This window comes from Massilia sp. Dwa41.01b, from assembly GCF_014171775.1.
In the GTDB taxonomy this organism is placed as follows: domain Bacteria; phylum Pseudomonadota; class Gammaproteobacteria; order Burkholderiales; family Burkholderiaceae_D; genus Telluria.
In genome coordinates, this window is record NZ_CP050454.1 from 3,413,164 (window position 1) to 3,470,834 (window position 57,671).

General features: G+C 60.3%; 47 protein-coding genes, 1 tRNA gene and 1 pseudogene (2 of these 49 only partly in view). 20 read left to right on the forward strand and 29 right to left on the reverse strand.

The window, feature by feature from the left end; genetic code table 11:
- The 3 genes from G4G28_RS15640 to G4G28_RS15650 form a co-directional block, all read left to right on the forward strand.
- A protein-coding gene (locus tag G4G28_RS15640) for an efflux RND transporter periplasmic adaptor subunit (RefSeq protein ID WP_182988970.1) crosses the window boundary here: on the forward strand, nucleotides 1-28 show its 3' portion. The gene continues 1,214 nt to the left of window position 1, outside the view; only the last 28 of its 1,242 coding nucleotides appear in the window; the start codon falls outside the window, past its left edge; its stop codon occupies nucleotides 26-28.
- Nucleotides 29-42: 14 nt separating this feature from the next.
- Nucleotides 43-3,213, forward strand: coding sequence for an efflux RND transporter permease subunit (locus tag G4G28_RS15645; RefSeq protein WP_182988971.1), 3,171 nt, complete (start codon nucleotides 43-45; stop codon nucleotides 3,211-3,213).
- A 276-nt stretch (nucleotides 3,214-3,489) separates the two neighbouring features.
- Nucleotides 3,490-3,783, forward strand: a complete 294-nt coding sequence (locus tag G4G28_RS15650) for an H-NS family nucleoid-associated regulatory protein (protein WP_082493945.1) — start codon at nucleotides 3,490-3,492, stop codon at nucleotides 3,781-3,783.
- 58 nt (nucleotides 3,784-3,841) lie between these two features.
- Here G4G28_RS15650 and G4G28_RS15655 read toward each other — a convergent pair whose 3' ends face one another.
- The 12 genes from G4G28_RS15655 to G4G28_RS15710 form a co-directional block, all read right to left on the reverse strand.
- Nucleotides 3,842-5,236, reverse strand: coding sequence for a hypothetical protein (locus G4G28_RS15655; protein ID WP_182988972.1), 1,395 nt, complete (start codon nucleotides 5,234-5,236; stop codon nucleotides 3,842-3,844).
- A gap of 7 nt (nucleotides 5,237-5,243) precedes the next feature.
- Entirely contained in the window at nucleotides 5,244-7,589 is a 2,346-nt protein-coding gene (locus G4G28_RS15660) for a heavy metal translocating P-type ATPase (RefSeq protein ID WP_202033660.1), read from the reverse strand.
- 239 nt (nucleotides 7,590-7,828) lie between these two features.
- Nucleotides 7,829-8,158 carry a four-helix bundle copper-binding protein gene (locus tag G4G28_RS15665; RefSeq protein ID WP_182988974.1) on the reverse strand — a complete coding sequence of 110 codons (330 nt, stop codon included), beginning with the start codon at nucleotides 8,156-8,158 and terminating at the stop codon, nucleotides 7,829-7,831.
- A 79-nt stretch (nucleotides 8,159-8,237) separates the two neighbouring features.
- Entirely contained in the window at nucleotides 8,238-8,954 is a 717-nt protein-coding gene (locus G4G28_RS15670; RefSeq protein ID WP_182988975.1) for a DUF305 domain-containing protein, read from the reverse strand.
- Between the two features lie 701 nt (nucleotides 8,955-9,655).
- Nucleotides 9,656-10,366, reverse strand: a complete 711-nt coding sequence (locus G4G28_RS15675) for a copper resistance D family protein (RefSeq protein WP_182988976.1) — start codon at nucleotides 10,364-10,366, stop codon at nucleotides 9,656-9,658.
- A gap of 189 nt (nucleotides 10,367-10,555) precedes the next feature.
- On the reverse strand, nucleotides 10,556-10,924 hold the full coding sequence (gene copC, locus G4G28_RS15680; RefSeq protein WP_056344022.1) for a copper homeostasis periplasmic binding protein CopC: 369 nt from the start codon (nucleotides 10,922-10,924) through the stop codon (nucleotides 10,556-10,558).
- A gap of 24 nt (nucleotides 10,925-10,948) precedes the next feature.
- On the reverse strand, nucleotides 10,949-11,377 hold the full coding sequence (locus tag G4G28_RS15685) for a DUF4440 domain-containing protein (protein ID WP_056344019.1): 429 nt from the start codon (nucleotides 11,375-11,377) through the stop codon (nucleotides 10,949-10,951).
- A 92-nt stretch (nucleotides 11,378-11,469) separates the two neighbouring features.
- Nucleotides 11,470-12,090, reverse strand: a complete 621-nt coding sequence (locus G4G28_RS15690; protein ID WP_056344016.1) for a DUF305 domain-containing protein — start codon at nucleotides 12,088-12,090, stop codon at nucleotides 11,470-11,472.
- Nucleotides 12,091-12,183: 93 nt separating this feature from the next.
- Complete coding sequence (locus G4G28_RS15695; protein ID WP_056344013.1) at nucleotides 12,184-12,534, reverse strand: copper-binding protein; 351 nt, start codon at nucleotides 12,532-12,534, stop codon at nucleotides 12,184-12,186.
- Nucleotides 12,535-12,621: 87 nt separating this feature from the next.
- Nucleotides 12,622-14,013, reverse strand: coding sequence for a multicopper oxidase family protein (locus G4G28_RS15700; protein ID WP_182988977.1), 1,392 nt, complete (start codon nucleotides 14,011-14,013; stop codon nucleotides 12,622-12,624).
- Between the two features lie 13 nt (nucleotides 14,014-14,026).
- Nucleotides 14,027-15,445, reverse strand: a complete 1,419-nt coding sequence (locus tag G4G28_RS15705) for a TolC family protein (RefSeq protein ID WP_182988978.1) — start codon at nucleotides 15,443-15,445, stop codon at nucleotides 14,027-14,029.
- A gap of 828 nt (nucleotides 15,446-16,273) precedes the next feature.
- A complete protein-coding gene (locus tag G4G28_RS15710; protein WP_182988979.1) occupies nucleotides 16,274-16,711 on the reverse strand; it encodes a hypothetical protein in 438 nt (145 codons plus the stop codon).
- 1,382 nt (nucleotides 16,712-18,093) lie between these two features.
- Here G4G28_RS15710 and G4G28_RS15715 point away from each other — a divergent pair.
- On the forward strand, nucleotides 18,094-18,300 hold the full coding sequence (locus G4G28_RS15715; protein ID WP_182988980.1) for a heavy-metal-associated domain-containing protein: 207 nt from the start codon (nucleotides 18,094-18,096) through the stop codon (nucleotides 18,298-18,300).
- Between the two features lie 143 nt (nucleotides 18,301-18,443).
- Here G4G28_RS15715 and cueR read toward each other — a convergent pair whose 3' ends face one another.
- Complete coding sequence (cueR, locus tag G4G28_RS15720) at nucleotides 18,444-18,845, reverse strand: Cu(I)-responsive transcriptional regulator (protein WP_056343996.1); 402 nt, start codon at nucleotides 18,843-18,845, stop codon at nucleotides 18,444-18,446.
- Nucleotides 18,845-21,268 carry a heavy metal translocating P-type ATPase gene (locus G4G28_RS15725; RefSeq protein ID WP_182988981.1) on the reverse strand — a complete coding sequence of 808 codons (2,424 nt, stop codon included), beginning with the start codon at nucleotides 21,266-21,268 and terminating at the stop codon, nucleotides 18,845-18,847. The genes cueR and G4G28_RS15725 overlap by 1 nt, the downstream gene beginning before the upstream one ends.
- 612 nt (nucleotides 21,269-21,880) lie before the next feature.
- Here G4G28_RS15725 and G4G28_RS15730 point away from each other — a divergent pair.
- Genes G4G28_RS15730 through G4G28_RS15740 form a run of 3 tightly spaced genes read left to right on the forward strand, consistent with a single transcriptional unit; the run spans nucleotide 21,881 to nucleotide 27,944 of the window.
- Nucleotides 21,881-23,197: a TolC family protein gene (locus tag G4G28_RS15730; RefSeq protein ID WP_182988982.1), complete on the forward strand. Its 1,317-nt coding sequence runs from the start codon at nucleotides 21,881-21,883 to the stop codon at nucleotides 23,195-23,197.
- Nucleotides 23,194-24,813, forward strand: a complete 1,620-nt coding sequence (locus G4G28_RS15735) for an efflux RND transporter periplasmic adaptor subunit (RefSeq protein WP_182988983.1) — start codon at nucleotides 23,194-23,196, stop codon at nucleotides 24,811-24,813. The genes G4G28_RS15730 and G4G28_RS15735 overlap by 4 nt, the downstream gene beginning before the upstream one ends.
- A complete protein-coding gene (locus G4G28_RS15740; RefSeq protein WP_182988984.1) occupies nucleotides 24,810-27,944 on the forward strand; it encodes an efflux RND transporter permease subunit in 3,135 nt (1,044 codons plus the stop codon). The genes G4G28_RS15735 and G4G28_RS15740 overlap by 4 nt, the downstream gene beginning before the upstream one ends.
- 1,125 nt (nucleotides 27,945-29,069) lie before the next feature.
- Here the strand turns inward: G4G28_RS15740 and G4G28_RS15745 are convergent.
- Nucleotides 29,070-29,456 carry a hypothetical protein gene (locus G4G28_RS15745; RefSeq protein WP_182988985.1) on the reverse strand — a complete coding sequence of 129 codons (387 nt, stop codon included), beginning with the start codon at nucleotides 29,454-29,456 and terminating at the stop codon, nucleotides 29,070-29,072.
- Between the two features lie 162 nt (nucleotides 29,457-29,618).
- Here G4G28_RS15745 and G4G28_RS15750 point away from each other — a divergent pair, with 162 nt between their 5' ends.
- Nucleotides 29,619-29,846, forward strand: coding sequence for a helix-turn-helix domain-containing protein (locus tag G4G28_RS15750; protein ID WP_182988986.1), 228 nt, complete (start codon nucleotides 29,619-29,621; stop codon nucleotides 29,844-29,846).
- A 62-nt stretch (nucleotides 29,847-29,908) separates the two neighbouring features.
- A complete protein-coding gene (locus tag G4G28_RS15755) occupies nucleotides 29,909-30,595 on the forward strand; it encodes a hypothetical protein (protein WP_182988987.1) in 687 nt (228 codons plus the stop codon).
- Between the two features lie 757 nt (nucleotides 30,596-31,352).
- On the opposite strand, the gene G4G28_RS15760 is transcribed toward G4G28_RS15755, so the two are convergent.
- From G4G28_RS15760 to G4G28_RS15815, 12 genes are all read right to left on the reverse strand, one after another.
- A complete protein-coding gene (locus tag G4G28_RS15760) occupies nucleotides 31,353-33,593 on the reverse strand; it encodes a hypothetical protein (protein WP_182988988.1) in 2,241 nt (746 codons plus the stop codon).
- Nucleotides 33,590-35,182, reverse strand: a complete 1,593-nt coding sequence (locus G4G28_RS15765) for a site-specific integrase (protein ID WP_182988989.1) — start codon at nucleotides 35,180-35,182, stop codon at nucleotides 33,590-33,592. The genes G4G28_RS15760 and G4G28_RS15765 overlap by 4 nt, the downstream gene beginning before the upstream one ends.
- Nucleotides 35,133-36,260: a tyrosine-type recombinase/integrase gene (locus tag G4G28_RS15770; protein WP_182988990.1), complete on the reverse strand. Its 1,128-nt coding sequence runs from the start codon at nucleotides 36,258-36,260 to the stop codon at nucleotides 35,133-35,135. Before G4G28_RS15770 ends, G4G28_RS15765 begins: the two co-directional genes overlap by 50 nt.
- A 268-nt stretch (nucleotides 36,261-36,528) precedes the next feature.
- On the reverse strand, nucleotides 36,529-36,921 hold the full coding sequence (gene yiaA, locus G4G28_RS15775) for an inner membrane protein YiaA (RefSeq protein WP_182988991.1): 393 nt from the start codon (nucleotides 36,919-36,921) through the stop codon (nucleotides 36,529-36,531).
- 175 nt (nucleotides 36,922-37,096) lie between these two features.
- Nucleotides 37,097-37,471 carry a fluoride efflux transporter CrcB gene (crcB, locus tag G4G28_RS15780; protein ID WP_182991844.1) on the reverse strand — a complete coding sequence of 125 codons (375 nt, stop codon included), beginning with the start codon at nucleotides 37,469-37,471 and terminating at the stop codon, nucleotides 37,097-37,099.
- A complete protein-coding gene (moaE, locus tag G4G28_RS15785) occupies nucleotides 37,468-37,947 on the reverse strand; it encodes a molybdopterin synthase catalytic subunit MoaE (RefSeq protein WP_182991845.1) in 480 nt (159 codons plus the stop codon). Before moaE ends, crcB begins: the two co-directional genes overlap by 4 nt.
- A gap of 61 nt (nucleotides 37,948-38,008) precedes the next feature.
- Nucleotides 38,009-39,598 carry a DUF349 domain-containing protein gene (locus G4G28_RS15790; protein ID WP_183107562.1) on the reverse strand — a complete coding sequence of 530 codons (1,590 nt, stop codon included), beginning with the start codon at nucleotides 39,596-39,598 and terminating at the stop codon, nucleotides 38,009-38,011.
- Nucleotides 39,595-40,749 carry a hypothetical protein gene (locus G4G28_RS15795; RefSeq protein ID WP_183107563.1) on the reverse strand — a complete coding sequence of 385 codons (1,155 nt, stop codon included), beginning with the start codon at nucleotides 40,747-40,749 and terminating at the stop codon, nucleotides 39,595-39,597. Before G4G28_RS15795 ends, G4G28_RS15790 begins: the two co-directional genes overlap by 4 nt.
- Before the next feature lie 178 nt (nucleotides 40,750-40,927).
- The gene (locus tag G4G28_RS15800; protein WP_183107564.1) at nucleotides 40,928-41,179 is read right to left on the reverse strand and encodes a hypothetical protein; all 252 of its coding nucleotides are present in this window, start codon (nucleotides 41,177-41,179) and stop codon (nucleotides 40,928-40,930) included.
- Nucleotides 41,134-41,514 carry a hypothetical protein gene (locus G4G28_RS15805; RefSeq protein ID WP_183107565.1) on the reverse strand — a complete coding sequence of 127 codons (381 nt, stop codon included), beginning with the start codon at nucleotides 41,512-41,514 and terminating at the stop codon, nucleotides 41,134-41,136. Before G4G28_RS15805 ends, G4G28_RS15800 begins: the two co-directional genes overlap by 46 nt.
- 307 nt (nucleotides 41,515-41,821) lie before the next feature.
- On the reverse strand, nucleotides 41,822-42,739 hold the full coding sequence (locus tag G4G28_RS15810; RefSeq protein ID WP_229507676.1) for a DUF2804 family protein: 918 nt from the start codon (nucleotides 42,737-42,739) through the stop codon (nucleotides 41,822-41,824).
- Nucleotides 42,736-43,977, reverse strand: coding sequence for a winged helix-turn-helix domain-containing protein (locus tag G4G28_RS15815; RefSeq protein ID WP_183107566.1), 1,242 nt, complete (start codon nucleotides 43,975-43,977; stop codon nucleotides 42,736-42,738). Before G4G28_RS15815 ends, G4G28_RS15810 begins: the two co-directional genes overlap by 4 nt.
- 129 nt (nucleotides 43,978-44,106) lie before the next feature.
- On the opposite strand from G4G28_RS15815, the gene G4G28_RS15820 reads away from it, so the two are divergent.
- From G4G28_RS15820 to G4G28_RS15850, 7 genes and pseudogenes are all read left to right on the forward strand, one after another.
- The gene (locus tag G4G28_RS15820) at nucleotides 44,107-45,348 is read left to right on the forward strand and encodes an exonuclease SbcCD subunit D C-terminal domain-containing protein (protein WP_183107567.1); all 1,242 of its coding nucleotides are present in this window, start codon (nucleotides 44,107-44,109) and stop codon (nucleotides 45,346-45,348) included.
- Nucleotides 45,345-47,756 carry an AAA family ATPase gene (locus G4G28_RS26535; RefSeq protein ID WP_183107568.1) on the forward strand — a complete coding sequence of 804 codons (2,412 nt, stop codon included), beginning with the start codon at nucleotides 45,345-45,347 and terminating at the stop codon, nucleotides 47,754-47,756. Before G4G28_RS15820 ends, G4G28_RS26535 begins: the two co-directional genes overlap by 4 nt.
- A gap of 216 nt (nucleotides 47,757-47,972) precedes the next feature.
- Nucleotides 47,973-49,100, forward strand: a complete 1,128-nt coding sequence (locus G4G28_RS26540) for an SbcC/MukB-like Walker B domain-containing protein (protein ID WP_229507677.1) — start codon at nucleotides 47,973-47,975, stop codon at nucleotides 49,098-49,100.
- A gap of 118 nt (nucleotides 49,101-49,218) precedes the next feature.
- Nucleotides 49,219-50,637 carry a hypothetical protein gene (locus tag G4G28_RS15835; RefSeq protein ID WP_183107569.1) on the forward strand — a complete coding sequence of 473 codons (1,419 nt, stop codon included), beginning with the start codon at nucleotides 49,219-49,221 and terminating at the stop codon, nucleotides 50,635-50,637.
- 265 nt (nucleotides 50,638-50,902) lie between these two features.
- Nucleotides 50,903-51,112, forward strand: a complete 210-nt coding sequence (locus tag G4G28_RS15840) for a hypothetical protein (protein WP_182988997.1) — start codon at nucleotides 50,903-50,905, stop codon at nucleotides 51,110-51,112.
- Between the two features lies 1 nt (nucleotide 51,113).
- Nucleotides 51,114-52,252, forward strand: a pseudogene (locus G4G28_RS15845) (methyltransferase).
- A gap of 86 nt (nucleotides 52,253-52,338) precedes the next feature.
- Nucleotides 52,339-52,415: transfer RNA gene (locus G4G28_RS15850), tRNA-Met, on the forward strand.
- Here G4G28_RS15850 and G4G28_RS15855 read toward each other — a convergent pair.
- Nucleotides 52,386-52,688 (reverse strand): hypothetical protein, encoded by a 303-nt coding sequence (locus tag G4G28_RS15855; RefSeq protein ID WP_182988999.1) that lies wholly within the window; start codon nucleotides 52,686-52,688, stop codon nucleotides 52,386-52,388. The genes G4G28_RS15850 and G4G28_RS15855 overlap by 30 nt on opposite strands.
- 79 nt (nucleotides 52,689-52,767) lie before the next feature.
- On the opposite strand from G4G28_RS15855, the gene dbpA reads away from it, so the two are divergent.
- From dbpA to G4G28_RS15875, 4 genes are all read left to right on the forward strand, one after another.
- Nucleotides 52,768-54,174: an ATP-dependent RNA helicase DbpA gene (gene dbpA, locus G4G28_RS15860; RefSeq protein ID WP_182989000.1), complete on the forward strand. Its 1,407-nt coding sequence runs from the start codon at nucleotides 52,768-52,770 to the stop codon at nucleotides 54,172-54,174.
- 127 nt (nucleotides 54,175-54,301) lie between these two features.
- Complete coding sequence (locus tag G4G28_RS15865) at nucleotides 54,302-55,216, forward strand: hypothetical protein (RefSeq protein WP_183107570.1); 915 nt, start codon at nucleotides 54,302-54,304, stop codon at nucleotides 55,214-55,216.
- Nucleotides 55,213-55,845: a hypothetical protein gene (locus G4G28_RS15870; RefSeq protein WP_183107571.1), complete on the forward strand. Its 633-nt coding sequence runs from the start codon at nucleotides 55,213-55,215 to the stop codon at nucleotides 55,843-55,845. Before G4G28_RS15865 ends, G4G28_RS15870 begins: the two co-directional genes overlap by 4 nt.
- A 10-nt stretch (nucleotides 55,846-55,855) precedes the next feature.
- Nucleotides 55,856-56,332: a TssQ family T6SS-associated lipoprotein gene (locus tag G4G28_RS15875; protein WP_183107572.1), complete on the forward strand. Its 477-nt coding sequence runs from the start codon at nucleotides 55,856-55,858 to the stop codon at nucleotides 56,330-56,332.
- A 70-nt stretch (nucleotides 56,333-56,402) separates the two neighbouring features.
- Here the strand turns inward: G4G28_RS15875 and G4G28_RS15880 are convergent, their stop codons facing one another.
- Nucleotides 56,403-57,671, reverse strand: the 3' portion of a protein-coding gene (locus tag G4G28_RS15880) for an amidase (protein ID WP_183107573.1). It continues 336 nt past the right edge of the window; 1,269 of the gene's 1,605 nt are visible here — the last part of the coding sequence; its start codon lies off the right edge, out of view; it ends in the stop codon at nucleotides 56,403-56,405.

Sequence of the window (57,671 nt, forward strand, 5' to 3'; positions counted from 1 at the left end):
TAAATCCAGCGACGAAGATTCTCATTAAGGCGGAGCGCACTCATGTTCGAACGTCTAATCCGCTTTGCCATCGCGCACCGATGGCTGGTCCTTCTAATCGTGGTCGGTATGGCGGCGATTGGAGTCTACAACTATCAACGTCTCCCCATTGACGCCGTCCCAGACATCACGAATGTTCAGGTCCAAATTAACACTGCGGCGCCCGGGTTCTCTCCGCTCGAGTCGGAGCAACGGGTAACGTATCCTATCGAGAACGTAATGGCCGGTCTGCCGAATCTTGAGCAGACAAGGTCCATTTCTCGTTATGGACTTTCCCAAGTGACGGTGACGTTCAAGGACGGGACCGACATTTACTTTGCTCGGCAGCTCGTGAACGAAAAGCTACAGGAGGCAAAGGAGCGCTTACCTGCGGGCGTCACCCCTGAAATGGGCCCCATTTCGACGGGCCTCGGAGAAATCTACCTCTGGACAGTAGAGGCCGATGAGAACGCACGCAAGTCCGATGGGACGCCGTACACGCCAACGGACCTTCGGGAAGTTCAAGACTGGATTATCAAGCCGCAGCTTCGCGTTGTGCCTGGTGTCACTGAGGTCAATTCCATTGGTGGATACGTGAAGGAGTACCACGTCGCCCCAAATCCGCAACGCCTGGCCGCATACGGCTTTACGATGAAAGACATCGTCGAGGCGATTGACCGTAACAACAGCACGGCAGGCGCCGGATATATCGAGCGCCGGGGCGAACAGCTTCTGGTTCGCGCACCGGGACAGGTACGGTCACTTGATGAGATTGCAAGCATCACGTTGGGAAACGCTCAGGGAATCCCAATTCGCGTTCGAGATGTGGCTGAGGTAAGTATTGGCCAGGAGCTTCGTACGGGCGCCGCGACTGACAACGGGCGCGAGGTAGTGCTTGGCACGGTCTTCATGCTTATCGGGCAGAACAGTCGCGCCGTGTCCCAGGCGGTCGACCTGAAGATGAAGGAGATTAATCGAACCCTCCCGAAAGGCGTGCATGCAATAACGGTCTATGACCGAACCGTGCTGGTCGACAAGGCCATTAATACCGTCAAGAAGAATCTGGTAGAGGGCGCGTTGCTCGTCGTCGCAGTGCTGTTTCTCTTCTTGGGGAACATCCGCGCTGCAATCATCGCTGCGATGGTCATACCGCTTTCGATGCTCTTCACCTTTACAGGCATGGTCACGTACAAGGTCAGCGCTAACCTGCTCAGCTTGGGCGCCCTGGACTTCGGCATCATCATCGACGGGGCTGTGGTTATCGTCGAAAACTGTGTGCGAAAGCTTGCAGAAGCGCAGGGACGGCTCGGTCGCCCTCTCACTCGAGCCGAACGCTTCGAACAGGTCTTCGCTGCGTCTCGCGAAGCGCGCCGGCCCCTTCTCTTCGGCCAGCTCATCATCATGGTGGTCTACCTGCCCATCTTTGCCCTCTCTGGGGTTGAAGGCCGGATGTTCCATCCGATGGCGATAACCGTCGTCATCGCCCTGCTCGGAGCCATGATTCTTTCGATTACTTTCGTTCCTGCCGCCGTAGCGCTGTTCATCGGTAAGTCGGTGGCGGAGAAGGAAAGCAGATTGATGCACCAAGCCAAGCGGCTCTACGAGCCGCTCCTTCGCAAGGTCATGGCCAACGGTGCTGTTGTCATTACGTTCGCTGTGGTCAGCATCGTACTCTCGGGCCTCCTAGCGACGCGTCTTGGCAGCGAATTTGCGCCAAGCCTGAACGAGGGAGACTTTGCCATCAACGCAAACCGCATCCCGGGTACAAGCTTGTCCCAAACAGTAGCTATGCAAGCTCAGCTCGAACGTGAGCTGAAAGCCAAGCACCCGGAAATTGAACGGGTGTTTGCCCGCACAGGAACGTCTGAGGTAGCCTCTGACCCGATGCCGCCAACGATGTCTGATGGTTACGTGATGCTCAAGCCAGAAGCACAGTGGCCGAAGCCGAAAAAGTCCCGCGACGAGTTGCTCGAGGCGATTCAAGCAACTGCAGCAACTCTGCCTGGTAACGCCTACGAGTTCTCTCAGCCAATCCAGCTCCGGTTTAACGAACTCATCTCTGGGGTCCGTAGCGACGTTGCTGTCAAAGTGTTCGGTGATGATATGGAGGTGCTCACCGAAACTGCTGAGCGACTGTCCAAGGCCTTGGCGAAAGTCGCTGGCGCGACTGATGTGAAAGTTGAGCAGGCAACCGGCTTGCCGACGCTAACGATAAATATCGATAGAAACAAAGCATCGAGATATGGCCTGGACATAAGCGATGTCCAGAACGCTGTCGCTACTGCTGTAGGGGGTACGGAAGCGGGACCGGTATTCGAAGGAGACCGTCAATTCGGCATCGTAGTCCGGCTTCCGGAGGGCACTAGGAACGATTTGGATTCGATGGGACGCCTGCCAATTGCGCTCCCACGCTTCGAGCAATCGACCTCTGGCCCGCGATTCATTCCGTTGCGTGAGGTTGCTACTCTGGAGGTTGGCCCTGGGCCCAACCAGATTAGTCGAGAAAGCGGAAAGCGGCGCGTTGTCGTGTCAGCGAACGTTCGCGGGCGAGACATCGGTTCTTTTGTGAACGAAGCCCGGGCGTCGATTGAAAAGTCCGTGTCGGTACCTGCAGGGTACTGGACAGTGTGGGGTGGCCAGTTTGAGCAGTTAGAGTCAGCGACCGGCCGGCTAAAAGTTGTAGTCCCGCTGGCTCTGCTTCTAGTGTTCACTCTGCTCTTCGCGATGTTCGGGAACCTTCGAGATGGGTTGATTGTGTTTTCCGGGATTCCGTTCGCGCTTACCGGTGGAGTGCTTGCACTATGGCTCCGTGGGATTCCGCTCTCAATCTCAGCCGCTGTCGGCTTCATTGCGCTATCAGGTGTTGCGGTGCTAAACGGACTGGTAATGGTCTCGTTTATCAAACGCCTGCAGGAAGAAGGAAGGCCACTTCATGACGCCATCCACGATGGGGCGTTGACCCGTCTGCGACCAGTGCTTATGACCGCTCTCGTGGCTTCAGTCGGGTTTATCCCAATGGCCATCGCAACTGGGACTGGCGCCGAGGTCCAGAGGCCGCTGGCAACGGTCGTCATTGGCGGCATTCTTTCCTCTACGGCGCTGACGCTGCTTGTTCTGCCAATCTTGTACCGGTTCGCCTATCGCCGCAGAAATGGTGTCATGGGGGCTGGCATGAAGCAGGAAATTATCTCTTAACCGGTTCCAGCAGCGGCTGAGGGAATAGCTCGGCCGCTGCGGATTAAATGCACCTACGCATTGGCATTATTTGCAAAGGTAAGCGTTGTTGGCCCCTTCTTCGCACAGGCAATAAAGAATCTTAGCAGTTTCATTAACGCCCGCGCGCCGACACGGAAGAACTACTTAATAAGCAATACCAAGCGATGTTGTAAACACGCGTGGAATTTGCTGTATCAGTCGATTCAAGCGTTGTCGTGATAAATTGCTGACTCCACATATCAGAAAAGATAAGCTATGCCAACCTATCAGGAATACCAGGAACAAATTGCAAAGTTGCAGATTCTTGCCGAGCAAGCACGCCAAGATGAGCTTAATGATGCCCGTCGAAAAGTTCGTGAGCTCATGGATGCGCACAAGCTATCGCCATCCGACTTTGCTGAGCCAAACAAGAAGGCAAAGCAGTCAGAGAAAAAAGGCACGGTTCAGGCTAAGTATCGCGACCCGGACTCCGGAGCAACTTGGACGGGCCGCGGCCGGGCACCACGTTGGCTCAACGGTCGAGACAAAGAGAAATTCCTTATCAAATAACAGGTAGTTCCGTCCTGATAAATTGAAATGGCTGTCGGTTTAACGGCGGTACGCTCAGTCATTTGCAGTCATTAGCGCAGCAGCTCCTGCTGCCTGCTGCCTCACTGATGGCCTTCAGCTCCGCAGTCACTTCTTCATCGCCCAGGCTGTACACGGGTGCGAATCCGCCGCCTGGAGTCCTGAAGTTCGTGGTCTGGCCCTGATAGACACGCGCGGCTGTCCACTGGACTCGGCTGTTGTACACGTAGCTGCGCAAGTCGAACTTCAAAGTCTCGGGACTGTCAGCCGTACCGGAAACCCGAACGCCAGGAGCGACAACTCGCTGAGCGATGTATTCGCCCGACAAGATTTCCTGCCAAACCCGCTTCGTTACCTTATCGCCCCGGTAGGCCGCTCTCCCTCCGTATCCAGCGACAGGCTTGAAGAACAGATTGCGTCGCTCGTTCCACAATCGTTCCGCGTTTTTGGTCGTGACGCTCTCGGTAAAAGGCACGTTGGCAACCAATATGTCGATAGTATCTTGGGGCACTCCCAGCCCTTCGAGCGTTGTGGCGTCACTCAGTATGGTGAGATTGCGCTTGTTCGCGTAGAGGGCATGAGCTTGAGGATGCGGGGTGAGTACAACCGCATCGTCACAGTACGCGTCATGCAAAGCACGCGACTCCGGCGCCTCAAGCATGAAATCAGTCAGCCGGTTGTAGACCAAGTCAATCATCAGCTCACCAAACCACAGCGCGCCGTCTCTGAAAACAAGTTCACTCGGGTCTGTAATGACTGCATTGATATCGTTTTTGGCGAACAGCCGCTGAAACAGAATAAATTCCGGGTAGAGGTATTGTTGCTGAGGTTGAGTGTCGACTATCGCAATGGTTCGCAAAGGCGAAGCTCGCTTTGCGCAGGCCCATTCGGCCTGGAACATCTGCACTATCTCGTCCTCGAACATTGCGCCGGAAAGGACAGCTTGTGCCAGCTGCGTATCGTCTAGGCAGCAGGTTCGATGCGCCCTTGCCATAGCAGCGTTGAGCATCGCACCTCCAGCATTTGTGTTTATTTCGATGAGGCCGAGGTTCGCGCCGTCCGGATGGAAGTCGTATCCGAAAAACACTCCTCGTGCGCCGTTTGCCCCTCTCTTGGCAATGTCGGGCGCATCAGCCAGTACAAGCTCCTGGTACGCGGGCAACTCAATGACAGACTCAAGGGCACGCACTACCTCCTCGATTCTGTCCGCCTGAGTCCTGGAGATAAAAACGGGCCGTGCCGAGAACAGATAAGGGCATCGCTCCTCTATCAGCTCGAAAAGCATGTTGTCGTGCAGTTCGCAGGACAACGCCGACTTCAAAGCAGACTTATCCAAGCTGCTGCAAAAGCAGGAACTGTTGAGCTGTTCTGCTGGCAACCTGGTCGAGTCGTAGTCGCTTGTCTGGTTGTCGGCAACGATGTCGGAATTTCGCATATGGTCCCTATCCTGGGTGCGAGCTCATGGCTCGGGTGCTCGGCGCCGCATGCCCGCGAAGGCGTAACGCGTTAGTAATTACAGAGACCGAGCTGAGGCTCATGGCGAGCGCGGCAACCATGGGTGACAACAGCTGTCCGGTGAAGGGATACAGCACTCCTGCAGCCAATGGAATCCCGAGCGCGTTGTAGACGAAGGCAAAGCCGAGGTTTTGCCACATATTCCGTACCGTCTGTACAGAGATGGAGCGAGCGACCGCAATGCCGCGTAAGTCCCCCTTCACGAGGGTGATGTGGGCACTATTGATGGCCACGTCCGTCCCGGTACCCATGGCGATGCCAACATTTGATTTAGCGAGCGCCGGCGCGTCATTGATACCGTCGCCGGCCATTGCAACGATGCGCCCTTCTTTTTGCAGCTTGTCGACCAATGCGAGCTTGTCCTGGGGCTTCACTTCGCCGTAGAACTCGTCTATTCCAAGTTTTGAGGCAACAGAGCGCGCCGTCGTGATTCCATCCCCGGTAGCCATCACAACAGTTATCCCATCGTTACGGAGGTTCGTCAGCGCCTCTACTGTCGTGGCTTTGATAGGGTCAGATACTGCCAGGAGGCCTACTAGCACGCCCCCCTCGGCAAGGTACATTACGCTGGCACCCTCGGCTCTCAAGCTCTCAGCAGGTCCCGTGAGGGCGTGCCAGTCGACATCCATAGACTCCATCAGCGCGGTATTTCCGAGTGCAACCCGCTTTCCGTCGACGGTACCCGTCACCCCAATACCGCTGGCAGACTCGAAGCTTTCAGGCTTTGATAGCAAAATCCCTCTGCTCTTTGCCTCAGCTACGATTGCGTGAGCCAGCGGGTGCTCGCTGCCCTGGTCAAGGCTGGCGGCGAGCTCAAGGACGTACTCGTCGTCGTACCCTGGCGCCGCGACAACGGTGTTGAACGCCGGCTTTCCTTCCGTTAGCGTGCCCGTCTTGTCGACGATGATGGTATTCACCTTTCGAAGGTCTTCAATAGCTGCAGCGTCGCGGAATAACACACCCTGCGTTGCCGCGCGGCCGGTTGCCGCCATGATGGACATAGGCGTGGCCAAGCCGAGCGCACAGGGACATGCAATGATAAGCACTGCCACCGCGTTAACGAACCCAAAGACCCAGCTTGGTTCCGGGCCGAACAGTCCCCAGACCACAAGGGTCAGAAGCGCAATTGCCGCGACAACGACCACGAAGTACCCAGCCACGGAGTCAGCGAGGCGCTGCATTGGCGCGCGCGAACGCTGTGCCTGCGAGACCATCTGAACAATCTGAGAGAGCATTGTTTCTGACCCAACCTTCTCTGCGGTCATGACGAGGCTTCCGCTTGTGTTAATCGTTGCGCCTATTAGTCGGTCACCAGGTCGTTTTGTTACGGGCACGGGTTCGCCAGTGAGCATCGACTCATCAACGGCGCTTTCCCCTTCCGCCACCAGTCCGTCTACCGGGACCTTTTCGCCTGGACGAACTCTGAGGGAATCTCCCACGTGTACATGGGTCAGTGGAACATCTTCTTCCCTACCGTCTGAAGCGATGCGGCGCGCCGTCTTGGGAGCCAGACCCAGCAACGATTTGATAGCAGCAGACGTTTGGGAGCGCGCACGGAGTTCGAGGATTTGACCGAGCAGAGTCAGCGAAACAATTACTGCCGCCGCCTCGAAGTAGACACCGATGCGGCCATGGCTCGCGAAAGTGACCGGAAAAGCGTTTGGCGCTAAGGTGGCCACGACGCTGTAGCCATACGCAGCCATGACCCCTGAGCCAATGAGCGTCCACATATTCGGGCTCCTGCGCACCAGGGACTGGAACCATCGCACGAAGAATGGCCAGCCAGCCCAGATAACGACCGGTGTGCTCAGCGCTAACTCAATCCAGTTCTGCCCAGGCAAGCCTGCCGGGAAAAGTACATGGCCGAACATTGCCAGCGCAAATACAACTACTGTCAGAGGTAGCGTCCACCAGAAGCGCCGACGGAAGTCCACCAGTTCCGGATTTTCTTCGTCGTCCAAGGAAGGAAGTTCAGGCTCTAACGCCATGCCGCATATTGGGCAGTTGCCTGGCTCGGGCTGCCGAATCTCGGGATGCATCGGGCACGTATAAATCGTCCCTGCAGGAGCGTCCGTTGAACGGACGTCTACCGGTTTCGCGGCAGCCAAATAACTCTCCGGCGCGGCCCTGAACTTCTCCATGCACTTTGGACTGCAGAAATGATAAATCTCGCCCCCAAACGTAATTTCTCGCTCAGGGTTTGGTCCGACCTTCATCCCGCATACTGGGTCAGTGAACGGTTTCGCGTCTGTCGGCTGGTTAGGAGAAGGCATGTTGTCTCCTACGTGAACATGACCTGTGAGTTGCACTCCAGAGTGCTTATGCGCTTTGTGGTCGCCATGCGTTTCGGTCGTCATACGTAGCTCCTAAAGACTTGCAGTTAGCTCATTGAACCAAAGCGTGATGACTCACTGTAAACCCTCCCATAATTGGAAGGTCAAGCGGTTTTCAGACATTCAGATACCGCGTGAGATGCGATATCTGAACTTCCTACTTATGAGAGGGTTTAGCTTTAAGCTGCCATTCGCTGGCACTCAGCCGCGCACTGTCGGCAGGCTTCGGCACACTTTTGGCAATGGTCCATTTGATGCTGTCCACACTCATCGGCGCAGGCTTCGCAGATTTCTGCGCACATGCGGCAAGCTGCCGCCGCGTGTGCGCTCCCACGCGCCATCAATGCTGCAGCGAAGCGGCAGGCTTGGGCGCAGTCCATGTCCAAAGCGATGCACTTTGCCATCGCGGCGACGTGCTCTTCCTTTAAACACATTGCTGCGCAGTTGTCACATGCGTTGGCGCATGCGTTGCATGCATCGATACAGCTTTGAAAAGAATTCATTTCCATGTCGTTCTCCAAATGTGAAGGTCAAGTTACTCGTAGTACGAAATTGGGTCGCGTCGGAGACGACCCAAGCGGGTGACGGTTAATCAAGTCTGCGTACGTTTGCAACCGGGACGAAGTCACAGTCACGGAACTGCTTGCACAGCATTTCCCTCATGTCGTTAATTGAGTTCTTCTGCATCGTTACGATGTTGTCGCAGTACCGGCGAAGACCATCGTGAGACAGGTCGCTTTTGACTTGGCATTCGAGGCTAGGGCTTAGCGCAGCAAAGTGGTGGCTGCTAAACACCTTGAGAAATTGTTCATCAAACTGGCGTCCAGCAGGGGTACGCTCAAGCATTTGAATCATCTGCATCCCGGAGGGGGCGAGCTTAGGCACGTACGAGACGCCGTACCACTCACGCAGCATTCGCTGGGCCTTTGCAATTTCCTCACGCTGACCGCGGTTGGCTTGGCGCGACATCGAACGAATTTCTTCGGCGGATGCCTTAGGGATGCTTTCTGCGTAGCCTGGCGTAGGTGTCGTACCTTCATCAGGGTTAATGATGGCCGGGTCCCGGACCCGGTCACTACCTGCCGCAAGTTCCGTCATACGTAGGGCCGAGTAATGGTGGTCAATGATGAAGGTCAAATAGTTCTTCTCAAATCGTGCCGTTCTTCCATCGCCTGGGCCTTCAGCGGACGCCGCGGACGAGAGAAGAAGAGCGCCGGCAGCCGTGACAGCAACAGCCGCCTGACTCCAGCCTGAGCGATAGGCGCGACCTGCCCTTCCGGTATTTGCGGAGAGTTTGGAATTCATGATTTCCTCTTAACGTAATGAAAGCGATAAAGTGCATGCAAGTTCGACGGCCGTCGTAACGAAAACGGCAGCCAGGGACAAGCTGGAATGCTTACAGGATTACGAAGAGGAATTTCGGCGGTCGCTCTAAGCCAGCTGAGATGTGGCTTGCGAATATGCCAGGGGGAGTTACTACGGGGGAGTCGCTTTTGAAGGACTGAATTTTGGCCGAGTGCACTGACGGGGGAGCACCTGCTCCTAGACCGCATGCTGCGCAAGGCTTGCATGAGCCGGTTTTCTTTGGATGCAGTTGGGAAGGTTCGCCGGTCGAGTCATCCTCAACCATCTGCATACTGCCTGTGTCTTCGCACGGCATCTTCGAATTTACTCTCGCTTCACCTCCCCCAGGCACCAAAATCATCGACTGTGTCTGTGCGCGTACGCAGCACCCTCCTACCACAGCAGCTAGTCCCTGTAGAGGGACCGCCACCAGTAGGAGCCAGAGCATGCACACGCGGAAAAGACCTCGTTTCATGTTGGCAGTCTAGCAGCGAGAAAAAACCTGGGGCACACCGTACTGTCAGGAAAACCTAGATACGAAAACGCTAGGTTGAAGTCCGTCCTTTGAAGCTAGACTGGCGCCAGGCAACTACTTGGCAAGTACTCGTCGCTTACTGTGGAGTATGCGCCTCGCCCGCCAAGCAGCCTGCTGCCGTCTAACGTCACATGGCCGCTGGTGGCTGCTGTGAGGTCAGGACAGCGGCCGCAATTAATGCGGCTAGTAGAACAACGCTCTCAACAATCAAAACAAGTCTTACAGACTGCAGCCCCGGCGTAGAGTGCCGTGCACGTGCAAGTCCAAACACCTTGTTATATCCACCGAGGACAAGTGCCACGCTTACAAAGCAAAGCTTCACTAAGAGTGCCGTCGTGTAGAGACTACTGGCAAACAGGTTGTCTACGGTTCCAACCCTGTTCCATGCATTGAACAAGCCCGTTGCGAATACTGCTACGACTGCGACCACAGCTGCTGCAGACATCGATTCCAGATAGTGAGCTTTTCGGTTCAAGTCAGGTTGCCCTGCGCCGTTGTCCATCGCTTTCCACGCTGAGACAGCTACTAAGCCCGTCCATGCGCCCATCGCAGTCAGATGGACTACCTCCGCTGCGAAAGGCAGAGTCCAGTAACCGTTTTCGCCGGCATGCCCCATTGACGCGCGTACAAACGCGAAGAGGCCTAGACCTGCCAGCACTGTCCACTCACGCCACACTGCAGTCGAACGAAGTGCTCGAATGACCAGTACTAGGGTAATCGCGAAAAATGAGATATAGCCGGCCCGCCCAATGCTTGTCATGGTCAACATCTGCCAGACTACGTCCTTGGCTTCTTGTAAGCCAACACCGCCCATTACGGCGGCGGATGCCCACAACATAGCGCCCGTCCCTAGTACGCCGAGTGTAGCTGCGGCGATGTCGCCTGAGCGTAGCAGGGCTTCAGCGTCGGTACGTGAGACACCTGACGCCACAAGCCAACGGCGCGCCAGCCATGAGCCGACAAGCCACGCGAACGCGGCGTTCAAGGCGACGACTGACCCAACTTGAAGGCCCAGGACGCTATCCACTTATTTCACCGAGAATGAGAACGTGCCCGTGCGGCGGTGACCGTCGTGACCAGCGACGGCCCATTTAACGGTATAAGTGCCAGTAGACAGACCTTTGGTTTGGAGACGCACAATTGCTGGGTTGGCGGTATCGACCTTCGCCTTATCGGTCTCAACGACCTTGCCGTCGGTATAAGTCAACGTCACGGTGCTAAACGCTTGCTCAACTTTCTCGTTGAAGGTCAGAGAAATTTCGGCCGGCGCCGTTTCCAGTACAGCTCCTGGCGTCGGGTTCGAAGCTGTAAGCTTTGCGTGCGCCATCGCGAGCGGGGCTGCGAGGGTAGCTACCGCAAAGACACATGCGGTTACGATTTTTTGAACGGTTTTCATGTTTGACCTCTATGTAGGTTTTGGTTACTTAGCTTTACGGGAAGACCAGTGAACATGCGTTATGAGCCACTTGTCACCTTGCTTTTCCAGTACGGCAGTCTCTGTCCCAAACGAGTGAACGTTCGTTCCTTTGAACTTGCCCTTTGTCTCCGTTTCGCGTGTGACGATGGCGATATTCCCCTCAATTCGCTCGTTCTGGCGAATGACCGTCTGGCTCGTCGCTTTGGCAAAGGCCATGTCACTTGGCAGATGGTGGCCAGCATATTCGTCGCGTGAACGCTCAACGTAACCCGACTCGAAAATCTGGATAGTCGAGGAGAGGAAGACGGTAGCCGCATCAGCCTTCCCCGCTGACAGCGCGTCATGAAACGCAGAGACGGTTTCGAGTGGAGTCGCAGCGAATGCCTGGAGGGACGCGGCAGAGAGCGCGATGGCAAAAAGTGTTTGGCGCATAGATTTTTATATGTTTGTAATGGTTGGGGGCAGCACGACAAGCCGATTTTCGATTACTAGACTTGTCGTGCTCTTAACTGCTCTCGAACTTCTTACTTCTTCGGCGCTGCCCAAGATTTTTTCATCTCAGCCATGTGCGCTACTTCCTTCTTCTGCATTTCGACGAGCTTGTTCGCAAACTCCTTAACTTCGGCATGCTGGAGTTTTGGCGCTGCAGTTTGGGCCATTTTGATGGCGCCCTTGTGGTGCTGGGTCATCATGTCCACGAACTGCCGGTCGAACTGTTCACCCTTGGCGGAAGTCAGCTTTTCGCTTGACATCCCTTTCATCGACTCCGGCATCCCTGGCATCTTCATGTTCATCGCCTCCGGCTTGCCGGCATACCACTGCTCTTTCCATCCCTTGAGCTGGGCAATCTCTTTTTCCTGCTCGGCCATCATCTTCTTAGCCATGTCTTTGAGATGCTGGCTGTCAGTACGACTGTCTACCAAGCTGGCCATATGCATCGCCATCTGATGATGCATTGCCATCGTGTCCAAAAACTGCTGTTCGTAGGGCGCTTTTGCGGCGTTCGGTGAGCTCTTGTGCATCGAGTGCATATTCGCCATCTCGTGTCCGGCGCCGCCGTGCGAGCCGCTTTGATGCTGTGGCATAGCACTTGCTGACATAGCGATGAACATGAACGATGCGAGTGCGATTTTCGAGATTTTCATATTTACTCCTTGGTTGGTTGCAAACATACTCATCCCCTTGCGACTAGCGTCGACGGTGAGTTAGGACGACGACGCCTTGTACTAGCTGGCTACTTACTTCTGAACTGCGAGCTGCGTGACGACGTATCGTCCCTCGAGCTTTTCGGCGACAAACTTGATTTTGTCGCCCGCTTTAAGGGCATCAAGCGCCGACGCATCCTTTACCCCAAACACCATCGTCATCCCAGGCATGCCCAGATTTTCGAGTGGACCATGTTTGATGGTGAGGCGGCCGGTGTCTTTGTCTACTTTCTTGACTTCGCCGTCGGACATGGTCGTCTCCTGGCCGGCGATGGCAGTAGGTGCGTGATTTCCGTGGTCATGCGATTGGGCCATGGCGCCATTGACGGCGGTAAGCGCAAACGTAGCCGCGGCGAAGTGGGTGACGATTTTTGCGATTTTCATTGGTATCTCTTCTTTCAAGTTAGGTAGCGGTCGTTTCTAACCGCCAGTTGCACGTTCGATTCGGTTACTCAGCAACCCTATTTCCTGTCAGTGCCCGGAGTGGCCTGACGGCTTGCGGACGTTAAACTCTACGTTCTGCGCTGGCTTCGGCCCAGGCATGGATTGCCCGCCGGCCGATGTACTTCTAACTGCTTCAGGTGGCGCACCGTTCCATTCGTAAGCGAGCGTGCCAGCTGGGTGCTTGTACCAACCAGGGTCGCTGTAGTCGCCGCGCTTCTGGTCTTTACGGACCTTCATCACGGTGAACATACCCCCCATTTCAACTCCACCGAAGGGGCCTTGGCCACCCATCATCGGAAGAGTGTTTTCCGGCAGCGGCATCTCCATCTCACCCATCGAGCCGCCCGTAGAGCCCATCGCCATGTAATCCGGAATAATTGAACTAATCTTCTTCGCAGCGTCGCGTTGGGAGACGCCAATCATGGTCGGAACGTCGTGGCCCATTGCGTTCATGGTGTGATGGGACTTATGGCAGTGGAATGCCCAGTCACCTGGGTTATTCGCGACAAACTCGATGGCACGCATCTGGCCCACGCCAACGTCAACGGTCACTTCTGGCCAACGCGATTCCGGCCGGGTCCAACCACCGTCCGTGCCAGTCACTTCGAATTCGTGCCCGTGCAGGTGAATCGGGTGATTGGTCATCGTCAAATTGCCGAAGCGAATACGCACACGCTCACCCTGGCGCGCGACCATCGTGTCGATACCTGGGAAGACGCGACTGTTAAATGTGAACAGATTAAAGTCCAGCATGGTCGAGGTCTTTGGCACGAAGCTTCCTGGCTCAATGTCGTAGCTTCCGAGCAGGAATACGTAATCGCGGTCGACCTTCATGAAGTTAGGATTCTTCGGGTGGGTTACCCAGAATCCCATCATCCCCATGGCCATCTGCACCATTTCATCGGCATGCGGGTGGTACATGAACGTACCGGGCCGCTTGGCCTCGAACTCGTACACCATCGTCTTACCAGGCTGGATGCCTTTTTGCGTCAAACCGGTAACACCGTCCATACCATTTGGAAGTGGTTGGCCATGCCAGTGGATGCTGGTGTGCTCCGGCAGACGGTTGGTCACGAAAATACGAACACGGTCACCTTCGACCACTTCGATGGTCGGCCCCGGTGACGCGCCGTTATACCCCCACAGGTTTGCCTTCATGCCAGGCGCAAACTCACGCACAACCGGCTCAGCAACCAGGTGGAACTCCTTAACTCCGTTGTTCATGCGCCATGGGAGCGACCACCCGTTAAGAGTCACAACCGGGTTGTAAGGACGGCCGTTCGGTGGCGGTGGTGGAACCTGCGTCGCAGCGCTCTGCATGATTACTGCTTCTGGGAGGGATGCTGCGCCGACTCGGCTAACCACCCCGGCCCCGACCAGTGCCGCGGCACCGGTGAACAAATCTCTACGTGAAACCATCTCAACTCTCCAATTAATGTTCAGCCGCTGGCGCGGAACTCGACGCTGCAACGGTTGGCTGTGAAACGGCCCCTCCGCTGCCGTTTATGGCCGCTTGCAGCTCGGTCTCTGCAATCCAGAAATCTCGTTGCGCTTCAATGGCGCCGTTGACGCTCGTGATTTGGTCGCGCGAGTCAGCCAGCAATTCGAAAACACTGGCAAGCATCCCGTTGTACCGAAGGAGGACCTCTTCCGAAATCTGCTTTCTTAGCGGGACCACCTGGTCGCGATAGTGCTTGGCGACGTCATAGGTCGTGCGGTACGCCGAGTACGCTTCTCGCACTTCCGAGCGCGCGCGAACAGCAGCGTCGGCGGTGCGATTGACCGAGAGCATGTACGTTGCCTTCGCACGAGCACGTCGAGCCCCACCCCAGTCGAAGATAGGTAGCTCAAGCGATATTTCGTAGCCGTTCTCACGAGGCGCGCCGGTAGTGCTTTTGTTGGCGTATCCAGCGTCCAGAACATTGATAAAGCCTGTAGCGTTCGTCAGGCCCAGTGACCGAGCGGTAGCATCAACGTCCCGCTTCGCAATCTGGATGTCGAGTCGCTGCTCCATCGCAAGAGCCTCGAGCGCCCCCGGCTCATTCGGCTTTTGGGGGAGGTCTGGCAGACGGTCGGGAATCTTATAGTTGACGTTCGAACCCCAGAGGCCTAGTAAGCGGGCAAGTTGCTCTCGCGTTGCCGTAGCAGCGTGCCGGGCGCGGGCATACTGCGTCGTCGCCTCCGCGTAGAAAGCCTGCTCACGTGCCCTGTCCAGTTTGCTCCAGTTGCCAACCTTGGCTTGCTCCTGTGCGAGCTGGGCTCCAGCCTCGGCAGAAGTCACTACCTGGCTCATAAATTTCTCTGTCTGAGCAGCTGCAACAGCGCTGAAGTACGCACGACGTGTTTCGCCAGCCAGACGAACTGCTTCTGATGCAGCCGTTATCTTGGCTTGCTCGAATCGGCCCTGCTCAATAGTGCTTCGCAGTGGAATAGTCAGCAGACCAATAAGGTCAAACATCACGCTACGTTCGATTTCGACTTCATCGCCGCCACGCATCCGGCTGAATGAAAAGCCCGGGTTACGCATACGGCCGGCTTGGACAAAGTCGGCTTCGGATACACCGAGCTCAGCGAGCGAAGCTTGAAGGCCGCGGTTGTTGAGCAATGCAATCTGCACCGCAGAATCAGGCGTCAACGGCGCTGCCAGGAGCTTGGAGACTTGGGCAGAGCTAGCCTGCGCGTCGCTGTCGGTTCTTTCGCCGGTCACTCCAAAGCCGATACGGGGCTGCGTCAACTTCGAGACGTCGCTCGCCCCGCCGTCATTGGACAACGTCGAACATCCGGCTAAAACCGATACGGCCAGCAAGAGACTGGAAGTCTTGAGTAATGGTGTGAATACGATAGGCTTCATTTTTTCGTCTCTTTTCCTTGTTGCTGATGCTGTTCATGCGACGCCTCATTCGCCGCACCCTTTGCAGGGGCTGGGCGAGTAGCATTGGCCGGCATTTTTTCCTGGCCCATCTGGTGTCCTGCATGGGGGTCGGGCTTTGGCACCGGCGCCATCTGGTGCCCGGCGTGTGGGTCAGGCTTTGTCACCGGCGCCATTTGATGACCCGCGTGTGGCTCCGGCTTAGTCATTGGTGCCATCTGGTGCCCTGCGTGGGGGTCCTGCTTTACCGCCGGTGCCATTTGATGGCCTGTATGCGCTGCCGGCGAACGTTGGCCAGTCGGGGCCGCTGGAGCGATAGCTTGAGCTGGCATCTGATGACCCGCATGTGGGGTCTGGCCAGCCGGTTCGGCTGGTGTTCCGTGGCCGGCATGGGCGCCCGAAGTCGCGCCTTGAGTCGGCATCGTGTGGCCACTGTGGCTCCCTGCACCTTGCGCTGCTGGCGCGTGGCCCGCATGAGCGCCACCGTGCATACCCTCACTCGCGACAGTAGCGTTAGCCTCTTTCCAAACTTTGTCAGGCGAGACGTTATCCGTAGCAGCCGGTATGTAAGTAGAGAAAGCAGACGTGTACGTCGTTTGTGAAACCTGCGCAGCCGGGTCGGCCGCTTTGAGTGAAGCTGGTGGCTCGCCCGCGACGGACGCGAACGATGTTACGGCTACCGCACTGGCGGCAACAAAACGTTTGGAGAACATAGTCGTCCCATAATCGAAAGTAGACGCGCAGCAGTAATGCGCGACAAAAGCACAACGGAATACGAGCGAGTACGCGCGTCGTTGCTACCGAAAACGATTAAGCGGCGAGAAGCCGAGGGGGACGTTCGAGACTGTCGGGAATGAAACCGGCGACGAGAGTAGAGCCAAAGGTCACATAGACCTCAGCGCTATTGAAGGAAGGTTTGAAGGTCAACAATTGCGGTGGTGCAACGGCACAAACAAAGCACGCAGCACAAGCACTGCATGACCCATGTTTGAGCGATTTGGAAGCGTCGTTATCTTGGTCGTCTGAGGACGCCATTTCTGAGCACTCTTCCTCATCACCTGACTGCTGGTCCATAACGGCATCGTGTGAACTTGCCGACGCGTCGCTGTGGTCCATCGAGGTGGCTGCGACCATGGTCATGCCCTGATGGCCAGAATTGCAAGTGCGCAGCACATTTGCCGCGAATGCCTGGAAGGGCATCACGGCAATTAGCAGCCATAGCAAATAGGTTTTCAGGGTGCGATTCATTGGTCGAGAGTGTAGCACGGTCGTTTATATCGTCAAGGCGACGCAAATTGAACGATACAGCTTCCCACAATGGGAAGGTCAAGCGAAATCGTAGACTCCCCGATAAGAAAAACGATGTATGCCCCGCCGCGCGCCGATGGCAGTTGTCATTAGTGCAAAAAAGTAGTACTTATGCTGAGCAACGATATATTCTGTCCTTGCACCTTGCAATTAATTACACTTCACCGCCCTCATCCAACTAATGAACCTCGTCCGCCTTCTGCTTTCACTGTTGCTTCTCGTGTCCGCACACGCAGGCGCCCAGGATGCGAAACTCAGCCAAAACTATCGCTTCTGTGAAGCTGGCTACTCAAGCTGTGACGTATCCCTCTTAAACGCGTCGCAGCTTGAGCAAGTACGCCAGTCCGCCCTGACGCGAAATTTTCGGTATTGCGACAGCGGGTATTCTAGTTGCGATTTGGGTCTGCTGACAGAACGTCAGCGAGCACAGGTTCATGGCTCGGCCCTGGCACGCAACCTCCGTAACTGTGATAGCGGTTACAGCAGTTGCGACCAATCCCTATTGACACCGTCCCAGCAAGTTCAAGTCAGCGAATCGCATCTAAAGCGAAATTTCCGCAACTGCGACAGCGGCTATTCATCCTGCGACCCGACTTTGCTGACCCAGCAACAGCAGGGAAAAGTTGCAGTCTCGGCCTTGGACCGAAATTTCACGAACTGCGACAAAGGTTATTCGGCGTGCGATACGGCTCTGCTGACAGCAGCGCAGCGCAAGCAAGCCGAGGTATCCGGCCTTACTCGCAACTTCCGAAACTGCAACAGCGGATACTCTACCTGCGATACCAGTCTTCTCACAGACATCCAGCGCACCACGGTTGAACAGTCTGCATATCGTCGGAATTCGTACAACTGCCAGAAGGGGTACAGCAGTTGTATCTACACAGCAAGGGCGTCAGCCACACTACCTCCGGCGTCAGGGCGCACTGCGAACGCGTCGCATGCGCGCGCCGAATCCAATAGTACAGGTGGTAAACAGCCTGCGTACGAGAGGCCTTACAGCGCGTCCATCAAGCCCCATGCACCAACTACGGCTCTAGTTTCGGGGGCAGCTGAGTCAGCTCCGTTGCCCGCGCCAAGCGGACCTTCTTGCGCTGAGAATGGGTCCTGCTACGGAGACATTAGCTCGGCCACTATGCGGCCTAAGACAACACATGTAAGCGGGTACACCCGACGTGACGGCACTTACGTTCGCGGACATTATCGCAGCAAGTAGCCCATCAATTATTGACATGGCGCGACCAAACTTTCCTCTCGAAATTTGGTCTTGACCTTCCCATCGTAGCAACCACTATCTTGGAATCCCACCCTTCCAAGGAGCTGTTATGTATGAACTGAATGTCCTAAAAATGAACTGTGGAGGATGCGTCCGCGGTGTTACACAGGCGGTGCAAGCTCTCGACGGCGCTGCTCGTGTCGAGGTCGACCTCGCAAGTAAGAAAGTACGCGTAGCTACAGATATGGACTTCGATGCCGTCAAGTCGGCAATCATCAATGCTGGTTACCCGGTGATAGAAGCCGCTGGCTCCTAATGCCACCAGGCAGAGCGGGCAACCCGCTCTGCCTCGCTTTCGCAACTACTCACTTGGCATGCGCCTGACCAAGTGTCCGCAACCGGCATCCTGCTTCGCAAAAGTTCCCAACCCAAATACCTCACCTCCAGCGAGCGCCCGAGCTAAGCGCAGGCATGTGGCTTCGCTAACTCATCAAGAATCGGACAATCTGGATGACTGTCGCCATGGCAGTTGTTGGCCACGTGGTATAACTGAGCCCGAATCGACTGAAGTTTCGCAATGTCCTCATCGAGCTCAGCGATGTATCTCTGGGCTAACTCTTTCACGTCTGCGCTATGTCGGCCGCGGTCCTGCCAGAGGCTTAGCAAGGTTTTGATGCGCTCAATTGAGAATCCCAGGTCGCGAGAGCGTTTGATGAAGCGTAAGGTTTGCACGTCATTCGTAGTGTATTGACGGTAACCAGAGTCAGTGCGATTCGCAGCCGTAATCAGGTCTATGCTTTCATAGTACCGAATCATCTTGGCGGTAACGCCTGAGGCGTCGGCAGCTTGTCCGATGTTCATCATTTACCTCCGATAGCAAAGGCCGGCTTCCACCGGCGGAGAAGCAGCGCGTTCGATACTACGCACACGCTTGAGAGAGCCATTGCAGCTCCTGCAATGATTGCGTTGAGGTAGCCCAGGGCAGCAAGTGGTATGCCTACAATGTTGTACACGAAGGCCCAGCCTAAATTTTGCTGAATCTTCCGGTACGTCTTCTTCGATATGTCGATAGCATCCGCAACCAGCCTCGGGTCTCCCCGCATCAACGTAATCCCTGCGGTATGCATCGCTACGTCCGTGCCGGTAGACATAGCAATCCCAACGTCTGCAGATGCAAGAGCCGGCGCGTCGTTGATGCCATCGCCTACCATTGCGACGACCTTGCCACCGCTCTTTAGCGCGGCTACTACATCGGCCTTGTCAGAGGGGAGCACCTGGGCACGAAAATCGTCTATACCTACAGCGATGGCTACACTTCGAGCGCTACCAGCGTTGTCCCCGGTAAGCATGACTGAGGCCACGCCGATATCTCTCAAACGACTCACTGCAGCCTTGGCCGATGGCTTCAACGTATCCCCAAACGCGAGCAATCCAGCCAGCTCGACTTTGCCATTCTGTTGCACAGCAAGCCAAGAGACCGTTCGGCCGGCGGCTTCATGGCGCGCTGCCGACGCGTCAATATCGCTGAGCACGACGCCTATCTCCTCCAACAGCCTACGGTTTCCCAGAAAAACCGTCGCCCCTTGGACGTCGGCGCGAACGCCTCGACCGGGAAGTGCCTGTGCATTCGTGGCTGGAAGCCTCCTAACTCCGCTCTTCTGAGCTTCTGCTTCAACCGCCTTCGCAAGGGGGTGGTCACTATATTGCTGGACAGCCTGCGCTAGGGAGAGAACCTCGTTTTCGGTTCTTCCAATTCCTTCGGTAGCAACCACAGCTGGCTTGCCCTCAGTCAGGGTGCCGGTCTTATCGAAAGCCACCACGTTCACTGCGTGCGCTGTCTCAAGCGCCTCCGCGTCTTTGATGAGAATCCCGTAACGTGCTGCGACGCCAGTTCCTGCCATTATCGAAGTGGGAGTCGCAAGACCGAGTGCACAAGGACAAGCGATAACTTGCACTGCTACGGCGTTGAGTAGCGCTTGCTGCCAGTCGCCCGTCAGCAGGCCCCACCCGAAAAAGGTCACAACTGAAATAAGGAGAACAACCGGTACAAACACGGCGCTGACCTTGTCGACTAAACGCTGAATTGGTGCCTTGACCGCTTGCGCGTCTTCGACGAGCCTGATGATATTGGACAGCATAGTGTCGCCGCCAACCGCAGTGGCCTGCAGGACAAGCATGCCCTCGGCATTCACTGCACCACCGGTGACCAGGTCGCCGACGTTTTTCGCGACCGGCAGGCTTTCGCCGGTAAGCAGCGATTCATCAAGATGACTGGTACCTTCGACGACCTTGCCATCGACCGGTACACGGTCGCCTGGCCGGACAATGACCAGGTCACCAACGACGACCTGTCCAACTGGAATCTCGGCATCATGGCCACCTCGTCGTACCAATGCGACTGTGGCACGTAACGACTCAAGGGCACGCAATGCGGCGACAGTCTGATGTTTCGCTCGTGCCTCTAACCATTTGCCGAGAAGAACTAACGTAATCACGACGGCGGAGGTCTCGAAGTAAAGATGCGACATCCCCTCATGATTGCCTTGTGTGAGAAGTAGATACACCGACAGCCCGTACGCCGAGGTGGTCCCGAGAGCGACCAAGAGGTCCATATTCCCTGTACGCGCAAGGAGAGCTTTCCAGCCAGCCTTATAGAATCGGGCGCCTAGCCAAAACTGGACTGGCGTTGCCAACGCCAGCTGCAGCCAGCCAGGTAGAGCCAGGTCTAAGCCGAACGGCATAAGCAGCATCGGCAACACGAGCGGCAGACTTAGTAGCGCTGCCGCCGCAACCGGCCACCAAGTTGGGAAACCGCTCTGCAGAGCGTCCTGTTGAGCAGAGGCGTCAGTTGCGGCGACAGCATGATAGCCGGCCTTTTCGACAACTCCAATCAACTGCTCAACTGTCACGCCGACAGCGGTGACACGTGCCTTCTCGGTCGCGAGATTCACCGAGGAATCGGTTACGCCAGGCACGTTCTTGAGTGCCTTCTCGACACGCCCCACACAGGATGCGCACGTCATTCCAGAGACCGAGAGTGTGAACGTTTCACTGTGCACTTCATAACCAGCCTTTTCGACAGCGGTATAGAGCGTATTGGGACTCACCCCTGAGACAACGTGAACGGTCGCCTTTTCTGTGGCCAAATTGACAGCAACGCGCTCTACACCAGCAACGGCCTTCAAGGCTTTCTCAACACGGCCGACACAGGAGGCGCACGTCATGCCGCCCACTGGGAAAGTGAAGGCCGCCGCTGCGACGGTAGGTTTGATGACTGCATTCATTTTGATTCTCCGGTCCTCGATTAAAAGAAGGATAGACCTTCCAGCGATGGTAAGGTCAAGGACTTGTTGCAGTCGAACGTAAGGTCGAAAAGCTCTGAACTCGACACAAGACTGGGATAGAATCGGTGCCTACATGATTACTGTTTAGATAATTCCATCCAATGCGGCGCTCTTTCCCGTCACTCTTCCGCTACGTTGCTCTGTTGTTGGTGCTTACCGTTTTCAATACGGGAATTGCCATGGCTTCGTACGTCTGTCCAGAGCTGACGACGAAAGTGATGGACTCGCAGATGATGGACGGCATGCCATGTGCTGGCATGGATATCGAAAAACCGGTGCATTGCGCTGAACTTTCTGCAGACACCAAAGCATCGCTGGAGCACCACAGCGGACCTCCAGGTTTGGCACCGCTCTCGAATCCAGCGTTAGTGCGAATCCTTGTACCCCTGCTGCAGATGGCGTCGCCCACGTCGTGGTCTGGCGAGATTCCCGAGCCTGGCGTCGCCCCGCCGTACCTCCGTACGCTCAGAATCCGAATCTAATTTCCTCCCCGCCTGCTTAACGCCCGGCTAGCTATTGCCGCCGGCGCTCGTTTTCATTCGCGGAGGATTTATGCTTTCTATTTTCACGTTGTATACATCCGTGCTATGCGCCACTGCACGGAAACGCCACACCCTGCTCGCGGCTGTACTGCTTCTTACCTCGAGCCTAGCTAACGCCAGCCCAACGCTGCTCACGTTCGACGAGGCGCTACGTCTAGCGGCAGCTGCCTCCGCCTCTGCCAAGGCCTCTCGTGCTTCGGTCGCGGCAAGTTCTCAGGCGGCAGCAAGAGCCGACCAACTACCGGACCCGATGCTTAAGCTGGGCCTCGACAATCTGCCTGTGTCGGGTCCCGACAAATTCCGTCCCAATGCCGACTTCATGACAATGCGTCGGATTGGCATCGAACAGCAATGGGTCTCCCGAGACAAACGCCAAGCGCGGTCAGAACGCGCTCAACGCGCGACGGAGAGCGCTGAAGGTGCATACCTCGAAAAGGTCGCGACTGTACGCGAAGAAGCCGGCAAAGCTTGGCTAACTGTTCTGTACAGACAGCGGGCAGTAGTGCTATCACGGTCCGTTGCACGCCAGATGGAACAAGACCTCGCAGCCCTTCAGGCGGCACATCGCGGCGCCAAGGCTTCGGCTAGCGATGTGCTGCAGGCGAAGACGGAACTAATCTTGAGTCGCGACTCGATACACGCGGCGGAGCAGGAGCTGGAAACTGCGCGAATTAACCTGCGCAGATGGACGCGCACGGACATTGTCGGGGTGGCAGACACGCCCCCTGAACTCACAACACACGTTCCGACTCTGCCGGCCTCGGACCTTGAACGCTATCATCCTACCGTTCTCAACGCGCGCCGTGCAGTTAGCCTCGCTGACGCTGACAAAGCGGTGGCCGTCCGTGAGCGTAATCCTGATTGGTCGTTTGAAGCCGGCTTTGCCCAACGTAGCAGCCAGTACTCGAACATGGTGTCGTTCGGCGTGAGCATTCCGCTAACCCTCAACCGAACCCAGCGACAGGACCGTGACATCGCGGAGAAGTCCGAGCTCGGAACGAAAGCCAGACTGGAATATGAAGAAGCGCTGGTTGACATGCAGTCGACGATACAGGTGCAGTCGGCTCAACTCGAAAGCCGCAAGCGCCGTATTGCGCAGCTCAATTCGGAACTGCTCCCAACTGTCAATCAACAGGGTGACTTGGCACTTGCTGACTACCGCGCTGGCACAGGCACGTTGACTGCGGTTTTCAGGGCCAAGCGTGCTTTGCTCGAAAAGCGTTTGCAAGTGAATGCACTAGAAGAGGAAGCCGCCCTTATCTGGGCGAGCTTGGAGTTACACCTAATCCCGCATGACATCGCAACGCAATCGAGAGCAGCACAATGAACAAGGTCAACAAATCACGAGTTGCAGTCCTCATCGTCGCAGGTTCCCTTCTTGCCTATGGCGGCTACTGGGCGGGCACGAGAGCGACTGTATCGGGAACCGGTACTAGCACGCGCGGTACTGCGCCATTAACGGCCTCGCCAGCGTCTAACGTCGACCCAGCCACAGGGAAACGAGTCCTGTACTGGCATGACCCTATGGTCCCAGGCAAGCGCTTCGACAAACCAGGCAAGAGCCCTTTCATGGATATGCAGCTCGTCCCTGTGTACGCAGAGGAAGGTGGTGAAGCGGCCGGCGTAAAAATCTCACCGTCACTTCAACAAAACCTCGGCATTCGATTTGCGACCGTCCGGCGCGCCGAGCAAGCGGCTTCTCTTGAACTTGTAGGCAGTACCCAGTTCGATGAAAGCAAAGCCGAAGTTGTACAGAGCCGCGTGGCAGGCTTCGTCGATAAGCTACATGTACGCGCACCACAACAGCAAGTGAAGCGCGGACAAGCTTTTGCGTCTATCTATGTCCCAGACTGGCTGGCTCCGCAGGAGGAGTATCTGATGCTGAAGCGCAGCGGCGACACCACCTTAACGGCTGCAGCTCGCCAAAGGATGCGTGCCCTATCTATCCCAGACTCGATGGTGGCGGCCATGGACCGTACAGGTCGACCACAAAGCCACCTATCGCTCTCCTCTCCAGTTTCCGGCGTCGTCACCGAACTAGCGGTCCGAGAAGGGGCGCAGGTTACGCCTGGGATGACGATTGCAAAAGTCATCGGTATGAAAACGATTTGGCTGCTTGCTGAAGTGCCAGAGGCAGTTATCGGTTCAGCGCGTCCTGGTATGCAGGTAACCGCAACCTTCGGCGGAGACCCACAGCGCACTTACCAGGGCAAAGTACGTGAGATTCTGCCAGGCGTAAGTACCACCACCCGGACAGCCCAAGCTCGACTGGAATTGGACAATAAGGATGGGAGCTTGATTCCGGGAATGCTTATGCGAGTCAGGCTCAGCGCTGCGAAACCTGAATCCCGTCTCCTTGTTCCATCCGAGGCCATCATCGCGTCGGGTAAACGCTCCATCGTTTTTGTTGCTGACGAGAAGAACAGCATGCGCCCAGTGATTGTCGCTCCAGGACGAGAAATCGGCGACGAAACTGAGATTCTCAGTGGGCTGAGCGAAGGCCAGCGCGTAGTAGCGTCTGGTCAATTCTTGATTGATTCGGAAGCGAATCTGAAGTCGATACTGCCGAAGCTTGTGACCGACGCCTCGATGCCCCCTACAGACGTCAGTCCAAGCGCACCGGCACCGGACGCGCAACCAAGTCCAATGCCACAGATGTCGATGTCCCCTAAGACGACAGATACGAAGAAACCTGTCCAACCATCGTCACCATCCCACCAAGGAACTGGCAAAGTCGAACAGGTAACTGGCGAAGCGATAACGCTGTCGCATGGCCCTATCGCCACTCTGCAGTGGCCTGCAATGACGATGGACTTTAAGAAGCCGAAGCCTGATTCGTTCAAGGAAATCAAGGTTGGCCAGACCGTCCAGTTCTCGTTTGTCGAAAGCGAAGACGGTTATGAGCTCAAAAGCGTTGTGGCCGCGGCCGGAGGTAAGCCATGATTGCCCGCATCATACGGGCGTCAATCGCAGGGCGTGTCTGGGTTCTCATTGCGGCCGTGTTGGTAGCGGTCTGGGGCGTCTACTCCTTGCGCGCAACGTCCCTCGACGCCCTTCCCGACCTTTCAGACACTCAGGTCATTATCCGAGCCCAGTATCCCGGCAAGGCGCCGCAGCTAGTCGAAGACCAGGTCACCTATCCATTAACGACGGCTCTCCTCTCGGTGCCGGGAGCGAAGACCGTTCGCGGCTACTCGTTCTTCGGAGACTCATTCGTCTACGTCTTGTTCGATGACGATACTGACCTGTACTGGGCGCGCTCACGTGTTACCGAGTACGTCAACCAGGTGCAGAATCGCTTGCCCGCCGGCGTGCGAGCAGAACTAGGACCTGACGGCACCGGTGTTGGATGGGTGTTTGAGTACGCCTTAGTCGACCGAAGTGGGAAGAACGACCTTAGCCAGCTTCGCGCTATCAACGACTGGTTCCTGAAATTCGAACTCAAGACCGTGCAGGACGTTGCCGAGGTAGCGAGCATTGGTGGGATGGTCCGTCAGTATCAGATTGTGCTCGACCCGGACAAGCTGCGGGTGTTTGGCATGTCGCACGCCCAGGTACTCGAAGCAGTCCAAGATGCAAACGAAGAGTCAGGCGGTTCTGTCATCGAGATGGCCGAAACTGAGTACATGGTGCGCTCCCACGGTTATTTGCGCTCGTTGGAGGACTTCCGAAATATCGTTCTTAATGCGAGCGATGCGGGCACGCCAGTCCTGCTTCGCGACGTGGCCTCGGTCCGCCTGGGACCAGAGATGCGCCGCGGGATAGCGGAGCTGAACGGGGAAGGAGAGGTAGCAGGCGGCGTTGTCATTATGCGCTCGGGGAAAAACGCGCTCGACACCATCGAAGCAGTGAAAGCCAAGCTAGCGACACTTCAAGCGTCCCTTCCGAAAGGTGTCGAAGTCGTGACCACTTACGACCGTTCGAAACTGATTTCAGCGTCGGTTGCGAACTTGCGTGACAAGCTCATCGAAGAGTTCGTGGTCGTCGCTATCGTATGCGCTGTCTTCCTCTTCCACGTTAGGAGTGCGCTCGTCGCTGTCGTGACACTTCCACTCGCAGTACTCGCCGCCTTCATTGTGATGCGATACCAAGGTGTGAATGCAAACATCATGTCCCTCGGCGGCATCGCTATCGCGGTCGGGGCGGCAACCGACGCTGCTCTAGTACTTATCGAGAACGCGCACAAGCACCTGGAGGCGCATGCGCACGCCCATCCGAAAACGAGCCTCGACGCTCGTACCCGCTGGGACGTCATCGCGAAGTCGTCCGTGGAAGTCGGTCCTGCACTCTTCTTCTCGCTTCTCATCGTCACGCTTTCGTTTATTCCTGTGTTCGGCCTCGAGGCGCAAGAAGGCAAACTGTTTGCACCTCTCGCCTTCACAAAGACGTATTCGCTTGCCGCGGCAGCTGCACTTTCAATTACGCTGGTACCAGTGCTGATGGGTTACCTCATCAGGGGACGCATACCCAGCGAGGAGTCCAATCCAGTAAATCGGCTGCTTATCAAAGGCTACCGGCCACTTCTGGAAGCAACTTTGAAACATCCTTGGACAACGCTCGGCATGGCTTTGATTGCACTACTGCTGACGGCTATCCCTATTTCGAAACTGGGAGGAGAATTCCTTCCCCCATTGAATGAGGGGGACCTGCTGTACATGCCCTCAGCGCTTCCAGGGCTTTCTGCAGCGAAGGCCAGCGAGCTGCTCCAGCAAACAGACCGCCTCATCAAAACCGTTCCCGAGGTGGCCACTGTATTCGGCAAAGCTGGTCGCGCAGAGTCCGCGACCGACCCAGCTCCGATGGAAATGTTCGAAACGACGGTTCAGTTCAAACCACGAGACCAGTGGCGTTCGGGCATGACGCCAGAGAAGCTCGTAGAGGAGCTCGACAAAGTTGTGAAGGTTCCCGGGCTCTCGAATGTCTGGGTGCCGCCGATTCGCAATCGCATTGACATGCTCTCCACCGGCATTAAAACCCCAGTCGGTGTCAAAGTATCAGGCCCCGACCTGGCTCAAATCGACAAGATTACTACCGCAGTTGAGGCGGCAGTAAAGACAGTCCCAGGTGTCACCTCTGCCCTTGCTGAGCGGCTAAGCGGCGGCCGGTATATCGACATCGACATCGACAGACTTCGCGCAGCAAGGTACGGCATGAGCGTCGCGGACATACAGACCATCGTGTCGTCGGCAATCGGTGGTGAGAACGTTGGAGAAGTTGTCGATGGGCGCCAACGTTTTCCGATAAACGTACGCTATCCGCAGGACTATCGGAACTCTGTCCAGTCCTTGCGCGAGCTTCCCATCGTGACCGGACGTGGTGCCCAGATTCAGCTCGGCGACGTCGCATCGCTAAGTGTCACCGACGGCCCTCCCATGATTCGTAGCGAGAACGCAAGGCTTTCAGGATGGGTGTATGTAGACGTCCGCGGCGTTGACCTGTCGACAGCCGTTCGCGCGATGCAGGAGCAGGTGCATGACAAAGTGAAGCTGCCGCCTGGTTACGCCGTGGGATGGTCCGGGCAGTTCGAGTACATGGAACGTGCGGCCGGTCGGCTTAAGACAGTGGTGCCGCTTACCCTGCTGGTCATCTTCCTGCTGCTCTACCTGGCATTCCGTTCCACTGCTGAAGCCGCGCTGCTTATGCTGACCGTACCGTTCGCCCTAGTCGGAGGATTCTGGTTTATTTGGGCTCTCGGACATGCAGTATCGGTGGCAACGGCGGTTGGGTTTATTGCACTTGCAGGACTTGCTGCAGAGTTTGGCGTAGTGATGCAGGTGTACTTACGAAATTCACTTCAGGCTCGCCTAGATGGGGGACAGCCCCTGACACGCGAGTTGATTCTGGATGCGATACGTGAGGGCGCCCTGTTGCGAGTACGTCCCAAAGCAATGACTGTCGCGGTCATCCTTGCTGGCCTGCTCCCAATCATGTTCGGTGATGGTGCCGGGTCCGAGGTCATGCAGCGAATTGCCGCACCAATGGTCGGAGGGATGGTGACGGCGCCGCTTCTCTCGCTGTTCGTCATCCCAGCTGCTTGGCGTCTGCTGCAGGAGCGCGCTATACCAGGACGCTAGGTACTCGACCGCAAGCTCTGACTGTGGCTGGGCTAACAAAAGCAGTTCGCCCAGCCGGTGCGGCTTACAACGTCGTTGCGGCATACGCAATACAACCGTGCATAAAACCATTCGCTACACATTGGCCTACTGAAGTCGACACTTCGTCAGGACTTCGGTGAGCCTTTGTAGAGCAGCCTGATGACCACGTATCTGGAAATTGATGAACTAGCCGTATTGTTGGGAAGAAGCGCCCATACAATCAGGCGGGACCTCCTCCGAAACCCAACAGCCGTGCCGCCAAGGATGTACATCCATAGGACGAAAATGCTTCGGTGGCGGGCACACGAGGTAGAAATCTGGATGCATGAGACTGGCTGGACTCGACGTCCCTCGTAGTTGGGACAGCGAGGACCTGACGCATTGACCGCCATCGCGGTCGGTCGAGAAGCCACAGCCTCAAGGCCCGCATCGGCCGGGGAGATGATACCCAGCTTGCCATCGACAACGCGCAAAAGTTGAATGCAATACGCTGCTGCCGATTTGTGTACCTGCTCAGCCCTACCGGTGCAGCGCTGGTCCAGGTGTGCTAGAAAGACGCACGGAACTGCCCAATTGCCTGCACAAGAGTACGCAGATTCAGGGAGCATTTCGCCCTTGATTGTAATGACGGACGAATCCGCTCAGTATCACCGCAAGCTACGGCACGTGGAAGTCAGCGGCCTCATGAACGGAGCCAACCTCACGCACATACGCAGATTTAGGGAAGCTTGCGGCCGAGCGTGTAGCGAGACCATCTGTCGCGGCCTTGGCCTTGTTGCGAGGTAAAAGAACTGACTACACACGACATAGGCCTCTATCGGAATTGATGGCTAGCCAGCGTATTTGAGCGGCCGCCCGGTAGGCTTACCGTCTGTAGTAGGACGCCGACCTACCGAAAAACTAGAGCGATGGCCGTGGCAATTAGGCTTATCAGCAATGCGCCCATCCCCAAGCTGACCAGGAATATGGGCGCTCGCTTTTCGTCCTGCAAAATCACACGTATTTTCTTAAGCATTCGTAACCCTCATCAAGGCCGTTGCCACTCATCCGCAAGACTTCAATCTGAACTCGCGACAATGAACGGGCTTCGAGTGCGACATCTACCTAACACTCTGCAGTGCATACCGGGCGCGCCAAAACTTTCGCAAACTGAACATTTAAGCTCTCTTTTCGGAGGTCGTACTCGACCAATCTTGATACCAGTTCGTCGCGAGCGTGGACATATAGCTCCTCGCAAAGACCGGGGATGAGTTCGTTCGCGTTTTCGTCGAGATACGCCAGCCATTCCTCATCCTGCATCTTTACCAATTCGCGAATGTAGCCCCGGAGAACAGGCGCTAACTCAGCAATTTCCTCATCACTCGTCCCGCTGTCTACCAATAGCGCTAACTCTCGAATCAGTGCGATAAGCAGGTCAACAGGAAAAAAGCTGGGCAGCAAATTGCGACCTGTACGGCGCGAAAGCTCCAGTTTTACCGTAGCTACTGACATAAAAAGTCCAGTCTGTGAATGAAGTTTTTAGGGTTGAAGGCAGCCGTTTCCATCGCCTCAGAGGGTGCTGCTCACGAAGCGGTCATGTGCATGCCGTATCGTGAAATATTGTATACTATACTTTATAGACGTACTATGGGGATTCGCACATGCTGCTGGCACATGAGCGCTCCCTTCAAATTTTTAACCGCCCGAGAGCGGTTTGCCCGCAATTTACGCGAGTGGCGTTCTAAACGCGGTCTCAGCCAAGAGGCACTTGCAGCAGAATCTGGCCTCTCAAGAGTGTTTTTGTCCCGAGTCGAAACCGCTGCCGCTACAGTTTCATTAGATAACGTGGAAAAGCTGGCCCACGTTCTAGGCATCGACATCGTAGATTTGCTGCTGCCATAGAGACTTCGAGGCCTGCTGCGCTCGTCACTTTGCTACCGAGACAGTTGATGAGAGGGGGCGATATGCCTAGGAAATTGCCGGACTATTTGCCAGCGGACTGGCCAGAGCATGCAGGAATTCCTACCAAAGACGAGTGGGAGCGCGCACAAGAAGAAGACCTTATTGCCGAGGTAGCGTTCACCCGGATGAGGGAGCACCCGCCCTCCACGGTACCAACGCCAGAATCAATCGCCGCTGGCAACGCCGCCATGGCAGAAGCTTACGCGCGCGCAGCACAGCTGGTTGTGCAAAGGATTGAGAGCAGAGAATTGCTAGGCATTGATGAGTTTTGCGAGGAGGTCGGTGTAACTCGCGACTGGCTGAGCGATGCCTTGACAGAAGGTAGGCTGTTTGCAATTACCGGACCTCAAGGGCGTAGTTTCTTCCCCACTTTTTATGCAGATGCCAGTGTGAAGCGTACCGATATTGAACAGGTCGCCCGTGTGCTGTCACCACGTGACCCGGGTTCTCAATACTGGTTTTTCACTAGCATCAGGACATCACTCCAGGGGACACCGCTCGATGCGCTACGCGCGGGTCGACTTGATGCTGTACTCAGAGCGGCAGAAATGCACGTGGAAGGTGCCCCGCCCCGTGTGCTTTCGGTTGTCGAGGAACTTGCAGGGCAGTCCGGACCGCTGACGGTGCCTCAGCAGCATGACCCATCTGAGTCGTTTGCTGACGTGTTAAACGGTGCTACGAGAGGCTGATACATGGTACGTGTGTCCGCAAATACAATGAGTACGTGACAAACATAGTGTCCACAGCTCCGGCAAACGAGACGGCAATGATTCCTCAACGACCGAAGTATGCATGGACGAGCAGTAGAATAAAACAAAGCCGGTATTGCCATCCGAACAACAGAGCGCACATCGAACAAGACTCGCTGTCCACAAGCTTCAGGATGCGCTGCAGTTAAGAACGCTCCCGTGGCCCTCCAATAGACGACCGAGCTGCGGGTTCGGACCTACTTCTAGAGGTCTAAGCGCATTGGTCCTCTACTTTTTTATTTTACGGGGTTTCTTACTTTCCTTAACTGAAACGTCCGTATCAGGCCGCGAATTTCGGTCGATATCGGGCAACGGAAGGTCCAACTGGTCCGTAGACATCCCAGCCGCTGTAGCGTTGTACAGCCATCGCATGAATTTTTCTACAAGAAATCGATTCTCAGCAGTCAATCTTGTAACAGTCGCCTCAAGTGATTGAACGCGAGGGTCGCGGACTTCCTCGCTAAGCGCTGGCGATTTTTTATGCTGTGACCGTTGGTCCCGCAACATTCCCACACGAATGGTATATGCGGACTTTATCTGGGGTTGTCGGTCTAGGGCTTGGCGCGTGTACGTAGGAAGACCGGCGGCGGTCAGTGCCTCAATCAGAAAGTCCCATGTAAGTTTATTCGTTGGCCAAGCGTCAATGATTTGAACTGCGACACGGACAATCTCGTCATCTATGTTCTTAGCCCGAACCTTATTCATTATCTGCGCGCCTCGTTACGCCTTTACGCCTGCTGTTTAGCAGTCGCTTCTGGCCGCCCTGCTGTTCGTCCGAAACTTTGCCGCTCGCATCTTTAAGTACCATCACCGGACTCGCAAAGGGGGTTCTAGGCTCACCCCCTATTTTACCGACGCTTACGCTTGGAGTGGTGGCTTCCATCGCCGCCCGTAGGCGACCAGCCTCACCCACTTTGGAAAGTGATTCAGAACCTGACAGGCGAATCAGCGCTCCGGCCTCAACCCGCGGGTCATCCAGAATACTAACAATTTGCTTGAACCTCTCGACATTAGCCTCATGCGTTTCCAGCCAAATCTTTGCGGATAGTTGGCCAGCGTTAAGAGCAGCTAACGCGCGCTCAACCAGCAATTGATTTTCCATCAACGAGGCCCGAAGACGCGTTTCGACAACCGCATCCCCCTTCACGACCACATGCTCGTCGCAGCTTATATGGTCACCAAATTTCGGGCACGGCATCATCACGAAATCGTGCACGCAGTATCCCAAATCCGTCGTATGCCCGGCCTGAACACGCTTCGCCAACCATTCAGAACGAAGAATCGGGATGTAAGTCTTTGTGGAGACAGGGGGAGCGAAGGAGGCGGTAGCGCGTCCAACAGAATCGCGCATCTCTTCAATACGTTCCGCTGCACTCACATGGTCATACGCCGAATTCTGAGCGACGTTCTTTCGCCCGGACCACGCCGCAATATCGAAGGCATCCATATTCGCGCTTTGCGCAATCGTGTTCAAAAAATGTCGCAGCTGGTGTGACTGAATCCTAATTGGCCTTCCTTCGCTGTCACACACGCCGGTACTTTTAAACAATGAAGGCATACTACGTGCGGTACTCTCATCAACAGCCCGAGAGATTTCGTACTCCCCAACAGGCCTTAACATGCATACCAAAGTTTTCTTGCGAGGATTATATTCATGTACTCGCGAAATGCACAAGGCTTCGCTGTACTTAAGTCCGCTTCGTTTATGAAATATTGGAAATCCAACAGGAAGCATGCTGATAATTTTTCGTTGCAATTCAGCAAACCGAATCCGCGGCACGTCTATCGCCCTAATTTTTCCGGGGGCGCCACGCAAATCGTCGCCCACCCCAATGTCATTTCTTCCGCACCACGTCAATACGTCTGAAAGTGTTTTACGGTCAGACTCTGCATCCGTTCCATCGCCAATCGGAGCTGAATCGCCCCACAAAATATTGTCGACTTCACGTGCTGAAAGCAACCGCTTTAAACGCAAATGACTGTTTTTTTTAGACAGGTAGAGTCGACCAGGGTACGCCTCGTAGTGTCGAGCTAACGCCCTAGCCGGCGCAGAGTAATCGACCAGCCTCTTAACGGCCTCCTGTGCAACCGCAGACATAGTCGCCGACACCGGCTTTAGAATTGCCCCCCCGCCCTTAGCGGCCCAATAGCGCAGCAGGAACCCAGGCTTGCCGTCCCCCCTTGGAACCAGACAGTCGACAGTCAGACGTATCACTTCACTTAGTCGACCTGGCTGGCAAATAAGCAGACCCAAGACGGACGACACCAGCAAGTCACGAGGTTTCTCAGCTCGATGGAACGCCTCTCCCAATGCTTCCAAATGCTCTTGCATCGGGAGTTTCTCGCTGCGACGCTCATCGAAGTCAATACCAAGCTTGACAGAAAAATCAGTTGGTACAGCTAAAAAGTTAGTCCATGCACTTCCCACTCTCGACAGCCGATTGTCATCAATGAAGCGACTTAGACGGCTAAGAGCATTCCCAATTTGATAGGCCTTACCGACACCAAAATGTTTTTTTGCAAGGCTTGCCGCCTCATCAAAAGTGGTCGACGTGATTTTCGTAGGGCAGAATTCACCCCTTCCAACTAACGCCTGCTCGACCATTTGTAAGGCCCTAAGTCGTGTCAAGGTCGGCGTGGCACTTACAGGCTCGATTGCATGCATATATCGAATATAGCCCTTAGCAAAATCTGAAAATCCGGCGGCTAAGGGCACTTTATTGGCACGAGACCGCGCTGTAAGAAAGGTGCAAAACGAAATGCTGCTATTCCCACGTTTGTTATCCGAATTAAGCGCCGTTCCGACTTCCCATTTGTCCGCGTCAAAATCTATTGCCCCATAGACGGTCAGTTCATCCCGACACAGAGCAACAAACCTACGAAGATTTAGTAACGCCGTCGAGCTCGGAAATGGGATAAATGTTGCTGAGGATGTCACGATACGTCACCTGAAGACGACCTCTTCGAATATTCATCAGCGCACTGAACAATTACGCTGGCGACGGCCATCATTGCCCTATCATTCACGCTGACAATGGCCGCTGAGCAGCCGGCCTTCAAAAGCCGAGCTCTATCTTTCTCAAGGTAGTCATACACTAACTGGTGTGGGCCATCCAGCCATGCATTGAAGAGAAAACAAGTGTAGCAAGCAATCGGCTTATTAAAGCCACAAAAGTCCTCCTTGCCACATCGACCTACACCTTTTTGCATTGATTTGTCGATTATAGGACTGGTGATATGAAGTGCCGGGTCTAAGTCTGCGTTAGTCACAGTTTTTATCAACACGCCTTTAAATGCCTGGGCAATAGTCCCCAATCGCGCAGCAGTAGAAAACTCGACCCTATCGTGTAACTCGAATGCACCCGCTAGCGCCACATACGGCCGCACGCTTATAGTCGTCGTATGGCCAAGTCTGAGTGCAGTTCCCGCTACCCCTAACCCCTCCCGTATACAATTTGTACCCAACGTGTACCTAAAACGATACACATTAAATACCATTTGCGCACCCGTTCTTTCGCTGATGGCGCTAAGATTAGAAAACGTGGCACGAATCTCGTCCGTTATCGTCACCGCCAACATGTGATACTCAAAACCCTTAACGTTCGCGCCAGCGCTCTTTCCCCTACTTGGAAAAAGAGGACCAGACTCGGGGTCGGGGAGCAAACCAACATATTGGTTCAGCATTTGGCTCTTGTACTCAAGCATCAACGCAGCCAACTCAGGTATTAAGTCCATTTCCTGGAACCGACTCCGTTCTGCCTCACCCCGTGCTTTAACCTGTGGAATTTTCAAAACACAGCGCTCACGACTGTCCTCGCGTATAATTTGAAGGTCCAATAATTTGAGAAGCGCATATTGCTTAGGACGCTGCCCAAATAACGCGACTAGCCAAGCCAGCACATATCTTGAAAGCGGAATACTGCCGTTTGCGTAACCTGAATACAACGCATCAAATATAGTCTCCCGTTCCATGTCTGTAAATGGACCAACAACCGGGTCTAGCTGACTAATTACACTACCGCTTGTAACGCCGCGAAGTTTAGTCTCTGACAAGTACTTTGCTCCGCACGCAGAGATTCCAGGAAAACCAAGCTTACCCATGCGTTTTAGAAAAGGCCTGCAGCTTCGAAAACAAATTTCGCTCGGGTCAGATTCTTTTAACACGTTGCGCGCATTGAGAAGACTGACCGCCGTAAAACTTCTAGTCAAGCCATCTGCGCCTCCCTTGATAACTCTACACAAACGGCAGAGATTCTCGAATGTAGCGCTCAATGTCCCTGCGGCCAAGTTCTCTGCCGTCCATATAAGTGTCTTCCGTAATCCCCAGTGCAGCTCCTCACCAAGTTCGACCAGACTCGAAAAATCGATATGCACGGATTTGGTACCATCCTTGAAACTCCACAGGTCGCTTCGTGGGTCAAAGACCACACCATTTGCAGTTGTTGCAACAGCCGATATTTCGAAACGACCCGAGAATCTATTTGATACCGTCGTGTTTGGATGTGTGACGCTTGGCATATTGTTCATTCTGTGCTTTCAATGACGATTGATGCGCTTTCTCTTTGATGCGACGCTTGTTGTAATGGTCGGGCATCGTTGATATCGCTGACCACCGCATCAGAACTCTACGCCGTTGGGCTTCATCCGTGTCTAATACCCCATCTCTCTCGAACCCAAGTGATAAGATGTAGTTACATGTATGGCGGCACATTTGAGATGATAATTTTTTGGGTAGCGCGGGACACGACTCACGAATCTTCCGAAAAATATGTTGAAGTGCACTTTCTGTCAACGCTCCACCGCCTCGTGCCAAAAATAGAAATGGCATATCGTCTTGTGCTTGTGATTTTCGTAAATTTGGAGAAACTATATATTCGTAAGTTGCTGCCATAAGGTCATGAGACAGCGGAATTTCACCTTCTATGGTTTTGACTTTTGCAGGCCGACGACGCTTATCTACCTTAGAATCTTGGCGCCTAAGAACCCGGACGACGGCGCGCTGCCAATCGATATCTTCAAGTCTAATACCTAATAATTCGCCACGACGCAATCCCAAAAGGATGAGCCACTGCATAAGAAGAGCGTTGCGATAGCGACCGAATTCATCTCGGAAGGGATTTTCGTCAGCCAGGGGGTCGGTAATGCGCCACAAGTCATTGATTTGCGACTCACTTAAGGAAGTGCTTTGTTCCTTCGGCTTGGGCCTTGCAGGAACCCTCGCATCAAACATCTCGAACGTGTGAACCCGTGCAGTCTCGAGTCGGAGGTATCGCTCGTTATCTCGGTCAAGCGAATATAGAGCACGCAGGGCTCTCTCGTTGACGTAGTCGCGTATGTAGGCAACTCGGTCGCGATAGGATGTTATCGCATCTCGCTTTGGGACTGTAGGAAGCTTTTGGTACAGCTTCATAATTTTCACATTGCGCCCATGCAACGCAACTTCCTTGACTTCCAGGAGCGGTAGGATACGCTCGAGCTTCTGTTTGCAAAGGTCAACTATTCTTTCAACTTCGAAAAGTAAGAGTAGTTTGCTTGATTTCAACCTCTCGGTCAGGTCAATATCGAGAATGCGGCAGGCCAGTTCTAACACCATAATTGCACGCAAGTGTGCCTCTATGGTGTTTACGGCTAAGTGTCTGGACCGTAGATTCTTTAATGCGTATAAAGTCGGTTCAATGAGAGGGGCGCCGCTCTCGGAATCGACCAGTGAGACGAAATTCTCGCCCGACTGCAGTCGAAAATGACGAATACCAAACGGATTACGCATTTGTTTACACTTCTCTGCAATGACACCATTGCACAGTGCGCTATTTACATTTTTTTGTCAAGCTCGATATTTTCCAGCTGTTTGCCTATGAGAAATTTAAGGTTGTTTACGGTTTATTCAATATGATGCTTGACTTCTGCACGGCGACCACGGCGAACAGGCTCAGCACGAAGGACATCGCATAGAAACCCTTTTCGCTCGGCGCCAGCGTCGCGTTCCACAGGCCGACCGTCAGCAGCGCGATGACGGCGAACAGCGAAAACCAGCACAGGCCGAAATACAGACCCGTCACGGGAATGCCCTCGCTGCGGTCGCGCACCGATTTCTGCAGCGAGATCGCGGCGAACAAACCGTAGAGCAGCAGCGACAGGTAATAGCCCTTTTCGTTGAGCTGCATCTGGGCATTCCACAGTCCCCACAGGAAGGCAGCCGCGCCGATGATCAGCGCACCCCAGGAAGCACCCACGAAAGCAGCGGTCGGTCGTTGAACGGTAGTCACAGCGGGCTCCAAGAAGTTTGTTCGCGGAAAGTTTACCACTAGTAAGTCTCAAGGAGTCGTAAATCGGTATGCATGCCCTGTCCGCTCAAGCGGTCGCGGTGGACAGGACCGGTGGGATCGCCGGGCGATACCGGCGCCAGGGCCAGGCCGATCTGCGCGGGCTTTCCCTATGAAACTAGCCGCGCAAGGCGCGCCAGGTGGCGAAGCCGGCGACGCACAGGACAAGCGAACCGACCAGGTGCAGCAGCGTATGCGCGAGCGCCCAGCCGTAGGCGCCGCGTTGCATAAGTACTACTGATTCGCCTGAAAAACTCGAAAAGGTCGTCAAACCGCCGAGAAAGCCCGTGACGATGAAGAGGCGCCACTCGGGCGCGATGTGCGGGTTGCCCGAGAAAAAGCCGAGGGCGATGCCGATCAGGTAGCCGCCGATCAGGTTCGCGGCCAGCGTGCCCCCCTGCAGCTGGGCGTGCGCGTTCGTCAGCCAGTTGCCGAGGCCCCAGCGCAGCCAGGCGCCGATCGCCGCGCCGGCGCCCACCGCCAGCCAGTTCAAGCCTGGACCCACTTCGCCTTGGCGCTGTCGTCGCTGATGCGGGCATCGACCCAGCGCGCACCCTCTGGCGTCTGTTCCTTCTTCCAGAATGGCGCGTCGGTCTTGAGGTAGTCGATGATGAACTCGCAGGCGGCAAAGGCCTCGCCGCGGTGGGCGGCGCTGCAGGCAACGAGGACGATCTGCTCCATGGGCTTCAGCGGGCCGACGCGGTGGATCACCAGGGCCTTGTAGAGCGGCCAGCGCGCATGCGCCTGCGCCACGATGTCTTCCAGCGCACGCTCCGTCATGCCCGGATAGTGCTCGAGTTCCATCTCGGCGACCTGGGAACCTTCGTTCATGTCGCGCACGGTGCCGACGAAACTGACGACCGCGCCGACGCGGGCGTCGTTCTCGCGCAGGCGCGCCAGCTCCTGGCCGAGGTCGAAGTCGGCGCTCTGGACGCGCACCTGGCCCGTTTGCCCGCTTGAAGGCGCGATCGCCTGCGCAATCACCTGCGCACCCACTGGCGCGCTCACCTGGCCTCGCCCGCCGTGCGCATCACGAGCTGCTCGACGCGCATGGCAGTGCGCTCGTCGGCCAGGGCCGGCAGCGCGCAGGCTGCGCAAGCCCTGCGCGGCCGCACCCTGTCCTGCGCCCTGTCCTGCGCCCTGCCCGACTCCCTTGCCCGCGCCTTTGCCACTGTCCTTGCCGCCTGCTTTCAGCGTCGATTGCAGGGCCTCGACCTGGAGCCGCAAGCGGTCGCGCGCGAATTCGGCGCCGCTGTCGATGCCTGCCGCGACTTCCTGGCGCAGCAATTCGTTGAGGAGGGTCGTGCGGTTCGCTTCGAGCAGGCGGGCGTAGGCGCCGCGGTCGCCGTCCGTGGCATGCAAGGCGGCCTCGAAACGGGCGTCGAGTACCGTGTCGTACTCGGCACCGGCAGGCACCAGGGCGGCCCAGCGCTGGCGCCACTCGCCGGCATCGAGCACCACGTCCTGGCGCGCCAGTGCGTCTTCCAGCGCCTGGCAGGTGCGCAGCTTGTCGCGTACGGCGCCGGCAACAAGCATGCCGGCGGCGCGACGGGCCAGGTCGGCGTGGTGCTGCACCTTGGCCACGGCCTCGTGGTAGCGCTTCTCGACGCGCCTCGTGGGCCCGCGGTACCGGGCCGATCGCCTGCCATTCGGCCGCCGCCTCGCGCAGCAGCTTGCCGGCGCTGGCGGGGGTGGCGTCAGGCGCGGCCGCTTCCAGCCGGGCGCTGATCGCCTCTTTCGCCGTCTCGTGGGCGCGCCGCTCATTGTCCGCCGCGTGCGCGCTCTCCTTGCGCCGCGCGAACAGATCGTCGCAGGCGGCGCGGAAACGCTGCCACAAGGCCTGCTCGGCCTTGCGTTCGAGCGGAAGCGCGCGCGCATGTTCCTGCCAGCGGGCCTGGATGTCGCGCAGGCGGTCGACGGCGTGGCGGTCGTGCGGGTCGAGCGCCGCGACTTCCTCGATCAGGCGTTCGCGCCCGCTCACTTCCATCTTGCGCTGCTCTTCGAGCGGTCCCTGCAGGGTTGTGAGCGCGGCACCGAAGCGCTGGTCGAGACGCTTCTTGTCCTTGCGGTCGATGGCGCCCAGGTGGCTCCAGGCCAGGCGCAGGCGCTGCACCGTGCCGGCCACGTGCTTCCAGTCGGCTTCGCCGGACTGCAGGCGCGCGATCTCGGCCTCGGCTTCCTGCACCAGCGCCTCGCCGCGCGCGGCATTCGCGTGGCGCTCGTCGGCCAGGTGGCGGAAGTGTGCGGCGGCCGGGGCGTAGGCGGCGCTGCAGGCGCGGTCGAAGCGCTCCCACAGGCTTTTCGGCGCCGCCCCGGACAGGCTGTCGAGCGCCTTCCAGCGCTCGCGCATGCTGCCCACTTTCTTGGCCAGTTCCGCCATCGGCAGGTTCTGGGTCGTCAGGCCTTCGACCGTCTTGATGAGCTCTTCGCGCGAGACGTTGCCGCCCCAGCGCGCCCAGTCGGACAGGCGTTTCAGTTCCGCGCGCAGCTGGGCCAGGCGGTCGGCCTGGGCGGCCGTCAGGCGCATGCCCGTGCCCTTGGTCTCCTTCAGTGACTTGTCGAGCTCGGCCGCGGTGCCGAGCGAGCCCTGCTGGAGGGCCGCTTCCAGCGCGTCCATCATGTCGATGAAGCCCTGGTCGGCGCCTTTGGTGGACGGGCGGGCCCGGCGGCGTGGCGGCCATCTGCAGTGCCCTCGCTCTCCGGATGGTCCGGCGCTGGGGTGTGCCCGGCATCCGGCCCTTTCTGCCGGCCGCCGTGGGCGGCACCCGGAGCGTGCGTGACCGGCGCGGGTTCGCGCTTGCGCACCGGTTGCGGCAGGCTGGCCAGCAGCGCATCGAAGCGTGCCTGCAGCGCGGCGGCGGCGGCCGCGGCAACATCGGCCGGCGGTGCCGGCAGCTTTTGCCAGGCCTTGCGCAGGTTGTCGGCATGCAGTTCGGCTGGAGGCTGGGCCTGCCATTCGGCCAGCAGGGCCTCGCGTGCGGCCAGCGCCGCCCCGGCCTGTTCGAGCGTGGCCAGGCTGGCATGCAGGCGTGCGTGCTCGGCGGCGAATTCCGCCACCAGCGCGCGCGGCAGCGAGGCGTGTTCGGGCGCGGCCAGCGCAGCTTCCTGCTCCTGCCCCATGCGTTCCAGGCTGGCCGCCAGCTCGGCGGCATTCAACCCGGCCGTTTCCAGGCGGCGCAGCGCCGCCAGGCGGTCGATCATGGCGCGCTGCAATTGCACTTGCGTTTCCAGGCGGGTGCCGAGCCGGGCGCGCACGGCGGCGAAAGCCTCGGCCAGCTCCGGCGCCTTGATGACCGACCATTTACGGTCGAGGTCGGCGACCTGGTTCGGCGTCAGGTGCGCGTCGCCTTCGAGTGCCTGCGCGCTGTCGAGCACGGCCTGGCCACGGGCGAGCTCGGCGTCGTGGTGGCGCAGGGCATCGAGCCGTGCCTGGGTCAGCTTGGCGACGCGGCGGTCGAGGTTGCGCATGGCCGTGTGCACGCGTTCGAGCGCTTCGCGGCTGTGCAGGTGCTCGGCCGCGGCCAGGCGCAGCTCGGAAAAATCGGCGTGCAGGATGAATTCGACAGCGCGCATTTCGTCGCCGCCGAGCGACTTGAGCTGTTCGGCCTGCTGCTCGCGCTTGCGGGTGTTCGCGGCGGCACCGGCGGCACCGGTGCCGGTGCCGGCTGACGGGGCGTTCGCTCCGCCCGCGCCGGATCCTGGGCCGTCCGCTTGCGCACCCCGCCCTTCGCCGGACTTGCCGCCCTGGCGCTTGAATAGGAATTCGAACATGATGAAATCGCGCTTCCAAAACCCCCATCATAACAAAGAAACATGGCGGCTTTTTCTGGCGCGCCCGGCAGGCGCGCGGGACGCGGGTCGTACCCGGCAACGCGGTCCGCCAGCAAACCGTCCACGCACCGCGCCGCGGCAGCTTGCCGGGGCAATCCACGCCGGCAAGGCGCGCCGGTCAGTGCGCGTAGACGGGTGGCCCCTGCCTGCGTGCGTGTTCGCTGCGCGCGGCCCGGGCCGCAGGGGGCGGCTCGCGGCTGCGGCGTTCCTCGCGGTAGGCCTCGTGCGCGAGCATCTGGTTGGCAACCGCAAACCAGGTTTCGCCCGCAATGGCCGCCCGGGCGACCGGGAACAGTTCGCGCTCCTCGCGCTCGAAGCGCTGCGTCAGGGCGGCGCAGAACCGTTCGACGGCGGCGCAGAAGGCGTCCACTGTCTCTTCGTCGTCGATGCCCTCTTCCTGCAGGCGGCAGGCGTCGCCCGGGCGTCGGCGGCGCAGCGGCTGAGCATGTCGAGCTCGCGCAGCAGGGGGTCGGCATCCGGGCCGCTACCGCGCAGCGCCGGCAGCAGGAAGGTATCGAGCTTGCGGCGCAGGCTGCCTTCATACAGGCGACGCAGGGTATCGCATACATATTCCGCCTGGCCATGGGTCAGCGCAGTCTGGCGGGCATAGGCTTTCTGGACGAGCTGGTGCACGGCATGCAGGCTGACGCGCAGGTTTGTCTGCTCGACAGACAGCGCAACGAGCGTATAGGTCGCGGTAAGCATTCGGTCTCCTCTCGGTGTCGCCAACGCAGGAGCATGCTCCGCGTACATACGCGGGAAGCGCCTGGCTGGACATACTGGTTTTGGTGAGGCTGAATGTATTGTGTCGTTCTCATCAGCCCGAAGGAACTAGTAGTTTAGGGAGCCACCGTGATGCAGGTTTGATATATCGCAAACGCGTGGGAGTCCCTGGCGACGTGCGGGTCAACCGCCCTGCATGCGCTGCGTTGCTTTTTGTCTTGTCTCTTACCAGACGGCGCGGTGGTCCTCGGCCAGGCCGCACAGGTCGCTGACCGGATGGCGCGGGCCGTCAGCCCGCACGCGCACCCAGCCGTCGAAGCGGCCGATTCCCCGGGCGCAAGCGGCTGCTCGCGACCACCAGGTGCTTGTCATCGTGGCGCATTCCCTCAGGCACGAAGCGCAGCGCCAACAAGCCGTCCTCCGTGTCGAGTTGCCAGGCGCCGCTCGCCTCGACGGCGATCCGCACCGCCCCCAGCGGGATCAGTTCGCCATCGAGCCAGAGTGCGTTCTCGGCGTCGCCAAAATAGCCTGTTTGCAAGTTAAAACCGAGCCGCGGCCCATGCGCCGAGATCCAGCGCCAGTGCGTCTGCCGCCCCAGCAGGCCATTCGAATAATCGTAGCTGGCGGTGCCGCCATCCAACCGGTAGTGGCGCCCGCCCGCTTCCAGCCTGCCCTCCAAGGCCAGGCCGGGCGACTTCTGGGTGCTGTGGACGGCGCCGCCGTCCAGTGTCGGCCCGACCGCCAGCAGGCGCGGCCCCTCGCCTGCGTAGCGGGCGTCGATGCGCATGCCGCCGGCGCGCACCTGCAGCCGGTGCCCGTGTGCGCCATCCGCGTCGATGACGATGCGCCGCCCCGGCAATGCGAAGCGCGCGCCTTCCATTGCCGTGTGTCCGACGCTGGCCGTCAAGCCCGGAAGGCCGAGCGGCGAGAACGCATCAAGGAAAGCGCCCGTGGCGCGGTCGAACACATAGGCAAAGGCCGTGTTGCTCCAGCCGATGTCGACCACCGCCACGGCGCAGAACACCTCCTCGGTCGCCAGCGCCACGAAATGCCAGCGCTTGTGGTGCAGGCGCCGCCACAGGGCGCCGCGTGCGTGTGGCGCTGCCAGGTGCGTCCAGCCGGGTGCGCCGGCCAGGCCCCGGAACCGCCCGCACAGCGGCAGGCCGTCGCTGCCGACCACATCGACCGGGGCCGGCGCCAGGCTCATGCCGCCTCGGTCTCGCCAGCCAGCGGGGCCAACCGTCTAGCCAGTCCAAGCGGCTCGGTGCGCTGAACCAGTACTTGCGGGCAGCCGTGCCAGCGGGCGCAGCGCGCCAGCGCCGCGGCCACGTCGCGCAGCAAGGCATCCGTGAGTCGCAGGCCGGGCTCGAACCAGGCATCCTTGACTTCGAACACGCCGCCGGCGCGGTGGGCCTTGGCATCGATGCGGCCGACCAGCTGGCCGCGGCGCAGCAGCGGCAGCGTGAAGTAGCCGTGGCGGCGCCTGGCGGCCGGCGTGTAGCACTCGAGCCGGTAATCGAAATCGAACAGTTCGAGCGCGCGGCGCCGGTCCCACACGACCGGGTCGAAAGGCGACAGGATCGTGGTCAAGGTCGGCGCCAGCTTGCCCTGCTCGGCCTGGCGCGCCAGCTCCAGGTGGCCCGGATGAACGTACAGCGGCTCGTTCCAGCCCTCCACCCGCACGGGCAGCAGCAGGCCTTCGTCCGCCAGCGCGGCCAGGTCGACATGCGGGCGGCGGGTGCGGTGATAGTCGGGCACCCAGGCCGCGCGCGCCACGCCGAGCGTCTTGACCGTCTGCAGTGCAAAAGTGCGGCGCACCTCCGCCAGCGCGGGCATGCGCGCATCGTCCCAGCCCGGCAGCACGCGTTCGGCCAGGTCGTAGACGCGCTGGAAATTGTGGCGGCGCGCGATCATCAGCGCCCCCGACGTGAATAGCACCTCGAGCGAGCGCTTTTCCGGCTTCCATTCCCACCAGCCGTTGGCCTTGCCATCGGTGCGTTCGAAATCCGACGAGCGCACTGGCCCGTGGGTGCGCACATGCGCCAGCAGCGCCGCCACCTCGCCCGCGCGTTCGCGCATCCAGGTGGCCGAATACTTCCAGCCCATCGCAGCCGGGTCGAGCATGCGGTGGCGATACAGGCCGTAATCCTCGACGGGAACGAAACAGGCCTCGTGCGCCCAGTACTCGAACAGCTTTCCTTCAGCCAGCAGTTCGTCGAGCCAGGCGGGCTGGTAATCGCCCAGCCGGCTCCACAGCACCAGGTAAGGGCTGCGCGCGACGACGTGGATGGTGTCGATCTGCAACATGACCATGCGGCGGATGGCATCGAGCACATCGGACCTGGTGGCCTTGCGCCGGCGCGGCTGCAACAGGCCCTGGGCGGCCAGGTGCAGGGCCCTGGCGTCCGCTTTTGACAGGTGCAACTGGTTCTCGTAAATACTCATGCAAATATTCTAATGACGAATCGGCATCCGCCGCACATCGATGCCGGAAATTTTTTGAAGCGGCCCGGCAGCTGCGCTATAGTGCAGCCGAAGCATCCCATCCCTCACAAGACCCGAACGCGATCCTCCATGCGGCTGTTGCACACTTCCGACTGGCACCTTGGCCAGACCCTGCACAACTACGACCGGACCTACGAACACCAGTGCTTCCTCGACTGGCTGCTCGATACCATCGTGCAGGAAGAAGCCGACGCGCTGCTGATCGCGGGCGATATCTTCGACAACGCCAATCCCTCGTCCGCCGCCCAGCGCCAGCTCTACCGTTTCCTGCAGCAGGCGAAAACGCGCGCGCCGCGGCTGCAGATTGTCGTCATCGCCGGCAACCACGATTCGCCTGGCCGGCTGGAAGCGCCCGGCCCGCTGCTGGAAGCGCATGGCACCATCGTGATCGGCAACGTCGTGCGCGGCCCGGACGGCACGATCGACCTCGAGCGCCTGGTGGTGCCCCTGAGGGACAAGATGGGCGAGGTCAAGGCCTGGTGCCTGGGCGTGCCTTTCCTGCGCCCGGGCGACGTCCCGCGGCCGGATACCGAAGGCGACGCCTACCTGAACGGCATCGCCCTGCTCTACCGCCAGGCCTTTGAACGCGCGAAGGCGCGGCGCCACCCCGGCCAGGCGATCCTGGCCATGGGCCATTGCCACATGGTCGATGGCCAGTCCTCGATCGACTCCGAGCGGCGCATCGTCATCGGCGGCACCGAGGCGCTGCCTGCTTCGATCTTCGATCCCGAAATCGCCTATGCCGCGCTCGGCCACCTGCACCTGGCCCAGCGCGTCTGGAAAAAGGACCACCTGCGCTATTCCGGCAGCCCCCTGCCGCTGTCGTTCTCGGAGATCGGTTACCAGCACCAGGTGCTGCGCATCGACCTCGATGGACCGGTGGCAAAGGAGGTCACGCCGCTGTTCGTGCCGCGCGCGGTCGAGCTGCTGCGCGTGCCGCCCAAGCCCGCTCCTCTGCCCGAGGTGCTGGGAGCGCTCGACGCCCTCGAGCTCGATCCCGACCTGCCGCCGCAATGCTGGCCCCACCTGGAAGTGCGGGTGCTGCTCGACGGCCCCGAGCCGGGCCTGCGCGCGCAGGTGGAGGCCGCGATTGCGGGCAAGCCGGTGCGCCTGGCGAAGATCGAACCGACCCGTAAAGTCGTCACGCGCGCGGATGGCGCCGACGCATTGACGCTCGACCAGTTGGCCCAGCTGCAGCCGGACGACATCTTTCGCCGCCTGTGGCAGCAGCGCTTCGGCGAAGACGCGCCGATTGATCAGCTGACGGCCTTTGCCGAACTGATGCTGCCCGGCGACACGGAGCGCGCATGAAGATCCTGCGTATCGCGGGACGCAACCTGGCGTCCCTGGCGGGCGACTTTTGCGTCGACTTCGAGAGCGAGCCGCTGGCGTCAAGCGGCCTGTTCGCCATCAGCGGCCCGACCGGCGCGGGAAAAAGCACCCTGCTCGACGCCCTCTGCCTGGCTTTATATGGCAACACGCCGCGCCTGCAGGGACGCGGCAGCCGTGGCGCCCTGCCCGACGCCGGCGGCGAATCGGTATCGACCCTCGACGCCCGCAACCTGCTGCGCCGCGGTGCGGCCGAGGGCCATGCGGAAGTCGATTTCGTCGGCAACGACGGCGTCCACTACCGCGCGCGCTGGAGTGTGCGCCGTTCGCGCAACAGGGTCAGCGGCCTGCTGCAGGCCTCGAACATGACCCTGCACCGGCTGCCCGAACTGGCGCCGCTGGGCGGCACCAAGACCGAGGTGGCGGGAGAAATCGCGGCCCGCATCGGCCTCTCGTTCGAGCAGTTCACCCGTTCCGTCCTGCTGGCGCAGAACGAGTTTTCGGCTTTCCTCAAAACCGACGAGAACGAGCGCGGCGAGCTGCTCGAAACCCTGACCGGCAGCGCCGTCTACAGCGAGATCTCGAAGCGCGCCTACGAGCGCTATAAACAGGAGCAGGACGCCGTGCGCCGCTTGAGCTCGCGCCTGGCCGACCACGCGCCGCTGGCGCAAGAGGCGCGCGAGCAGCTCGACGCCGAACGCGCCGCGGCGGAGGTGGCGCTGCAGGCCGTCGACGTGCGCCGCGCGCTGTTAGAGGCCCAGCTGCGCTGGCACCAGGAAAGCGAACGCCTGCGCCAGGGCGAAGCGCAGGCGCAGGCGCAGCTGGAAGACGCGCAATCGCAGGTGGCAGCGGCGCAGGAAAGGCGCGTGCGCCTGGCCACGCTCGACGAGGTGCAAGCCGCGCGGCCCCTGATGACGGAACTGGCGCGCCTGGATGCCGAGCGGGTGCAGGTCGAGGCCACGCTGGCGAACGGCCAGGGCGAACTGGCGCGTGCCGTCGACGCGGCGCGCCAGGCGGTGCAGGAAGTGCAGGATGCCGCCGCCGCGCTCGAGGCAGCGGAAGCGGCACAGTTGCAGGCTGCGGCGCAGTTGGACAGCGCCAAGGCGTTGGATGCGACGATTGCCACGCTGGCCGGCGCCCATACCCAGCTGGCCAGCCGGCGCGACGAGGCCGCGGCCGACGGCGCGCGCGCGCGTGCACTGCTGGAAGATGCGCAAGCCCGGCTGGCGCAGACCCGGCAGGCCGCCGCGCGCAGTGCCGAATGGCTCGCCGCGTACAGCCGTCACGAGACCCTGGCCCTGCAATGGCCACGCTGGGACAAGCTGTTCCACCAGGCCGCGCAAGCCGCCGCGGCCGAGGAAGCCAGCCTGGCGGCGCTGGCGAAGGCCGAGCGCGCCCGCGTGAACGCGGCCGCCACCGCGCAAGCGGCGCAGGACGCCGCCGAACGCGCCGCGGCACGCATCGCCGAACTCGATAGCGCGCGCCAGGACGCGACAAAGGCACTGGCCGGCTTCGACCTCGACGCCTTGCAGTCGGAACGCGCCGCGCTCGAGGCGCGCCGCGAAGCCCCTGGCCACCGCCACGCGCATCGCCAAAGGCCTGCACCTCACGCGCGAGCACCTGGCACGCATCGATGCCGAACGCGAACGCACCCGCGCCTCGCGCGCGGCGGCAGAAACCGCACTGGCCGCAGCCGCAGCGGCCGAACCCGCCCTGGCAGCCGCTGCCGCCCAGGCCGAGCATGCGTTGAGCGCCGCCGAACTGGCCATCGCGGACAAGGTCGAGGCCCTGCGCGGCGCGCTGGTCGATGGCGAGCCTTGCCCGGTCTGCGGCAGCGAAGCCCACCCCTATGCCCATCAGGACGAGCGCCTGCATGCGGTCTTCGACCTGCTGCGCGGCCAGGTGGCCGAGCGCCGCGCCGGGGTGCAGCGCAACCTGTCGGAACAGGCGACGCGACGCGCCCAGGTCGAGTCCAGCGGCGAACGCCTGACATCGCTCGACGCGGGAGCGCATCGCCCTGGCGGCAGACCTGGCTGAACTCGACGCCGCCTGGCAGGCCAGTCCGGTGGCGCAGGATGCCCCTGCCGCGGGCGAGCGCCAGCCCGGTTCGAAACCCAGACGGCGGCCGTGATCGAAGCCTTTGCGGCAGTCGACACACGCCAGCAGGCGGCGCGCCGCGCTGCCCAGGCGCGCGAGTCGGCGCAGGCGGCCTTCGAGGCGGCCACCACCGAGCACGGGCGCCTGCAGGGCAGCGCCCAGAATGCACGCAACGCGCTCGCCGCGCTCGAGACCGAGCACAAAGCCCTTGGGGCCCAGCGCGAGCGCGAAGGCGCGGCCCTGGCGGCCGTGCTGACGGAGCTCGATGCCGTGCTGAGCGAGTCCGCCGGTGACGGCTGGCGGGCGCTGTGGCGCCGCAATCCGGCGCAATGGCATGCCGCGCGTGCCGCGGAGGCCAAGGCATGGAACGCGCAATCGTCGCAGCTGGCCGAGCAGCGCGCCGCCTTCGCCTCGCTCGACGCGGCGCAGCGCGAGGCCGCCGTACGCGCCGAACACGCCGCCAGGGCCGCGGCTGCGGCTGCCGAAGCATTCGAGCGCAGCGAAGCGCTTTGCGCGAACAGCGCCTCGCCCGCGTCGCCCTGTTTGACGGCCGCGCCGTCGGCGAGGTGGAAAACGCACTGCGCCGTGCGGTCACTGGCGCACGGGAACTGCTGGCCTCGCGCCAGGCCCTGGCGACGGGCGCGGCGGCGGTCGAGACACGCGTACGCACTACCCTGGCCCAGGCCCGGAAACGCATTGGCTCGCTGCAGGACGATGCGCGCGACGCCGCCGCGCGCCTGGCCGACTGGATCGAGGAGTACGCGGTCCACCACAGCGACCTTGAACCGGTCGACAACCAGTCCAGGCTGGCGGGCCTGCTCGCGGTCGGCGCGGCCTGGATGGCGGCGGAGCGCGGCGAACTGGCGGCACTCGACGCGGCGCTGGTCAGGCCGCCGCCGTGCTGGCCGAACGCAAGAGCCAGCGTACGCTGCACGAGGAAAGCGCGGCGCAGGACGCTGCCATGGCGGACGGCGCGGCCGTGGCCGATGCGCTTGCCGCCGTGCTGGAAGAACGCAGCGCCGTGCACGAGCAGGCCACCGCCCTGCGCCTGCAGGCGTTTCATGACGACGCGCCGGGTAAAGGCGCAGGCGATGCTGGCCGAGATCGAGCGCCAGCAGGCGATCGAAGCGCGCTGGGGACGCCTGTCGGAACTCATCGGCTCGGCCGACGGCAAGAAGTTCCGCAACTACGCCCAGCAGTTCACGCTCGACGTCCTGCTCGGCTACGCCAACAGCCACCTGAACCAGCTGGCGCGGCGCTATCGCCTGGAGCGGGTCGACAACGCGGGCGCCCCCTCGCTGGCGCTGATGGTGCGCGACCAGGACATGGGCGGCGAGATCCGCTCCGTCAATTCGCTCTCGGGCGGCGAATCCTTCCTGGTGTCGCTGGCGCTGGCCCTGGGCCTGGCTTCGCTGTCCTCGAACCGGGTACGGGTGGAATCGCTCTTCATCGACGAAGGCTTCGGTTCGCTCGACAGCGATACCCTGGGGGTGGCGATGGACGCGCTCGACGCCCTGCAATCGATGGGCAGGAAAGTCGGCGTGATCTCGCACGTGCACGAAATGACGGAGCGGATCGCGGCGAAGATCCTGGTGCGGCCGAGTGGCGGGGGCAGCAGCACCGTGATGGTGAACTGAGCGGCGGCAGGCACTTCTTTTCTTGCCAAGTTGGCAAGTTCGGTCGTACACTGGCCCGCGCCTTCGTCGCGTTGCCGGCATCCGACCGGCCGTCGCAGGCTTTTCTTGAACCTGCCCAATGTTTCGACGACTCTTTCTCGCCCTGCTGAGCTTTGCCTTCTCCCTGCCTGGCTGGGCCTGCATGCCGCCCACCCAGGGCGAGAGCGCAGGCTTCGTGCGGCCCGACCTGGGACGGCTGCCGAAAAACGCACTCGGCGTGATGTTCAACCCGCCTGGCGACAGGGTGAGCGCGCGCGACTTCCAGGTCAGCTCCGCGCAGGACAAGCGCCTGCTCGCCGTGCGCGTGCGCGAATTCGGCAAGAACATCGCCTGGGTGCGGCTCGAGCTGGCCGGGGGGTTCCAGCCCGGCGCCAGCTACACCTTCCGCTACCTGCCCCGCCATGGCGACTGGGAATATCCCGACCGGATGAGCGTGGCCATCGACGATGCGATCGTCTCCACCGATGGCCCTTATGCGCTCGCACTCGAACCCCGGCCCCGTCACCGCGCGATCCGGGTGCCGACTTCCTCGGGCGAGTGCTTCGCGCCGTCTGCGGCGATGGTGCGGGAGTTCGCCCATACCGTTCCGCCGGCGCTCGCGCCCTATGCCGATGCGCTGCATTACGAGGATTATCTGGCTCCCGTCGCAGGGCGCGGCCCCGCAGCTGCAAGTCTCAGCGACGGCTGGCGCAGCATGCCGACGCTGTACGAGAGATTCCGTTACTCGCTCGGAGGAGAAGCCAGCAAGCACTACAGCATGCGCAACAATGCCGTGGTCGTCGCTTGCGGCGTACGTGCGCCCCTCATGCGGCTGAGCAGCAGCGTTACCTTTCCCGAACTCGACTTCCGCGAACACCGGCTGCCTGCAGTCGATATCGACATGAACCGGGACGTCGCAGGGCAGTGCAGCCAGCTCGACGCCTTGCTTGCCAGCCTCGACCCGCGTGCGCCGGAGACAGGCTTGCGCGAACTGTGCCGCAACTACCTGTTCGTCATGTACCCGATGAGCGATCTCGGCATGCGCGGCACCCAGCGGGCAGCCTTCGAACTGGACGAATGGAAGCGTGCGCTGTCCTTCTTCCGGGGTATGTCGCCAACCTGCACGCTGACCGGCCTGGCCCATCTGTGGCATACGGGGCGGTACCGGACAGACCCGCCGGCACTGCACCAGCTGGGCACGGCCCTGGGTGAAGGCATCGGCGGCGCCGACGCGCCAACCGCCGAGGCGGCCATCCATGCGCTGGGCTACCTCGTCGACCAGCTCCCGCCGCGTACCGTGGCCGGCATCGCGCGGAACCTGCTGGCGCCCGTCCAGCCGGCGCTGGTAGAGGCGCTGGCGAGCGACCGCCCGCCCCGGCCGGATGAGGTCGCCCGACTGATCGTCCTGGGCGGCAGGCCGACGCCGGCGCTGCGCCGGCTACTGCAGGATATCGTCAGGCGCGGGGCGCCCGCGACCCTGCAGGCGCGCGCGATTCTTGCCGTCGAAAGCGCCCGCTAAGTACTCGACCGAAAATAAATGGGAGTTTTGGCAAACAGAACTGGATGCGGTGCAAGGCGGCGAGCGCGCCGCAGTGCGAGCACTGCAAGCGCGAACCGACGCAGCAACGCGCCGGTTCTGGAAGCCAAAAACACATTTATTTTTGGGTGAGTACTTAAGTCCCTGTGCCGACCCGGTCACCGGCGCGCGAGGACAGGCATTGCGCCCGCCTGCGTGCCGACACGCGATGTACAATGCCGCCTTTGCACATCCACGCCCAACCACCATGAAACCCGCTCGCACCCTCACCTTCAAATGCGCCAAGTGCGCCAAGAACGTCACCGTCTTCCTGCAGAAAGTCTCGGCCTGCTCGCACATCCAGCCTTACCAGGGCATCTGCGGCTGCGGCGAAGTACGCCGCCATGCAACCGGCAATCCGGACGCCGTGAAATCGTTCATGGAGTCGGGCGACGGCAACTGGCATCACCATCATTGACATGACGCGTATCGAATGGCAGGAAGGTGGCGGGCAGCGCTCGGCGCTGTGGCGTTCCGGGAGCGGCTGGCCGGCCCCTCAAAAGATCGTGATCGCCGACGACACGATGACGGCCGATGCGGCCTACCGCCTGGCGCTGGACGGCACCGCCCTGCTCTGGCGCGGCGACTTCCAGAATGCGCGCCAGCTGCTGCAGGCGCTCGCGCGCCGCATCGACCAGAAGCCGGCACGCTCAAAACGCGTCAAGGCTGGCGCCATCGCGCCGACAATCACAGAACAGTTCCACCGGCACCGCCTGGCGCAGCTGCAGCGTGCGCGCACGCTGGCCATGCTCCTGATCCCGTTCGATCTCGACTACACGATCCCGCTGCGCCGCGCCCCCGATGTGCGCCAGGCCTGCAACGAGGCCTATGGCGCACAGCAGGAACCGTTCGTGGTCTCGCTGCGCGAGCTGCTCGGCCTGATCGGTGCGCACGAATGGCGCAGCAAGGGCGTGCCGATTCCGGCGCTCGATGCACGCATCCATCCCCGGTACGGCGTGTTCTCGCCGGTGCGCGGCGAATACGTCGAGCTGGTGGCGCAGGCGCCCTTGCCCGCCCATGCGAAGACCGCCTTCGATATCGGCGCCGGCACCGGCGTACTCTCCGCCGTGCTGGCGCGCCGTGGCCTGCGGCGCGTCCTTGCCACCGACATGGACGCGCGGGCGCTCGGCTGCGCGCGCGAAAATATCGCGCGCCTTGGCCTGGACGAACAGGTCGACGTGGTCGAGGCCGACCTGTTCCCCGCAGGTCAGGCCGACCTCGTCGTCTGCAATCCGCCATGGCTGCCGGGAAACCCAGTTCCGCGATCGAATATGCGATCTACGATCCGGACAGCCGCATGCTGCGCGGCTTCCTCGGCGCATTGAAGGATCACCCGGCACCCGGCGGCGAAGGCTGGCTGGTCCTGTCGGATTTTGCCGAGCACCTCGGCCTGCGTTCGCGCGAGCAGCTGCTGGGCTGGATCGCAGCGGCCGGGCTGGCAGTGGCGGCCCGTCACGACGTGCGTCCGACCCATCCGAAGGCCCAGGATGCGGACGATCCGCTGCATGCGGCGCGGGCGAAGGAAGTGACCTCGCTGTGGCGCCTGCGCGTCGCATAGCCGGCTTCCTGACGCGCGGAATGCCCCGAAAACGGACGGCGCATTCACATATTTGCATCCTGCGGCGCGAAGCAGTACAATAGCGCTGCGGGGTGGAGCAGTCTGGCAGCTCGTCGGGCTCATAACCCGAAGGTCACAGGTTCAAATCCTGTCCCCGCAACCAAACACGAGTATCAAACGAGCCCGACTCTTGCAGCCGGGCTTTTGTTTTCTGGGCCCTGCACGCCGGATGAGAGACAAGAAAGACAACGCCACGATCGATCTGCCGGGTTTCGAAGCGGTCGCTCCGCTCGAAGCCGGCGTTCTCGCCCAGGCCGCGCAGCTTGACTCCAGGCGCGCACCCCGTCCCCGTCGCACGGCCTTGAAGCAGGAACAGATATCCCTGCTCGAAGAAACCGATACCACCGGCCTGCCCGTCTGGCGCCGCGACGATCACCTTGATTTGACCGGATTGCCGGTCTGGGCGCCGGCTCCAGATTAGTCGGCCCTCGCTCTCTGTACTGGCTGGAGCCCGCATGACTACTTCTTTCTCCGCGCTGCCGCTGGCACCGCAATTCCTCGCCAACCTGGGTACGCTCGGCTACAACGAGATGACCCCGATCCAGGCCGAGAGCCTGCCTGCCGTGCTTGAAGGGCGCGACCTGATCGCGCAGGCGGCCACCGGCAGCGGCAAGACGGCGGCCTTCGGCATCGGCATCCTGAACAAGCTCAATCCCGCCTGGTTCGCAGTGCAGGGCCTGGTGCTGTGCCCGACGCGCGAACTGGCCGACCAGGTAGCCGGCGAACTGCGGCGCCTGGCGCGCGGCGTCGGCAACGTCAAGATCCTCACGCTCACCGGCGGCGTCGCCATGCGCCCGCAGATTGCCTCGCTCGAGCATGGCGCCCACATTGTCGTCGGTACGCCGGGCCGCATCCGCGACCACCTCGGCCGCGCCACGCTCGACCTGTCGAAAGTCCAGACCCTCGTGCTCGACGAAGCCGACCGCATGACCGACATGGGTTTCTACGACGAGATCGCGAACATCGTGACGGCCTGCCCCCAACGCCGCCAGACCCTGCTGTTCTCGGCCACCTACCCCGACGACATCCGCCACGCCACCGCCGGCTTCCTGGTCGACCCGCTCGAAGTGGTGGTGGAAAGCCGCCACGACGACAGCAAGATCGAGCAGCGCTTCTATGAAGTCGGCTTCGACAACCGCGACGAGGCCGTGGCCCGCCTGCTGCGCCACTATAGGCCGGTGTCGGCGCTGGCCTTCTGCAATACCAAGGCCCATTGCCGCGAACTGGCCGACACCCTGCGCGACCAGGGTTTCTCGGCGCTCGCCCTGTACGGCGAACTCGAACAGCGCGAACGCGACGAGATCCTGATCCTGTTCGCCAACCGCAGCTGTTCCGTGCTGGTGGCCACCGACGTCGCGGCGCGCGGCCTCGACATCGCCAACCTGGAAGCGGTGATCAATGTCGACGTGTCGAAAGACGCCGAAGTGCACGTGCACCGCATCGGCCGTACGGGACGCGGCAGCGAGACGGGCCTGGCCCTGTCGCTGTGCGCACCGAACGAAAAGAAATGGGTACGCCTGATCGAGGAAATGCAGGGTTCGCCGGCCAGCTGGTACAAGCTCGACGACCTGGGCGACTCCGTCCTGCCCGCGGAGCCGGCGCCGATGATGACCCTCGTCATTTCCGGCGGCAAGAAGGACAAGCTGCGTCCGGGCGACGTGCTGGGCGCGCTCACCGGCGACGCCGGTCTCGCCAAGGAACAAGTAGGCAAGATCAATGTTACCGAGTTCCAGACCTATGTCGCGATTGCGCGCGAGGCGGCCGACATGGCCTTCCGCAAGCTCAACGCGGGAAACCGCCTCGGACCGGACTTCGGCAACTTCAAGGGCCGCAGTTTCAAGATGCGTTTCCTCGAGCTCTGACAAGTGGGCGCGTGCGCGGAACTCCTCGGTGCCGTCCGCGGCCGGCGATGCCGCGCACGTTTGACTCAGCAGCGACACAATTGCTGCAAATCTGGCATGATTTTGCTAAAGATAAACTTTTAGCCCAATGACCAGTCCAAGCACAACCATCTACACCCCGTTCGCGGACGGACGTACGGTGCACGACATCGTCGAGCACAGTCCCGCGCTGGTGAACGAAGCGTGGTGCAGGAATCTGTTACGCCGGGTCCTCGATTCGCTCGAACAGCAATATGCCAGCGGGGCGCCGCACCGCCGCATCTCGCCCGAGACCCTGGTCATGCTCAACAACGGCGAAGCGCTGCTGCTGCCCGCGGCCGAGGATGGCGGCGAGGAATTGGCCGGCGCCGAGCCCACGCTGGCCGGCGACCTGCATGCGCTGGCACAGGTGGTGCACTACGCCATCACCGCCGAACTGCCGCCCGATGGCCCGGTCGGCCCCCGCCTCTACGACAACTACAGCGACGAGCTGACCCGGGGCATCGACCGCTGCCTTGGTCCCAACCTGCGCCTGCGCCCGAAAACGGTTCCCGAGATGCGCAGCCTGCTTGGCCTGGAAGGCGGCGCGTTCGCGGGTGGCGAGGCGCGGGCGCAGGACGATTCGCTGCCACAACTTCACGGCGCCGGCCCGGTACAGTCTCGCATTGTCCTCCAGCCGGAAAACGCGGCCATGACAGGCGAGCACGCGCTGGACGCCGCGCATGGGGCGGGGCCGATGCATGCGAACGACACCGGCCTGCACGCGGCTCCGGTCGAGGCCCACGGCATTGCCGGCTTTGCGCCGGTGGACACCGCCCTGCCGCAAGCGGCCGTCCGCGCAACCGCCGCGCATGCGGAGGCGAGCCTGCTGCGCCAGAGCGCGACTGAGGCCGGCCCAACCGCCGCGACGGTCGCCACGCCGGCCCCGGCAAAGGACCGGCCGGCGCTGCCGCCGCAACACCGGCCTTCGGACACGCGCCATGGGAAGGCAGCCGCCAGCGCCGCATCCAGCGCTGGGCCATGATCGCCGGCGCGGCCGTCGTCCTGCTGGCGGCGGGTGGCGCCCTCGTCTCCTTCCTGCAGCAGAGCGATTCGGCCGATATTCCCGCGCTCGCGCTGCCGCCTGCCGCACCCGCCGCGGCGGGTCCCGACGCCGGCGCCGCCATACCGGCCGATACGGCAACGGCAAACGCATCCGGCGCGGTACAGGATAGTGGCAGTATGCCGGCGCCAAACGCGCAGGCGCCCCTTGACCCCGGCGCGCCTGCGGACGCCTCCGGCAATGCCCCGGGCGCCATCGCCTCGGGCGCGGCAGATCCCGCAGCCGTCGCTGCTGCGCCGGGCACCGCTCCGGAACCGGGCGTCTTGCCCGGCGCCCCGCCGGGGACGACGCCTGGCCTTGCTGGCGCGCGCAGCGCCGACGCGGTCGTCAACGGCACGACCTATAAACTGCGTATCAAGCCCTGGGGCACGGTGTACGTGAACGGCGTTGCCCGCGGCGTCAGCCCGCCGGTCAAGCGCCTCACGCTCGGCCCGGGCAAGCACACGATCCGGATCGTCAACCCGAACTTCCCCGAGCACGTGAGGACCCTCACGGCCGGCGGACAGGAAGGTGCGACGATCGAACACGATTTCACGGCTCCGGCCGATTAAGGAAGCTGCCATGACCCGTTTCCTCCCGCCTCGCCTGTTCTGCGCGCTGCTGGCGAGTGCCCTCCTTGCCGGCTGCGCCGAGCTGGCGCCCATTTTCGACCGCAAGGCCGAACCCGAGCGCGACCGTACTCCGGCCCGCGAAGCCAGCCGCGGCGAGGCGCGTACCTCCGCGCGCAGCGATCCGCGCGCCGACTCCGGTCGCGACCAGGTGGCCCTGCGCGAAGGCATCCGTCTCTACAACGAGGGCGATTTCAACGGCGCCATCAAACGCCTGGGCTCGGCCGACATCCGCGGCGGCTCGCCGCTGCGCACGCGCGTCACCGCCCTGAAGTACACGGCATTCAGCTATTGCGTCACCTCGCGCCCGAAGCAATGCGAGCAGGCTTTCGAGAAGATCCTGAAGATCGACCCCGACTTCACGCTCGAACCGGGCGAACAGGGCCACCCGCTGTGGGGACCGGCTTTCGAGCGCGCCAAGCGTAACTGAAGGGCGGCGCCAGCCCAGCCTGGCGCTGTGCCGCCAGGCTGGGCTGCCTCGGTCCTAGCCCTGTCGGCCCCTACCCCTTGATGTTGACGCTGGCCGGGAAGGTCGGTGCGCGGCGGCGCTTGCTGGCCTGTTCGTAGGCATAGGCCATGCCGATCAGCGTCGCTTCGCTCCAGGCGCCGCCAACAAACGACAGCCCGACCGGCAAGCCGTGCACGAAACCGGCCGGCACCGTGATGTGCGGGTAGCCCGCCACCGCCGCCGGCGACGAGAAGCTCATGCCGTAATGGTCGCCGTTGATGTAGTCGGTCAGCCAGGCCACGCCGCCGGTGGGCGCCACCAGGGCGTCGAGCTTGTGCTCGCGCATCACCTTGTCGATCCCCTCCTCGCGCGCGTAGCGCCGGTTGTTCGCCAGCGCCTCGCGGTAGGACTTCGCGTCCAGTCCTGGCTTGCCCTGGGCGGCGACCAGGTGCTCCTGGCCGAAATAAGGCATTTCCCGGCTGGCGTTCTTTTCGTTGAAGGCGATCACGTCCGCCATGTTCTTTACCGGCGCATGGGGCGCGTAGCCTTCCAGGTAAGCAGCGAGGTCAGGCTTGAATTCGCAGAGCAGCACTTCGACTTCGGTCTCGTTGTACTTGTCGGTGTTCGGCACCTTGACATCGACCAGGATCGCACCCTGCTCCTTCAGGATCGCCAGCTCCTTCTCGACGATCGCGTCGATGGCGGTGCTGCCGCCGAAGAAATTGCGCGCCACGCCAATGCGCTTGCCGCGCAGGCCATCGGGACGCAGCGCCGCGGCGTAATCGCTGCCCTTGCCGGCGCTGTCCTTTGTGACCTCGTCGCTCGCGTCGACGCCCGTCATTGCCGCCAGCATCAGGGCGGCATCGGCCACGCTGCGCGTCATTGGCCCGGCGGTGTCCTGCGAGTGCGCAATCGGAATGATGCCGCTGCGGCTGACCAGGCCCAGTGTCGGCTTGAAGCCGACGATGCCGCAGCTCGAGCTGGGCGAGACGATCGAGCCGTCGGTTTCGGTGCCGACGGCGAGCGTGGCCAGGCTGGCGGCGATGGCCGCGCCGGAGCCGGAACTCGACCCGCTCGGATTGCGGTCGAGCGCGTAGGGGTTGCGGGTCTGGCCGCCGCGTCCACTCCAGCCGCTGACGGAATGGGTGGACCGCATGTTCGCCCATTCCGACAGGTTGGTCTTGCCGATGATCACGGCGCCGGCAGCGCGCAGGCGCTCGGCAACGAAGGCATCGCGGGTGGCGCGCACGCCGGCCAGGGCGAGCGAGCCGGCGCTGGTGCTCATCTTGTCGCCGGTGGCGATATTGTCTTTCAGAAGCAC

Excerpts from the sequence above, each read along its gene's own strand:
- G4G28_RS15750 (WP_182988986.1), top strand. The coding sequence starts at position 29,619 with ATGAGCGCTCCCTTCAAATTTTTAACCGCCCGAGAGCGGTTTGCCCGC.
- G4G28_RS15650 (WP_082493945.1), top strand. The coding sequence starts at position 3,490 with ATGCCAACCTATCAGGAATACCAGGAACAAATTGCAAAGTTGCAGATT.
- G4G28_RS15705 (WP_182988978.1), bottom strand. The coding sequence starts at position 15,445 with ATGAAGCCTATCGTATTCACACCATTACTCAAGACTTCCAGTCTCTTG.
- G4G28_RS26535 (WP_183107568.1), top strand. The coding sequence starts at position 45,345 with ATGAAGATCCTGCGTATCGCGGGACGCAACCTGGCGTCCCTGGCGGGC.
- G4G28_RS15665 (WP_182988974.1), bottom strand. The coding sequence starts at position 8,158 with ATGGAAATGAATTCTTTTCAAAGCTGTATCGATGCATGCAACGCATGC.
- G4G28_RS15710 (WP_182988979.1), bottom strand. The coding sequence starts at position 16,711 with ATGAATCGCACCCTGAAAACCTATTTGCTATGGCTGCTAATTGCCGTG.
- G4G28_RS15745 (WP_182988985.1), bottom strand. The coding sequence starts at position 29,456 with ATGTCAGTAGCTACGGTAAAACTGGAGCTTTCGCGCCGTACAGGTCGC.
- G4G28_RS15840 (WP_182988997.1), top strand. The coding sequence starts at position 50,903 with ATGAAACCCGCTCGCACCCTCACCTTCAAATGCGCCAAGTGCGCCAAG.
- G4G28_RS15815 (WP_183107566.1), bottom strand. The coding sequence starts at position 43,977 with ATGAGTATTTACGAGAACCAGTTGCACCTGTCAAAAGCGGACGCCAGG.
- G4G28_RS15690 (WP_056344016.1), bottom strand. The coding sequence starts at position 12,090 with ATGAAAATCTCGAAAATCGCACTCGCATCGTTCATGTTCATCGCTATG.
- G4G28_RS15735 (WP_182988983.1), top strand. The coding sequence starts at position 23,194 with ATGAACAAGGTCAACAAATCACGAGTTGCAGTCCTCATCGTCGCAGGT.
- G4G28_RS15875 (WP_183107572.1), top strand. The coding sequence starts at position 55,856 with ATGACCCGTTTCCTCCCGCCTCGCCTGTTCTGCGCGCTGCTGGCGAGT.
- copC (WP_056344022.1), bottom strand. The coding sequence starts at position 10,924 with ATGAAAACCGTTCAAAAAATCGTAACCGCATGTGTCTTTGCGGTAGCT.
- G4G28_RS15675 (WP_182988976.1), bottom strand. The coding sequence starts at position 10,366 with ATGTTGTGGGCATCCGCCGCCGTAATGGGCGGTGTTGGCTTACAAGAA.
- G4G28_RS15725 (WP_182988981.1), bottom strand. The coding sequence starts at position 21,268 with ATGAATGCAGTCATCAAACCTACCGTCGCAGCGGCGGCCTTCACTTTC.
- G4G28_RS15820 (WP_183107567.1), top strand. The coding sequence starts at position 44,107 with ATGCGGCTGTTGCACACTTCCGACTGGCACCTTGGCCAGACCCTGCAC.
- G4G28_RS15670 (WP_182988975.1), bottom strand. The coding sequence starts at position 8,954 with ATGAATTCCAAACTCTCCGCAAATACCGGAAGGGCAGGTCGCGCCTAT.
- G4G28_RS15765 (WP_182988989.1), bottom strand. The coding sequence starts at position 35,182 with ATGAACAATATGCCAAGCGTCACACATCCAAACACGACGGTATCAAAT.
- G4G28_RS15715 (WP_182988980.1), top strand. The coding sequence starts at position 18,094 with ATGTATGAACTGAATGTCCTAAAAATGAACTGTGGAGGATGCGTCCGC.
- G4G28_RS15835 (WP_183107569.1), top strand. The coding sequence starts at position 49,219 with ATGTTTCGACGACTCTTTCTCGCCCTGCTGAGCTTTGCCTTCTCCCTG.
- dbpA (WP_182989000.1), top strand. The coding sequence starts at position 52,768 with ATGACTACTTCTTTCTCCGCGCTGCCGCTGGCACCGCAATTCCTCGCC.
- G4G28_RS15685 (WP_056344019.1), bottom strand. The coding sequence starts at position 11,377 with ATGCGCCAAACACTTTTTGCCATCGCGCTCTCTGCCGCGTCCCTCCAG.
- G4G28_RS15700 (WP_182988977.1), bottom strand. The coding sequence starts at position 14,013 with ATGGTTTCACGTAGAGATTTGTTCACCGGTGCCGCGGCACTGGTCGGG.
- G4G28_RS15755 (WP_182988987.1), top strand. The coding sequence starts at position 29,909 with ATGCCTAGGAAATTGCCGGACTATTTGCCAGCGGACTGGCCAGAGCAT.
- G4G28_RS15660 (WP_202033660.1), bottom strand. The coding sequence starts at position 7,589 with ATGCCTTCTCCTAACCAGCCGACAGACGCGAAACCGTTCACTGACCCA.
- G4G28_RS15865 (WP_183107570.1), top strand. The coding sequence starts at position 54,302 with ATGACCAGTCCAAGCACAACCATCTACACCCCGTTCGCGGACGGACGT.
- G4G28_RS15790 (WP_183107562.1), bottom strand. The coding sequence starts at position 39,598 with ATGATGGACGCGCTGGAAGCGGCCCTCCAGCAGGGCTCGCTCGGCACC.
- G4G28_RS15655 (WP_182988972.1), bottom strand. The coding sequence starts at position 5,236 with ATGCGAAATTCCGACATCGTTGCCGACAACCAGACAAGCGACTACGAC.
- G4G28_RS15740 (WP_182988984.1), top strand. The coding sequence starts at position 24,810 with ATGATTGCCCGCATCATACGGGCGTCAATCGCAGGGCGTGTCTGGGTT.
- G4G28_RS15645 (WP_182988971.1), top strand. The coding sequence starts at position 43 with ATGTTCGAACGTCTAATCCGCTTTGCCATCGCGCACCGATGGCTGGTC.
- G4G28_RS15805 (WP_183107565.1), bottom strand. The coding sequence starts at position 41,514 with ATGCTTACCGCGACCTATACGCTCGTTGCGCTGTCTGTCGAGCAGACA.
- cueR (WP_056343996.1), bottom strand. The coding sequence starts at position 18,845 with ATGAACATCGGACAAGCTGCCGACGCCTCAGGCGTTACCGCCAAGATG.
- G4G28_RS15870 (WP_183107571.1), top strand. The coding sequence starts at position 55,213 with ATGATCGCCGGCGCGGCCGTCGTCCTGCTGGCGGCGGGTGGCGCCCTC.
- G4G28_RS15695 (WP_056344013.1), bottom strand. The coding sequence starts at position 12,534 with ATGAAAATCGCAAAAATCGTCACCCACTTCGCCGCGGCTACGTTTGCG.
- G4G28_RS15730 (WP_182988982.1), top strand. The coding sequence starts at position 21,881 with ATGCTTTCTATTTTCACGTTGTATACATCCGTGCTATGCGCCACTGCA.
- G4G28_RS15810 (WP_229507676.1), bottom strand. The coding sequence starts at position 42,739 with ATGAGCCTGGCGCCGGCCCCGGTCGATGTGGTCGGCAGCGACGGCCTG.
- G4G28_RS15795 (WP_183107563.1), bottom strand. The coding sequence starts at position 40,749 with ATGTTCGAATTCCTATTCAAGCGCCAGGGCGGCAAGTCCGGCGAAGGG.